Here is a 55635-nt window from a genome sequence, read left to right on the forward strand (position 1 = left end):
CGCGCTTCGTGGCGATGGCCACTGATGCGCCGCTCTGGACGCTGATGGCGGTGTACGCCGTCGGCGGCATCGGAGCCGGCTTCATCAACCCTGTGCTCGGCGCGATCCAGCTCGAACGGATCCCCAGCCACCTGCGCGGACGGGTCAACTCACTGTCCAACGCTGTCTGCTGGACCGGCGTACCCCTCGGAGGTCTCGTTGCCGGTGGGGCTGTCGCCGCGATCGGTCTGGCACCGGCACTGCTCGCAGGTGGTGCGATCTACCTGATCGCGACCATGTCGCCCGTCCTGATCGGCCGGCACGAAAAGTGGAGGGCTACACAGGGTCCGACGGATCCTCAGGAAACGGCGGCAGATCCAGATCGGGTGGCAGTCGGAGCGTCTTAGCCTTCGTGGCGTTGTCCAGCTCGCGCCGCATCCGCTCTCGTTCCGCCCGCAGCAGCCCGAGCATCACCAGGTCCAGCAGCATCCCGCCAGCCGCCGCGAACTGCGTGGCCGCGAACTGAAAGACCTGTGTCATCAGCAACGACACCAGCACCGCCAGCTCGAACAGCCGGACCGCCCTGGCCCGATTGCGCCTCCGCAACGCCAGGGCACCGCGCACCGTGAACGTTGCCGACAGCAAACTCCCTGCCGTCACACCGAGCACCGGAAGGTGGTTGAGGCCGTCGCCCAGCACAGCGGCGATGACGAGCGCGGCTACGAACTGAACCGCCAGTGCGGCAACAGCGATGGGCGGCGCCTTCGGGTGGGTGGCGAGCCGTTCGAACCCGCGCTGCAGCGCTTGCCAGGCCGCGTCCACCGGAGCGGCCAGCTCGACCTCGTCGGGCGGACATGCGGAGAGCAGCTCGGCCGTCTCCCGCCGCCCCTCGATCTGCCGGGGTACGGCGCGCAGCAGCTCCGCCGCCTCGGCACGGCGCCGCCGGGACAGACCGCCCGCGACCCCTTCGACGGTGTGGTCGATGACGTTCGCCAGCTCCTCCCGCGGGTCGATCGGCCGGCGCGTGGCAAGGAAGCGGGACCCGAGGACGATCAGCACGAAGACGATGTACACGATCGCGGCCGTCGGCTTGTAGAAGTAGTTGTTGTCCGAGGTGACGAACTTCCCCACCTCGTCGATGAACAGCCCGAACCCGATCCCCCCGACCGTCGCCGCGGCCGGCCGCACCACGGGACCGACGTACCCGAGCAGCAGGGAGATCGCGATCAGCATCAGCAGCCCGCCGGGCAGAACGTGGGCGATGTGCAGGCCCTTGCCGCCGATCTGCGGGTACCCGCTCAGGCTGAGGATCAGCCGGGTGATCAGCACCGTCGCGACCCCGGACACCACGAACGTGGTCAGGTGCTCCCCCGAACGCACGTTGCGGACCAGCCCTGCCCGCATCAGGTACGACGAACGCTCACCGGTGGCGGGGGTGCTCATGGGCGCACACGTTAGCGTCAGCGCAGGAGCGCCGCGACCACGACGATGGCGACCAGGGCGGCCAGTACGAGCGAGGTCACCAGTCGGCGCGTGCGGGGGTCCACGAGGTCAGGGTATGGGGAAGTTCCCGACCAGCGTGCCGTGGGGGTCGACCCGCTGCTTGATCTCCCGCAGCCGGGTCAGATCCGCCTCGTCGTAGCAGTCCCGCGCCGTGTTCCACGCAGACAGGCCGGTCGGTGGCATCCGACCGGCACGCCACGGCGACAGCGCCTCCTGCAGCGCGCACAGTGCGTTCTCGACGGGCTGCTGCAGTTCTGGCACCGGCACGATCGACGCCGCCAGCACCATGTACTGCGCTGCGGGGTCAGCCGCCGCGACACCGGGACGACGGGTCTCAGCAGCCGCCCGTAGATGCCTGATCTGCAGCTGGAAGATCAGCGACGGCTGACCGCCGTGCTCGAGCAGTGTGTCAATCAGGTCCGGTGTGAGCTCATCGAACGTACTGGTGATCAGCGACAGCGCCTGGGGCGACGCGGGCACCGAGTTCATCTCCCCGACCGCACTGGGCTGGAGTGGCCCGATCGAGTCGGCAACTGGTGTCCCCGCGGCACGGATAGTCGCCAGCGCCCCCTCCAGAGCTTCCGGGTCGTACGGCGTCATCACGTCGACCATGCAGAACGACTTCCCGCGTACGTCGTCCGGCAGCGCCGGTGCGTGCGGGTAGTGGATCAGGTACGCCCACAACGTCACCTGCTCCGGCGCCTCCTGTGTCGCCTTCGCGTACGCCGTGAGCACGGCCTCCGACTGCTCTATCGGGAACATGAGTCGCCCACCCGTGATGGCCGGAGCCTCATGCAGTTCCACCTCGGCCGAGGTGATCACACCGAAGTTCCCGCCGCCACCGCGCAGCGCCCACATCAGGTCGGGGTCCACGCTGTCGTCGATCCAGCGGCGCGCGCCGGTACCGTCGACGAGCTCCACGGCCCGAAGGCTCGCCGCACCGCTTCCGTAGGGCCGGGAGAACCAGGAGAACCCACCACTGGTGCAGAAGCCGACCACCGAGATGTTCCCGGTCGAACCAGGCAGCGGTCGGCGCGGACGGCTGGTTCAACGAAGGCTAGTCCTGGCTGCGGTCAGTGACGGACGGCCACATCTCGGTAGCGTCTGTCCGGATTGTGAATACGAATGCAGACTGAGTGAATACGAATGCACTCCGGTATTGCGCATCCTCCAGCGGCGACCTACTCTCTCGCCAAGTGGAACATCACTTCCACCAAGTGGTAGTCCCGCACGTCGCCGACCGCCCACGAGACCGGCCGAAGTCCTTCCAGCCAAAAGACTTCGGCCGATTTTCCAGCGCGTTTCTACATCGGTGTAGAAGGCCCTCAGAGGAGGCCACCATGAGCATGAGTACGAAGATCTCCGCTCCGGCAGGCCGCGAAACGACAGCTGACGTCCCTGCCGGCAGCACCCCCGCGACACGCCCCAGACCGCGACGTGACCGCGTCGCCTATCTGTTCCTGGCTCCGTGGTTCGTCGGACTACTGCTGCTCACGGCCGGCCCGCTGCTCGGGTCCCTGTACCTGTCGTTCACCAAGTTCAACCTGCTGCAGCCACCCCCTGGACCGGCTTCGGCAACTACGTGAAGATGTTCACCGACGACCCGCGCTACCTGCAGTCGTTGAAGGTCACCTTCATCTACGTCGTCCTGACGGTCCCACTCCAACTGGGATTCGCGCTGGCGGTCGCCGTCATGCTGAACCGCCCGCTGCGCGGGATGGCGTGGTACCGGTCGATCTACTACATCCCCTCGCTGCTCGGCGGCAGCGTCGCGATCGCGGTGATCTGGGGCCAACTGTTCGACGACGACGGCGTCCTGAACGGCTTCCTCGCGTTCTTCGGCGTCGCCGGCCGCAGCTGGATCTCCAACCCTGACACCGCGCTCTACACGCTGGTGCTGCTGAACATCTGGCAGTTCGGCTCGCCGATGGTGATCTTCCTGGCCGGGCTCAAACAGATCCCGCAGGACCTGTACGACGCGGCGTCGGTGGACGGCGCGAGCGCCTGGCGGCGGTTCTGGTCGGTCACCGTGCCGCTGCTGACACCGATCATCTTCTTCAACGTGGTGCTGCAGATCATCCAGGCGTTCCAGGCCTTCACCCCGGCGTACGTCGTGAGCGGCGGCAGCGGCGGCCCGTCGGACTCCACGTTGTTCTACACGCTTTACCTGTACCAGCAGGGCTTCACGAACCTGAACATGGGCTACGCCTCCGCGATGGCGTGGGTGCTGCTGCTGATCATCGCCACCTTCACGCTGATCAACTTCGGGCTCGCCCGCCGCTGGGTCTACTACGAGGACCGCTGATGACGACACTCCAGCACGCTCCCACCGACCGTCGGCGCGCACGCAGGTGGCTGACCCACCTCGCGTTGATCGCCGGAACCCTGGTGATGGTCTACCCGCTGATCTGGATGGTCGGCGGATCCTTCAAGGACGAGAAGGACATCTTCTCCCAGCTGAACCCGCTCCCCCGCTCGCTGGACCTCCGCAACTACATCGCCGGCTGGACCGCGACCGATCCGACCTTCACCCGGTTCTACATCAACTCCCTGCTGATCGCGGTCCTCGCCGTGGCCGGCAACGTGATCGCCTGCACGCTCACGGCGTACGCGTTCGCCCGGCTGGAGTTCCGCGGCAAGAAGGTGTTCTTCGGCATCATGCTCGGCTCGATCATGTTGCCGGCGCACGCCCTGCTGATCCCGCAGTACGTGCTGTTCTTCAACCTCGGCTGGGTGAACACCTATCTCCCGCTGGTGGTGCCGAAGTTCCTGGCCACCGACGCGTTCTTCATCTTCTTGATGGTCCAGTTCATCCGCACGATCCCGCGCACACTGGACGAGGCCGCGATGATCGACGGCTGCGGCAAGGTCCGCATCTTCAGCCGGATCATCCTGCCGCTGACCGGCCCGGTGCTGATCACCACCATGATCTTCACCTTCATCTGGACGTACAACGACTTCTTCGGCCAGCTGATCTACCTGTCCTACCCCAGCAGCGAGACCGTACCGGTCGCTCTGCGGCGGTTCGTCGACGCGACCGGCGACTCGTCGTACGGACAACTGCTGGCCATGTCGGTGCTGTCGCTGGTGCCGACCTTCATCGTCTTCCTCCTCGCCCAGCGCCGGATCGTCGAGGGCATCGCCACGACCGGCCTGAAGGGCTAGCTCCGAAAGGAACCACGTCATGACCACACCGCTCAGCCGACGGCACTTCCTCCAGGCCGGACTCGCGGCCGGCGTGCTCGCACCGCTGCTGTCCGCCTGCAACCTCGACCCCGCGGCCAAGGAGGCGAAGGAGTCGGTCCGGTTCAGCAGCTACGGCGACCCGACCAAGCTCGGCCTGCGCGGCAAGCTCGCGGGGGTGTACACCTCGAGCCACCCGGACGTGAAGATCGTGTTCGAGGGCACCGCGACCGCGGAGTACTGGGACAAGCTCGCCACCCAGATGGCCGGCGGCAACGCCCCGGACGTGATCAACATCGACGTCCCGCGGATCGGCCAGTACGGCGCGGCGGGCGCGCTACAGTCCCTGCAGAAGTACATCCCGGACACCATCGACACGAAGCCGATCGACCACAACCTGCTCATCCAGGGGCAGCTGAAGGGCGAGCAGTTCGGCATCCCGGTCGCGATGAGCACGTACAGCATGGGGTACGACGTGACCGTGCTCGACCAGCTCGGCCTGGAGCACCCGCAACAGACGTGGACCTGGTCCGAGTTCGCGACTCTGGCGAACGAGATCCGGCAGAAGTCCGGCAAGAAGATCTACGGCGCGGAGGACCCCAGTGGGGACACGGCGTCGTTGCAGATCTTCCTGCGCGGCAAGGGCGAAGACCTGTACAAGAACGGCACGCTCGCGTTCCCCGACTCCGCGCTAACCGAGTGGTTCGAGTACTGGGCCGCGCTGCGAGCCACCGGCGGCACCATTCCCGCCGACATCGCGGCACAGTCGAAGTACGGAGATTGGCCGGCCGGGCCGCTGGTCAAGAAGCAGGCGGCACTCGCGCACATCCAGACGCCCAATCTCAAGGGCGGTTTCCAGGACCTCACCGACCACACCATCGACATCACGCTGCCGCCGCGGCACACGAAGGACGGCAAGTGCGGGACGTTCCCGCAACCGAGCAGCTTCCTCTCGCTGAACGCGCGGAGCAAGCGCGCGGACGACGCCGCCGCGTTCATGAACTGGTTCGCGAACGGAGAGGAGGCCGCGAAGACCTTGCGACTGATCAGCGGACCGCCTGCCTCCGCGGCCGGCCGGGATGTGCTGCTGAAGGGGAGTGACCTGTCTGCGAGTGAGAAGCAGGTGCTGGCCTACACCGACCTGGCACTGAAGAACTCGTCCTCGCCATCGCAGGCCAGTCCGGCCGCCTCGACCGCCGTCGCCGATCTGTTGCTCAAGACCAGCCAGGACGTCGCGTTCAAGAAGATCTCGATCAAGCAGGGCGTGCAGAAGTTCATGGCAGACGCCCGCAAGACCCTCGACGGCAAGTGATTGGAGTCCTATGTCTGACACCACCGGCCCTGTCGCCACCTGGGCGACCGAGCAACTCGCCCAAGCCCTGGCAGCGAAAGGGATCATCGATGCGCCGGCGATCCGGCTGGCCGGCCCCGACGAGGTCCCGGCCGCTGACCTCGCCGCCGTACCGGAGTCGTACGCCGTACTCCGCGTCGACGACGAAATCGTTGTCGTCAGCAACGACGACGTCGGTCTCCGCTGCGGTGTGCTCGAACTCGCGGACCGAGTCGCCGCGGGCGAAGACCTCGGCGGTACGACGCCCTTCGCCGAGCAGCCCGCCGTACCCGTCCGGGGTGTGGTGCGGTCGTTCTCCAGCGTGGACGAGGACCTGTCCTGGTTCCACGACCAGCAGTTCTGGACCGAGTACCTGACCTGGCTGGCCGCGTCCCGGTTCAACCGGTTCCACCTCGCGCTCGGCATGCAGTACAACTACGGCGCCGATCGGCACGGCGCCACCGACAACTACCTGTGCTTCGCCTACCCGTTCCTCTTCGACGTGGACGGCTACGAGGTCCGGGCCGAGGGGGTCGGGGCGGACGAGCAGAAACGCAACCTGGAGACGCTGCGCTTCATCGCCGCCGAGAGCAAGCGCCGCGGACTGAAGTTCCAGCTCGGTCTGTGGAATCACGCGTACGACTACGGCCGCGACTCGGTCCACCGGTACCCGATCACCGGCATCGGCCCGGACACCCACGCGGCGTACTGCAAGGCCGCCATCGCCCAGCTGCTGGCCGAGGTTCCCGACATCGACGGACTCACGTTCCGGGTGCACTACGAAGGCGGCATCCACGACGAGGGACACGAGGTCTTCTGGCGGGCAGTGTTCGAAGGCGCGAACTCGGCCGGCAGGCCGCTCGAGATCGACATGCACGCCAAGGGTGTCGATCAGGCTCTGCTCGACGCCGTCGACCTGCCGAACCTGTCCGCGGTGCTGTCCGCGAAGTACTGGGCCGAGCACGTCGGACTGCCGTACCACCAGGCGTCGATCCGGGCGCGGGAGGCAGCCAAGCCGATCCCGGCCGGCCACGAGATGCGGGGCATCACCGAGTTCTCCCGCCGGTTCACCCGCTACGGGTACGGCGATTTCCTGCGCGAGGACCGGACCGTGGACCTGATGTTCCGGGTCTGGCCCGGGACGCAGAAGCTCCTCGCCTGGGGCGATCCCGCGATCGCGGCAGGGTACGGGCGGCTGTCGACGTTCGGTGGCTCGCGCGGTGTCGACCTGTGTGAACCGCTGTACTTCAAAGGGCGCAAGGGCAGCGGCGAACCGGGCGGGCGCGACCCGTACGTCCGCGAGGACCTCCGGCTGCCCGGGAACCGGGAGTGGACCAAGTACCGCTACGGCTACCTGTTGTGGGGGCGGCTGCTCTACAACCCGGATGCCGAGCCCGAGACGTGGCGCCGCCATCTGCGGTCGACGTACGGCGAGGCCGCGGCGGACGTGGAGGACGCGCTGAGTCCGCTCAGCCGGATCCTCCCCCTGGTGACGGTGGTCCACGGCGTCGGCGGATCGAACAACGGCTACTGGCCGGAGGTGTACCTCAACCTCCCGATCTCGTCGCGGGTGCACTCGCAGCACTACGCCGGCGACACCGACGCCCCGGCGAACTGGGGTGGCGTCAGCCCGTTCGACCCGACCACCTTCTACGGCATCGACGAGTACGTCGCGGCGCGGGCGAACGGTTCGGTGTCGGCGAAGTACACGCCGCTGGAGGTGGCCGGGTGGATCGAGCAACTGGTGGCCGACGGACAGCAGGCCCTTGACCGCGCACGTCAGACCGCGGACGAGTCGGATCCGCAGGTCCGCCGGGTCCTCATCGATCTGGAGATCCTGGTCAGGCTGGGCACGTTCTTCGCCGCCAAGTTCCGGGCTGCGGTCGACTACTCGATCTATCGGACCACCCAGGACGTCAGTGCATTGGAGTCGGCGCTGCAGCGCGCCCGGGCCGCAAGGGACGCGTACGCCGAGATCCCGGCCATCGTCGACGGCGTCTATCAGCGGGACCTGCGGTTCGGGAGAGAGACCTCCGAGCACGGCCACTGGGCGGATCGGGTCCCGGACATGGACACCGACCTCGCAGCCCTCGCAGCGGAACTGCAGGAGGCGACCGGCACACAGCCGGCGACCCACAGCACGTCGTCGATCTTGTTCGCTCAGGCACCAGCCCGGCCGGCCACCACGGGCGTCGAGCACACGGTCCCGAAGAGCTTCGAGCGAGGCAAACCGGTCACGCTCTCGCTGGACGTGGTGGATCCGGAGGTGATCGGCGCAACGCTGCACTACCGGCACGTGGACCAGGCGAAGCCCTGGCAGCAGGTCCCGATGGAGCTGTCCGGACAGACCTTGTCCGGCACGATCGACGGTGAGTACACGTCATCGACGTACCCGCTGATGTACTTCTTCAGCGTGCAGCACCGAGCCGGTGGGCAGGCGCTCTACCCCGGTCTGGCCGCCGACCTGTCCAACCAGCCGTACGTCGTCCTGGGCTCAGCGACCGCCAACTAAGGGCCGCGAGGGTCCACTGGTTCAGGCCAGTGGACCCTCGGCTGGGCGATTCATCTCCAGTCGACCAGCGGCTCCGGGCGGTGGACGCCGCGCGGGCGGTAGCCGAGTGCGTCGGACACGCCGAGGTAGTCGGACAGCAGCCAGATGATGGCCAGCCACATCTCGGTGCCTTGCAGGCCCGGGATCGCGCGCTTGTCGGTGCCGTCCGGCGCGAACGCGAAGCCGGCGCCGTCGACCCAGCGGGTCAGGATCGCGCGCAGCTGCGCCTCGGCCCAGCGACGGCCCTCCTGCTCGCCGTACGTCGTCTGCTTGCGCGCCAGCCACAGCGGGTGGATGACATCGAGAACGTTGCACGCGTTGTAGTTGTCGCCGGTGAACATCCGTCGGTCGTTGCTGTGGGCAAGAACCGTGGCGACGGCCTGCTCGGGATACGGCAGCGGGAGCCCGAACTGAGCGTACGTACCGCGGGTGAGACGGTAGAAGCCGTTCACGACTTGGAGCAGACCGTCGTCGGGATGCGGCGAACCCCACGCGCCGGTAGCGGGATCGGCGTGAGTGAGGAGCCAGCCCATCAAGAGTTCGACATCCCGGTGGCCATTGAGTGCGAATGCGGTACCGAGCGCGTCGATGCCGGCGCCGGCCGACCAGGCTCTCCTTGCCCAGGGCAAGTTGTCGAGGTTGTCAAGGGTGAAGTCCGTGGTGATCGGGTGCTCGAAGCTGCTGCCGAGGACCTGGAGGGCATAGCCGACGCAAAGGATGTGATAGCTCGCGGGCCCTTCCAGGACCGAGAGTTCGGCATCCGATGGCTTCCCGAGACCGTCGTCGGAGAGGTCTCCGGGCGATACCAGTCCGGTGGCCGGATCCTGGCGTGCACGGAGCCGCCGGACGAGATCGTCACGGGTGTGGCCGGCCGGCGTCCGGCGTACCAGCAGATCCGCGATCTCGATCGCGTCGCACCAGGGGCGGATCTCCGGTTCGCGGTCGATCCCCGGACGGTCGACGAAGCGGGAGCCGTCCCAGCACCGCGCGAGTACGTCGTCGGTCTGCTCGCGAGCCTTTGCAGCAAAGGCTTTCAGCAAGGTCGGTAGATCACCTGACATGGATGCTCCTGTCCGCGAGCGGAGGATTCGGGCGGGGTTGCCGGCCGCGACCGAGTCGGCCGGGATGTCCTTGGTGACGACCGCGCCAGCACCGATGATGGTGTGCGGGCCGACCGTGACGCCGTCCAGGATCGTCACGTTGGAGCCGATCCAGACGTCGTCGCCGATCGTGATGCCGACGGCGGTGTGCGGCTGCTTGAAGATCGGCTCGCCGGGCGCGGTGCCGTGGTTGAACGCGAGCAGCGACGTGTGCGCGCCGATCCGGACGCCGTCGCCGATCGTCACCACACCGCGCACCGCGGCGAACGGGTTGATCGTCGAGTCGGAGCCGAGCGCGATCCGGCCGGTGACGTAGGCGTGCGCGGCGATGTACGAACGGTCCCCCATCCGGAGCTCGTCGCAGTACACGGCGGCCGACTCCGCGACGTACACATCCGGAGCCAGCTCGACCGACCCGCCGAGCCGTGCCTGTCGTTCGGCCTGCCGGTCACGCTCGGCCTCGGAGGCCTTCCGGGCGTACTCCCAGGGCAGGAAATCCAGTCGCAACGGCTCGTTCGGCACCATGGGAAAACGCTATCCAATTCCCGGGATCCAGACCAGCCCCGGAGGCCGCTGCTAACCTCCCGTCTGACATGAACACTTTCCGTCTGTGCGAGGGGCGGCCGGGCGATGACGACGAGCGGACCCGTGACAGACGGCGACGACGGTAGTGACGGCGGCACCGAGGGTGGCGGCGACGGTACGGCGGGCAGCACCCGCCGGAGTCATCGCGTCACGATCAGCGATCTCGCGCGCCGGCTGCACATCTCGAAGGCGTCCGTCTCGTACGCGCTGAACGGCCGCGCCGGGGTCAGCGACGAGACACGGCAGCGGGTGCTCGCCCTGGCCGAGGAGCTGGGCTTCCACCCGAACTCCGCCGCGGTCGCGCTGTCGGCGAGCCGCACCCGGACGATCGGGATCGTGATCGCCAGGGACCCCGCGCTGATCTCGACCGAAGCGTTCTACATGCGCACGCTGGTCGGCATCGAGCAGTACCTGAACGAGGTCGACTCCTCGCTGCTGCTCCGGCTCACGGGCGAGCATGGCGAGGACCTCGACGTACTGCGGCGGTGGTCGCGGCAGGGGCGCGTGGACGGGTTCATCCTGTTCGACGAGCACGACGACGACCCGCGGATCCCGGTGCTGAAGGAGCTCGGAGTGCCGTGCGTGGTGGTGAGCTCGAACGCGCCGGACGACGCGGTCGGGCGGCTGATCAGCTCGCCGGTCGAGACCGTCTCGCTGCTGCTCGATCACCTGGCCGAGCTCGGGCACACGAACGTCGCGCACATCAGCGGGCCGTTCACGTTCATCCACGAGCGGCTCCGCGTCCAGACGTTGCAGGAGCATGCCGCGCGGCACGGGATCACCGTGCGGCACATCGAGGGCACCTACCGGTACGACGACGGCGCGGAACTCACGCGCCAGTTGCTGACCGGCCCCAATCCGCCGACCGCGATCGTGCTCGGTAACGACCTGATGGCGGTCGCGGCGCTCCGGGTCGCGATGGATCTCGGTACGGCGGTGCCCGGCGAGGTCTCGATCGTCGCCTGGGACGACTCGCCGCTGTGCGAACTCGCCCGGCCCGGGATCACCGCGGTCGACCAGAAGACCATGGAACGCGGCCGTGCCGCCGCCGATCTCCTGCTCCGGATCGTCACCGGCGACCACACCCTCCAGGAAGAGGCCCCGGCCGGCGAACTCCGTCACCGTGAGTCCTCCGGGCCTGCACGCTCCTGAACCAGCCGCGCAGTTTGAAGACTGTGTGAAGTCGAGCACTCGCAGAGGGTGTTGGATTGCGCTTGCCGCGCGCCGGGTGAAGATTGGCCGGGTCACGAGGTCGTAACGAACATGCCACTACTGAACCGGTTAGGGTTACGGAACTTAACCGGTTAGGCCAGTATGGGGCCGATCCGCCTCCGCAGGTCTGCGGAGGCTCGAGACGGGACGAGGGAGTCCGACGTGAGACTGCGTTCGCTTGTAGCCGCGGTTGCGGCGACCGCCATGGGAATCAGCCTCGCCGCCTGTGGTGGCGGCGACAAGGACGATTCCTCCGGCGGCAGCACCGGTGACCAGACGCTGACCTACTGGGCCAGCAACCAGGGCACCAGCCTCGACAACGACAAGGAGGTCCTGACCCCGGTCCTGCAGAAGTTCACCCAGGAGACCGGGATCAAGGTGAACCTCGAAGTGATCGGCTGGAACGACCTGCAGACCCGGATCCAGACCGCGATCACCTCGGGTCAGGCGCCGGACGTGGTCAACATCGGCAACACCTGGGCGGCCTCGCTGCAGGCCACCGACGCGTTCCTGCCGTTCGACGGCGATGCGATGACCGCGATCGGGGGCAAGGACAAGTTCGTGCCGACGGCTCTGGCGACCGGCGGCAAGGAAGGCACCGACCCGACCTCGGTCCCGCTCTACGGTCTGGCCTACGGCCTGTACTACAACAAGGCGATGTTCGCCGCGGCCGGCCTGCAGCCGCCGAAGACCTGGGAAGAGATGGTCACCGCGGCCAAGAAGCTGACCAACCCGGCGAAGAACCAGTGGGGTATGGCACTGGCGGCCGGCAGCTACACCGAGAACGTGCACTTCGCGTTCATCAACGCCGCGCAGAACAAGGCCGACTGGTTCAACAGCGACGGCAAGCCGACCTTCACCGGTGACGGCAACGTGCAGGGCGTGCTGCGGTACCTCGACCTGATGCAGAAGGACAAGGTCGCGAACCCGTCGAACGCGCAGTACGACAACGGCACCAAGTCGGTGAACGACTTCGCCACCAAGAAGGTCGCGATGGTCATCAACCAGAACAACGCCGACTCCTCGATCGTTGCCAACGGCATGAAGGCCGGCGAGTACGGCGTCGTACCGTTCCCGGCTCCGGCCGGCGGCGAGCAGGTGGCCAGCCACGTGGCGGGCATCAACCTGTCGATCTTCAAGAACACCAAGCACAAGGACGCGGCGCTGAAGTTCGTGAAGTACATGACAGACGCGCAGACCCAGACGACGCTGGGCAAGCCGTTCTCCTCGCTGCCGGTGCTGAAGGACGCGAAGCCGGTCTTCACCACCGACGCGGCCGAGGCGGCCACCTTCCAGGACGTCTACAACACCAAGTCCAAGCCGCTGCCGCTGGTGCCGGCCGAGGACCAGTTCGAGAGCACTGTCGGCAAGGCGATGAACGCGATGTTCGCCAAGATCGCGACCGGCGGGACGGTGACCGCCGACGACGTGAAGGCGGCGCTGAAGACCGCCGAGGACCAGGTAGCGGCAAGTAGCTGATGTCCCTCGCCACAGAGCAAGCTTCGCCGGCCGCCACGCGGCCGGCGAAGCCCAAGACCAAGCGCGGCCCCGAGCACCGGCCCGGCCTGAACCGGTGGCTGCCCTACGCGTTGCTGGCCCCGGCCGTGTTGCTGGAACTGTTCATCCACATCATTCCGATGCTGGTCGGGATCTGGATGAGCTTCGTCAAACTGACCAAGTTCTTCATCGCAAACTGGTCCTCCGCACCCGGCGCCGGGCTCGGCAACTACAAGGTCGCGCTCGACTTCAACAACGCGGTCGGGCAAGGGCTGCTGAAGTCCTTCGGGGTCACCGTTGTCTTCTCGCTCGTCACGGTCGCGTTCTCGTGGGTGCTCGGGATGGCCGCCGCGGTCGCCCTGCAGCCGGAGTTCCGCGGCCGGGGCATCGTCCGCACCCTGTTCCTGGTGCCGTACGCGCTCCCGGCGTACGCCGGAATCCTGACCTGGAACTTCATGCTCCAGCGCGACACCGGCGCGGTGAACCACGTGCTGAACCAGTTGCACCTGACCGACGGGAAGACGTTCTGGCTGATCGGCGGCAACGCGCTGATCTCGCTGATCACGGTGGCCGGCTGGAAGCTGTGGACGTTCGCGTTCCTCACCCTGATGGCCGGTATGCAGAGCATCCCGCGGGACCTCTACGAGGCGGCGTCGGTGGACGGCGCCGGCAACATCCGGCAGTGGCGCAACATCACGCTGCCGTCGCTGCGGCCGGTGAACCTGGTGCTCGTACTCGTGCTGTTCCTGTGGACGTTCAGCGACTTCAACACGCCGTACGTGCTGTTCGGTACGGCGCAGCCGCCGGCCGGTGACCTGATCACGTTCCACATCTACAACGCGTCGTTCCTGACCTGGAACTTCGGCACCGGGGCGGCGATGTCCGTGCTGCTGCTGATCTTCCTGATGATCGTCACCGGCGCGTATCTGCTCGTCACCGGAAGGAGGTCGCGTCGTGCGTGAGACCAGAGGGTTCAAGATCTACCGCGGTGTCACCCTCACAGTGCTCGGATTGTTCGTCCTGGTCCCGCTGTACGTGATGGTGACCTCGTCGCTGAAACCGCTCAAGGACGTGCAGGGCGCGTTCTCCTGGTGGCCGTCGAACCTGACGCTGGCGCCGTTCGTGGACATGTGGAAGACGGTGCCGCTGGCCAGGTACTTCGTGAACTCGACGATTGTCTCGGTGTCGGCGACGGTGTTCTCGGTGGCGATCGCGATCCTGGCCGCGTTCGCGGTGTCGCGGTTCAAGTTCCGCGGGCGGACGGTGTTCACCACCACGGTGCTGTCCACGCAGATGTTCCCGGGTGTGCTGTTCCTGCTGCCGTTGTTCCTGATCTTCGTGAACATCAACAACCAGTTCGGGTTGCAGCTGGTCGGGACGCGGCTCGGGCTGATCATCACGTACCTGACGTTCAGCCTGCCGTTCTCGATCTGGATGCTGGCCGGGTACTTCGACAGCATCCCGCGCGAGCTGGACGAGGCCGCGCTGGTGGACGGCTGCGGCCCGATGGGCGCACTCTGGCGGGTCGTCCTGCCCGCGGCGCGACCCGGTGTGATCGCGGTCGCGATTTACTCGTTCATGACCGCGTGGGGCGAGGTCTTGTTCGCGTCCGTGATGACCACAGAGGCCAACCGCACGCTGTCGGTCGGCCTCCGCCAGTACTCCACCCAGACCAACATCTACTGGAACCAGATCATGGCCGCCGCCCTGGTGGTCAGCGTCCCCGTCGTCATCGGCTTCCTCCTGGCCCAACGCCACTTCGTCGCCGGCGTGACCGCGGGTGCGGTGAAATGAGTCAGTACTCGGAGATTCCGCTGATGGAGACCGAGGTGGAGTAGAAGGTGGCGTAGTTGCCGTTCTTGCCGACGGTGGCGCCGCTGTAGCCCTGGGTGGAGAGGCGGTAGGCGCCGACCTTGGCGTCTCGGGTTGAGCTCGGGCCGGAGGCGGGGATGCCGGCTCCCTGCATCGCGAAGGTGATGATCTGCTGCCGGACCGACGCGTCTGGGACGAACACCGCCAGTGCTCCGGGCAGGCCTTGCTTCAGGGAGGCGACCGCGGCCTTGATGCACTGCGGGCACTTCTGGAGGCGGGCGCTGCCGCTGCCGCTCACGTCGATGTACTCGGGGTACTTCTTCTTCGTGTAGTCAGGACTGATGTAGACGTCGATGGTGCCCTTGTTGCATTCCCAGCGGCGGTCCAGCTTGCACACGTAGCCCTTGGACTTGAACGCCGTGACGAGCGAGCTGACCGTGACGCCCGGAAGGCAGCCGTTGCACCCGGCAGGCAGCTTGCTCGGCGGTGCAGCCGGCTTCGCAGTTGGCTGTGTGGCCGGGCTGCCGGCGGTGCTGGGGCTGCCGCCGGTGCTCGGCTGCTGCGTCGGAGCCTCGCTCGCCGGGCGGAGCGTGGGCTTCGTCGACGGAGCGACCGGCTTGGTCGTCCCGTCGACGGCGGTTTCGTCCGAGCCGCCGGTGAACCGGGTGACCACGAAGACACCGGCGCCGATGAGCATCAGTGCGCCGACGATCGCGACCACGATCGGACCCGCCTTCCTCGACGGCGGCGGGGGCGGGGGCAGAGGCGGCGGGTAACCGCCGTACTGCTGCTGCCCGTACTGCTGACCGTACGGCGGCTGCTGCGGGGGCTGCTGCCCCGGGTACCCGCCCTGCTGGTTGCTCACGGCCACAATGTAGTGATCGTTCGGCTCAGGCGAACAGCTTTTCACCCCAGTACGAGCCGGGTGTCACACCGGCGGGGCACGCGAAGATGCCGGAGCCCACGTGATGGATGTACTCGTTCATCGTGTCGCTCTTGGCCAGCTGGTTCTGAACCGGAATGAACTGCTTCCGCGGGTCGCGCTGGTAGGCGAGGAAGAACAGGCCCGCGTCGAGGCGGCCGAGGCCGTCCGAGCCGTCGACGAAGTTGTAGCCGCGGCGCAGCAGTTCGGCGCCGTTGTTGAACTGCGGGTGCGCGAGCCGCACGTGCGAGTCCATCGGCATCCGCGGGTCGCCGTCGGAGTTCTTCGCGGTGAAGTCGATCGCGTCGAACTCGTCCGCTTTGCCCAGCGGGGCGCCGGTGCCCTTCCCGCGGCCGATGATCGTCTCCTGCTCGCCGAGCGACGTACGGTCCCAGATCTCGATGTTCATCCGGATCCGCCGCGACACCAGGTACGCGCCGCCGACCATCCACTCCGGGCCGTCCTCGGGCTGCACCCACAGCTGCTGCTCGAGCTTGTCGGCTTCCTCGAGCTTGAGGTTGTTCGTCCCGTCCTTGAACCCGAACAGGTTCCGCGGCGTCGCCTGCGCCCGCGACGTCGACGACGTACGGCCGAATCCGAGCTGCGAATACCGTACGGCGACCCGTCCGAAGCCGATCCGCGCCAGGTTCCGGATCGCGTGTACGGCGACCTGCGGGTCATCGGAACACGCTTGTACGGCGATGTCCCCGCCGGACCGCGCCGGGTCGAGGTCGTCGCCGATGAAGTGCGGCAGATCGACCAGCGCCTTCGGACGCTTCGCCGCGAGCCCGAACCGCTTGTCGAACAACGACGGGCCGAACCCGACGGTGATCGTCAGCCGCGCCGGCGGCAGGCCGACCGCCTCGCCGGTGTCCTCCGGCGGCGCCTCGCCTGGCCCGTTCACGGCGCCGTACTGACCGATGTCGCGGCCGGCGGTGAGCAGCGCGGCCGCGGCGGTCCACTCCTTCAGCAGGGCGATCAGATCGTCGCGCTTCGTCGTGGTCACGTCGAAGGCGGCGAAGTGCAGCCGGTCCTGCACCGGCGTGGTGATCCCAGCCTGGTGCGGCCCATGAAACTCGACCGGCCCGTTGTTGTCCGCAGCCTGCGACGGCTCGGTGGCCAGCGCCGAGTGAGCGGCATACCCAGCAACCCCGGTCGCCACGGCAGCACCCGCAGCCCCGAACAGCCCACGCCGGGACAACCCCCGCCGGTTCGGGGCTTCAGCAGTCTCTTTGTTCTCGGTCATTTCTTTGCGATCACTCCGGCGACTTTGCTGACCGGTTCGGCCAGGCCGTCGACTACTGCGCCGAGGGCCTTCTTCTCGGCTTCGGTTGCGGTGTACGGCTTGAAGCCGTCGCCGTCGCGGTACTTGTCCAGCGCGGCGAAGACTGCCTTGAAGTTCGTGTCCAGCTGGGTGACGAGCGCCGCGTCGCGCTTCTGCAGGGCCGGGCGGAGCGCCTGGATCGCGGCTTGCGAGCCCTCGACGTTCGCCTCAAAGTCCCACAGGTCGGTGTGCGAGTAGCGGTCCTCCTCGCCGGTGACCTTGCCGGTCGCGACCTCGTCGAGCAGTTCCTTGGCACCGTTCGCCAGCTGCAGCGGGGTGAGCTTGACGACCTTCGCCTTCGCCACCACGGTCTTCACATCGGTGAGCAGCAGGTCGGCGTACTTCTCCATGCCCTTGGTGGAGTTGGAGACCCAGAGCGCCTGCTCGATCCGGTGGTACCCGGTCCACTCGGTGCCCGGCTCGACGTCGTTGACGCGGGCGTCGATCTTCGGGTCCAGGTCGCCGAACGACTCGGCGACCGGCTCGATCCGCTCCCAGTACGTCCGCGAGACCGGGAACAGCGCCTTCGCCTTCGCGACGTCGCCGGCCTTCACCGCGGTCACGAACTCGGTGGTCTTCTGCTCCAGCGCGGCCGCCTGCGAGTTCACGTACCGCTGGTAGCTCTCGGTCGCCTGCTTCAGCGCGGTGTCGGTGTCGACCTGCGCGGGCGCGTCGCCGGTGACGGTGAGGTCACCGCGGATCCCGTCGCCGACCATGCCGGGCTTGCAGACCGCCTGGTACTTGCCGGTCGGCAGCTCGACGATCAGCTCCCGCTTCAGGCCCGGTCCGATGTTCTCGACCTCACCCATCACCCGGTCGCCGTCGGCGTACACGTAGAACTCGGTGACCTTGCTGCCGCCGTTCGTCACCGAGAACGTGCTGGTACCGGACTTCACGTCGCGGCGGCTCAGGTCGCAGCCCGAGTCGGACGCCTTGACCGACACCGGACCAGTGCCGTCGTCCTTCGCCGCCGGCTCATCATCCGCACACGCGGTGAGGGCAGCAAGGCCGATGACGACCCCGAAGATGGAGGCCCGACGGGCCAGAGTGGTGCGCATGGTTCTCCTGGGATTCAGGCCGCTTTGGGAGCGGTCGTCGTCGTGACGGCGGGCGGTGTGGAGCTCTTCACCGGAAGGAAATAGAGCACCAGCACCGGGACGAGGTAGGCGGCCCACGCGATTGCCTCCAGCACGGACGGCGCCGGGTTGAAGTTGAAGATGCCCTTCAGCAGTACGCCGTACCAGCTGTCCGGCGGGATCACGTGCGAGATGTCGAAGGCCAGCGTGTGCAGACCGGGCAGGATGTTCGCTTCCTGCAGGTCGTGGAAGCCGTACGCGAAGATGCCGGCCGCGACCAGGATCAGCACCGCGCCGGTCCACTTGAAGAACACGGCCAGGTTGATCTTGACCGCGCCCTTGTAGATCGCGACGCCGAGCAGCACCGAGGTCGCGAGCCCGAGCAGGACGCCGACGAACGGTACGGCGGTGGTCGCGGTGGCGGCCGACGCGTACACGATGAACGCGGTCTCGATGCTCTCCCGGAACACCGCGAGGAACGCCAGGATGACGACGGCCCGCGACCCCACCTCGAGGGCCTGCCCCATCCGCTCGCGCAGTTCCTTGGCGATGCTGCGGGACGCCTTGCGCATCCAGAAGATCATCCAGGTGACGAAGCCGACCGCGAGGATCGACATCACCCCGCCGACGGTCTCCTGGGTGGTGAACGACTTCGCGGTCAGCGCGGTGACGAACTGGAGCAGACCCCAGGCGGCGACCGCCACGGCAAGCGCCGAGGCGACACCGATCCAGACCAGTTTGAGTCGATCGCGATGCCCCGACTTGACCAGGAAGGTGGCGAGGATGCTGACGACCAGCGAGGCCTCGAGTCCTTCACGAAGTCCGATCAGGTAGTTCGCGAGCATGGCGGGACTCTCTCAGTGCAACAGATGGGCATTAGGTACGGCTAACCTTCCTGAGGTTAACCTAAGAAGTCCCATTCGCCTACCGTGATGTACGCCGCACTGTGGCCCGGTCCTTCGCCCAGCCGGGACTCGATCAACTGCAAGCTGCCCGCCGTCCACGCGGGGCCTTCGTAGGTGTCGAAAACCCTGACCCACTTGGTGACGTCGATCGGTCGCCGCAACCGCGCCAGTGTCAGATGTGGGGTGAATTTCCTTCCCTCGACGGTCACTCCGGCGCGACTTGCTGCCGCCCGCGTGGTCATCGCCAGGTGCTTGAGCGACTCGGTCTCGTCGCGCACTCCGGCGTACAGGACCCGCGCGTCGGGGACGCCGGGGAACGCGCCGGCTCCGGACAGTTGCAGCTCGAACGGTTTCTGTCGCTTGGCGGCCAGCTCCAGCCGCTCCTCGAGTTCCTCGGTCTTCCAGTCCGGCACCTCGCCCAGGAACGCCAGCGTGAGATGCCAGTGCTCGTCCGCCGCCCACCGGATGTCGTCGTCCGGATGGTCCCGGCGCGGCTCGACGAACTCGCTCAGATCCTCCACTACCTCTTGTGGTGGCACTACGGCCACGAACAATCGCATCCGAAAATGCTATCGGTGGTGGAAACTGCTTTTGTGTCCGAGTTCAAGCTGCCCTCGCCTTGTGTGGTGATCCTGGTAGGTCCGGGGGCGTCCGGGAAGTCGACGTGGGCGGCGGAGCATTTCGGGGCCGAGCTGGTGGTGTCGAGTGATCGGCTGCGGGCGTTGGTCGGGGCCGGTGAGGACGACATCGCGGCGAGTGCCGATGCGTTCGCGTTGCTGGAAGAGGTGGTGCGGCAACGGATCGGGCGACGGCTGACGACCGTCGTCGACACCTTGGGTCTGGACCGAGAGAAGCGGGTGCGCTGGCTCGGCTTGGCTCGTGAAGCAGGGATGCCCTGTGTGGCGGTGGCTTTCGACACGCCTGGCGAGGAGTGCCGGCGGCGGAACCGTGAGCGTACGGCGAAGCGGATCCCGGCCGACGTACTGACGTCGCAGCTGCGGACTTGGGCTTCGGTGAAGCAGGAGTTGCCGACGGAGGGGTACGACGACGTACTGCAGCCGACTGCGGTGCGGGTGGTGCCGAACGCCTTCGTGGAGTCGACCGCGGCGCAGGCGCGGCAATCCGAAACGCCGGTGGGGCTGCGGTTCGGGTTGCAACTGAGCAGATATCCAGGCGGTCGGGAAGGCCTGGCTTCGTGGATTCGTGAAGTGGCGGAGCGGGCCGAGGCGGTCGGGTTCGACGCGATCTACGTGATGGATCACTTCCGGCAGATCCCGCAGGTGGGGCGCGCGTGGGAAGACTTCCTGGAGAGCTGGACGACGCTCGGGTACCTGGCCGCGTGCACGACCCGCGTTCGGCTGGGGACGCTGGTTTCGGGCATCACGTATCGCAATGTCGCTCACCTTGGAAAGATCGCCGCGACGCTGGATGTGTTGAGTGGTGGGCGGGCGGTGTGCGGGGTCGGGCTCGCGTGGTTCGAGGCGGAGCACAAGGCGTACGGCTGGCCGTTTCCTCCAGTGAGCGAACGCTACGCGCTACTCGAGGACGCCTTGCAGGTGTTGCCGGTTTTATGGGGACCTGGCAACAAACCGTTCCACGGCAAGGTCCTCGACGTACCGGACACCACTTGTTATCCGCGTCCGTTGCAGGAACATCTGCCGGTGCTCGTCGGCGGGAGTGGGCCGCGGACGCTGCGCTTGGCTGGGCGGTACGCGGACGCGGTCAACGTGTTCGGGGATGTCGCCGCGGTTCGGAAGGCGGCCGGGTACCTCGGCGAGCGGCCGGTTGAGCTGACGCATCTGTCGACAACCCTGGTGGGCAAGGACTCGCAGCAGTTGGACGAGCTCGTACGGCGGTTGCGTCCGCGGAACATGAACCCCGCGAAGTACGCCGCCTCGGTGAACGCCGGCACCGTCGACGATCAGATCGGGCGGTTCCGCGAACTGTCCGAGGCGGGGGTGGCCGAGGTGATGATCAGCCTCCCCGACCTCGCCACCCTCGACACGGTCGCCGACGTGATCTCAGCGTTCCGGGTGTAGATCGAGCTTCAGCAGGGCGTTCTCGATCAGTTCGGGCATCGCCGGGTGAATCCAGTACTGGCCGCGCGCCATCGTGTACGCGTCCAGCCCGAAGCTCATCGCCTGGATCACCGGCTGGATCACGGTCGGCGCCTGCGGGCCGATCACGTGGCAGCCGATGATCTGACCGCTCTCCGGATCGGCGAGGACCTTCGCGAACCCGGTCGTGTCCTCCATCGCCCAGCCGTACGCGATGTCGGCGTACTGCTGAACCGCTTTCACATAAGGGATTCCGCGTTCCTGCGCCTGCTCCTCGGTGAGGCCGACGGACGCGACCTGCGGCGCGCTGAACACCGCGTGCGGGACGAAGCGGTGGTCCGCTTCGATCCGGTCGTCCGGGTTGAGCAGGTTGTGCTTCACCACCCGCGCCTCGTGGTTCGCGACGTGCTTCAGCTGGAGCGGACTGGTCACGTCGCCGAGCGCGTAGATGCCGTCGACGGTGGTCTGCTGGTATTCGTCCACGACCACGCGACCCTCGCGGTCCACCTCGACGTCGGTGGCGTCCAGGTTCAGCAGGTCCGAGTTCGGCTCCCGGCCGACCGCGACCAGGAGCTCGTCGACGATCAGCTCGTCGGCGCCGTCCGGGTGCAGCATCCTGAGGCGGATCGAGCCGTCGTCACGTCGCTCGACCCGCACGGTCTCGTGGTTGAGCCGTACGTCGTACTTCTCCCGCGCGATCTCCGTGTAGCGCGCGGCGATCTCGCTGTCCTCGAGCCGGAGCAGCTCGTTCGAGCGGGCGACGATCGTCACCTCGACCCCGAACGAGGCAAACACGTGCGCGAACTCGGCCGCGACGAACCCGCCGCCGATGATCGCGAGCCGGCGCGGCAGCTCCTCGAGCCGCATGACCGTGTTCGACGTGTGGTACCCGGTCTCCTCGAGGCCCGGGATCGGCGGCACGATCGGCCGGCTGCCGGTGGCGATCACGAAGCGGTCGGCGCTGAACACGCTCGTCGACCCGTCCTTGCCGTCGACGGTCAGCTCCTTGAACCCGGTGAACCGGCCGGTCCCGTCGTACACGTGGACGTTCGCGTTGTCCGGGTTGTGGTGCCGGTACTCAGAGCCGCCTGCCGCGATCGGATCGATCCGCCCGAAGATCCGGTCCCGGACGTCGGTCCAGCGGACGCCGAGCAGCTGCTCGTCCACGCCGTACCGCGAACTCAGCGACGGGGTCGCGGCCACGTCGGCGGCGTGCACGAACATCTTGGTCGGGATGCACCCGACGTTCAGGCAGGTGCCGCCGAACGTGCCGCGCTCGACGATCGCCACCTTCCAGTCGACGAACCGCCGATTGACGATGGTGTTACCGGAACCGGTCCCGATGATGACGAGGTCGTAATGGGTCACGCCCCATTCTGACCCTTACCCCCAAGACCCGCCCACTAGGGAAAGATGGGACGGGTGGCAGGTGGTGAGCTGACGAGCACGTACGGCACGGTCGTCTGGGACGGCATCGGTACCCTCCGGATCCGGTACGCCGGATCGCCGGCCGGGCTCGATCCGCTGACCGGCTCGTTACGGACCCGCCTGGGCGAGCGCGTCCTCCCCGTGGAGGCGCTGCAGGCGGTCGAGGTGCGGGAGACCGGCTTCCGGCTCGTTCTCCGCGACGGCGCCGACCCGCTCCAGGCCGTGACCGGCGTGGACGTGCTGAGCGACCCGTACGACTTCCCAGGCGCCGATCCCGCGGTCGCGGAGCGGGTCGCCGGCGAGATCCGCCGTACGCTGACCCGCCGCGACGTACCAGCCGCCGCTGCCCGCTGGCTGGTCGCGCCACCGGCCGCGCCGGACCGGATCGAGGGGCGGGACGCGACGCTCGCGGTCGCGGGCGGACAGCTCACGTTCAAGTACCACCGGTCTGCGGGCCGGAAGAAGAAGGCGCTCGGCGACCCGTGGTCGGTGCCGCTCGCGGAGATCGTCGACGTCGAGTGGACACCCGCGCAGGGCCGTCTCGGCGCGCGCGGGTTCCTCCGGATCACCACGGGCGCGCCCGTCGACGTACGGCCGAAGCCGAAGCACGACCCGGCGGCGATGCTCACCCGACGTCAGGCGGACGTGGACGCGCTGTTCTTCGCGGCGCGGCTGCTCACCCGGATCCGGCCCTAGGCGACCTGCGGGTCCTTCTTCGGAGGTACGTCGGGTGTGTCGACGACTGCTTTCTCGCCGAGTAGTTCGGTCTGGGGCAGGACCTCGAGGTGGGGGCGCGGGAGCAGCCGCGGACGGATCGCGAGGCCGCGCCGGCGGGAGAAGTACAGCACCGAGCCGACTGTGCCGAGCACGGTGAGCCCACCGCCGACGATCAGCGACCAGCGGGCGCCCATCACCTGACCGATCCAGCCGATGAACGGCGACCCGAGCGGCGTGCCGCCCATCAGGACCGTCATGTACAGCGCCATCACCCGGCCGCGCATCGTCGGCTCGATACTCAGCTGCATCGTCGCGTTCGCCGAGGTCAGCATGGTCAGCGACGTCAGCCCGACCAGCGGCAGAACCAGCGCAAAGGTCAGGTACGTCGGCATCAGCGCACTCACGATCTCGAGCAGACCGAACGCCACGGCCGCACCGATCACCAGCCGCGCGCGGATCCGGACCCGCCGGGCCGCGAGCAACGCGCCGGACAGCGATCCGATCGCCAGGATCGAGCCGAGGATGCCGTACTCCCCCGCGCCCTTGTGGAACGCGCTCGTCGCCATCAGCGCCGACGTCATCTGGAAGTTCAGCCCGAACGTGCCGGCGAAGAACACCGCGACCAGCACCATCATCAGGTCCGGCCGCCGCCACAGGTAGCGCATGCCGTCGCGGATCATGCCCTTGTCCCGCGCTGCGGGCTTCGGCGTGTGCAATTCGCCAGTACGCATCAGCCGCAGCGACACGATTACCGCCGCGTACGTGAACCCGTTGATCATGATCACCGGGCCGGTGCCGATCCAGTTGATCAGCAGACCGGCCAGCGCCGGGCCGAGCAGCCGGGCCGCGTTGAAGGAGGCCGAGTTCAGCCCGACCGCGTTCGAGAGTTCGTCGCGGCCGACCATCTCGACCACGAAGGCCTGCCGGGTCGGGGCGTCGAACGCCGTACCGACACCGAACAACAGGGCGAGCAGATACACATGCCACGTCTGCACGAGACCGGCGATTGTCAAACCACCGAGCGTCAGGGCGACGGTGGCCATCGCGACCTGGGTGACCGTCAGCACGGTCCGCTTCGGGAAGCGGTCCGCGACCAGACCGGCGTACGGGCCGAGCAGGAGCGCGGGCAGGAACTGGAGGCCGGTGACGACGCCGAGCGCCGTACCGGAATGGGTCAGCTCCAGGACCAGCCAGTCCTGGGCGACCCGCTGCATCCAGGTGCCGACGTTGGAGATGATCGCGCCCGAGGCGTAGAGCCGGAAGTTCCGGACCTTGAACGCGCGGAAGGTGGGGCTCATCGAGCCGCCAGTCGTTCGAGAACAGGTGCTGCCTTGCGCAGGATGTCGCGCTCCTCAGGGGTCAGTTGCTTCAGCTTGGTCTGCAGCCATTCGTCGCGGCGCCGGCGGTTCGCCAGGATCAGCTCGTCGGCTTTGGCGGTGAGCTCGACCATGATCTGCCGCTTGTCGGTCGGGTGCGGCCGGCGGACCACCAGGCCCGCCTCCTCCATGTTCGTCACGATCCGCGTCATCGACGGCGGCTTCACCTGCTCATGGGCGGCCAGCTCGCCGATCGTCATCGCCTCGTGCTTGGACAGCGCGCCGAGCACGCTGAGCTGGTTCGCGGTGAGGTCGTGACCGGGCTCACGCTGCCGGCGGATCTGCCGGGACAACCGCAGGGTCGACGACCGCAGGGCACTCGCCAGCCCGACATCACTCTTCACCTGCTGCGCTACGACTTCGGGCATGTCTTTACCTTAACTCATTACCTTTGCTAACTAAAAACGTTGGACCGCCAGCTGGTATTCCCCAGGGCCGGGCGGCCGATAGAGTTCCTCGTCATGGGGACGACGGCCGAGCTGGAGCGGTACGAGCAGAGGTTCCGGCGGGCGGGACTGCCGCTGTTCATCGAGGACTTCTCGCCGACGCACGACATCTTCACGCGGGCGGCGCCGCTGCTGGTGCTGGTGTTCCTGGCCGAGATGCTCGGCGCCACCTCGCTCGAATGGGACTGGTGGCAGAACCTGCTGGCGGCGATCGGCGGACTCCTGGCACTGATCCTCGGGTTCGGCCTGCTCAACGGGTTGCGCGGACGACCGTTCGGGTCGTTGCCGACCCGCTTCGGGATTCCGGAGCTGATGGTGTTCGTGTTCCTGCCGGCCTTGCTCCCGGTGGTCACGCAAGGACAGGTCAAGCAGTTCTTCGGCGTCGCCTTCGGCAACTTGCTGCTGGTCGGACTGGTGTACGTCGTGGTCGGCTACGGCTTCATCGCCACCGTCGTCTGGGGGATGCGCCAACTGGCCCGCGAGCTGGCGAACTCGGTCGCCAGCTTCGTCCGGGCGTTGCCGCTCCTCCTGGTCTTCTCGCTGGTGCTGTTCATGACCGCGGACATGTGGCAGGTGTTCGCCTGGATGCCTGCCGCGTTCCTCGTCTTCTCCGTGATCGCCTTCGCCCTGCTGAGCACTGTGTTCCTGCTGATCCGGTTGCCACTGGAGGTGGACTCGATCGAGCGCACCGCCGGCTCCGGCCCGCCGCTCAGCAAGAGCCAGCGCTACAACGTCAGCGTCAGCCTGGTGATCCGGCAGTGGATGCAGGTGCTCGTGGTGAGCGCCGGCGTCGGCCTGTTCTTCGTTGCCTTCGGCATGCTCGCGATCAGCGAACACATCTACCAGCAGTGGGGCGTCGACGCCGGCTCGTGGTCGTACCACGTCAAGCTGCTGAACCATCCGCTCGTCCTCAGCGCCTCCTTGATCAAGGTCGCCGTCGGCATCGCGAACTTCACCGGGCTCTACTACTCGATCGCGTTGCTCACGGACTCGACGTACCGCACGGAGTTCCTCGACCACGTCAGCAACGAGCTCCGCGAACTCTTCACCGCACGCGCCGAGTACCTCGAACTTCGGCGTACCGCTTAGACGTTCGCGCCGAACAGCTGGTCGATCCGCTGGGCCCACTCCGGGTACAGCTCCATCTTGCGGGCGGCCACGCCGTACACCGCCTTGCCGATCTCCGGGTCGCCGTCGTCGCTGAAGCGGACGGCGCTCATCTTCTCGAGCTTGTCGAGGATCAGGTCGTCGCCGCTGACGTGCACCGGGTCGTGCATGTACCGCTCGAGCGCGTCGAGATCCGGGATCGCCGCCAGGTACGAGTGCGTGAAGCCGTCCGCGGGATTGCCGAAGTCCTTGCCGACGGCACCGAACGCGACCGAGTCCAGCGAGGCGGTCTTGCGCATCACCGCCAGCACCTCCTCCTGCTCCTCGGCACTCACGCCGTCCTTGAACCGGATCCGCAACACGTTGACGATCATCTGCTCTCCTCCTCGAAAATGCACTGACCAGTGCATTCTACCGTACGCCGAAGTTCAGCAAGCTACCCTGACCAGGTGACAGCGACCCGCGGACGTATCGACAAGCGCCAGGCGATCCTGGACGCGGCCTTCACGGTCTTCGCCCGGGACGGGTACCGGCCCGCGAGCGTGGACACGGTCGCCGCCACCGCCGGGGTCGCGAAGCACACCATCTACAACCACTTCGGCGACAAGCAGTCGCTGTTCCGGGCAGCCGTCAGCGCGCTCGCGGACGATGCGCTGGCCCGCAACCTGGCGGCGGTGGAGTCGCTGCGCCCGGACCGCGATCCGGCGGAGGCGCTGACCGAGGTGGGCCGGAAGCTCGCCGAGTGCTACTGCGACGAGAAGTCGTGGGCGCTCCGCCGGCTGCTGCACGCCGAGCTCGCGAGCATGCCGGAACTCCAGGACATCGTGCGGGAACGCGCGACGGACAAGGTCAACGACGCCCTCGCCGACCGGCTGGCCCGGCTCGCGCTGGCCGGGCACCTCCGCATCACCGACCCGGCGGTCGCGGCGGAACAGTTCGGCGCGCTCCTGACCGCGCCCTTCGACGCTAGGTCCCGCCTCGGTACGCGGAAGATCCCGGCGAAGGAACTCGCCGAGGTCACGCAGAACGCCGTACAGACGTTTCTGCGTGCCTTCGGCAATCGATGACTCAGGTCAGCCAGTCGGTCAGCGGGCCGATCGCGAAGTAGACGACGAACAGCGCCGCGACGACCCACATCAGCGGGTGCACCTGGCGGGCCTTGCCGCGGACGGTCTTGAGGATCACGTACGAGACGAAACCGGCGCCGATACCGGCCGAGATCGAGTACGTGAACGGCATCAGGACGATCGTCAGGAACGCCGGGAACGCGACCTCGATGTCGCCGAAGTCGATGCCCTTCACCTGCGTCATCATCAGGAACCCGACCAGGATCAGCGCCGGCGTCGCGGCCTCGTACGGGACCAGCGTCACCAGCGGCGCGATCACCATCGAGATCAGGAAGCAGATCCCGGTCACGACACTCGCCAACCCGGTCCGGGCGCCTTCGCCGACGCCCGAGGCGGACTCGATGTACGACGTGTTGCTCGAGACGGACGCGGCGCCACCGGCCGCGGCCGCGACACTGTCCACGATCAGGATCCGTTGCGAGTTCGGCGGGATGCCGTCCTTGTCGTTCAGGCCCGCCTCGGCGCCGATCGCGGTCATCGTGCCCATCGTGTCGAAGAAGTCCGCGAGCATCAGCGTGAAGATCAGCAGCAGCGCCGACACCACCCCGACCTTGTCGAACGAGCCGAACAGGTTGAACTCGCCGACCGTGTCCAGGTTCGGTTTCGTGAACCACTGGTCCGGCAGCTTCGGCACGCTCAGGCCCCAGCCGCCGGGGTTCTTGTCGGTGCGGGCGCCGATGTTCGCGATCGACTCGATCAGGATCGCCAGCACGGTCGCGGCCAGGATGCCGATCAGGATCGCGCCCTTCACCTTCCGGGCGTACAGCGTGACGATCAGGATCAGGCCGACCACGAACACCAGCACCGGCCAGCCGCGGAGGTTGCCGCCGACACCGAGTTCGACGGGCGGGCCGCTGAGCGCCGCGGGACGCCGTACGAAGCCCGCGTCGACGACGCCGATGAACGCGATGAACAGGCCGATGCCGACGCTGATCGCGACCTTCAGCTGCAGCGGTACGGCCTCGAACACCGCTTTCCGGAAGCCGGTGAGCACCAGGATCAGGATGATCAGGCCCTCGAGGACCACCAGGCCCATCGCGTCCGCCCAGGTCATCTTGGTCGCGATCGAGAACGCGATGAACGCGTTCAGGCCGAGGCCGGCGGCGAGTGCGAGCGGGAAGTTCGCGAACAGGCCCATCAGGATCGTCACCACGCCAGCCACCAGCGCCGTCGCGACCGCGATCTTCGCGATCGACGCCGCCGGGTCGGTGCCGCCGCCGACGAACTGGCCGGTGCCGTCCTTGACGGTGCCGATGATCAGCGGGTTCAGCACGACGATGTACGCCATCGTGAAGAACGTGACCAGCCCGCCGCGGACCTCCCGGCCGAGCGTGGATCCGCGCTGACTGATCTTGAAGAACGAGTCCAGAGGACCGGAACCGGAGCGGGCCATCGCGGCCTTGGGCGAGCTCATGACCGCATCGTGCCAGTTCCTACCGGGCAGTTGCGAGCACTAATGGGAAACGAAGCTAAGGTGGTGATGTGACGGAGGATCAGGGGGCATCGAAGAAGCGCACGGACCCGACCAGTCAGCTGGCGCGGGGCGAGCTGGTGCACGCCGAGGTCAAGCCCCTCGACCTGTCCGGCATCCCGAGCGTGATCACCGGCATCGTGCTCTGGGCGGTCGCGGGCGTCGTCCTCTTCTTCTTCCGCAACCGCCTCGAAGCCGACGGCCTCGACTGGTGGCTCTGGGTCCCGGTAGCCGGCTTCGGCCTAGGCCTCATCGGCCTCTGGTACTGCAAACACCGCTGGACCGCCATCCAAGCCGGCCACCGCCCCGCCACCGAAGACTGAAAGGACACGGCCTGGCGGCCGTGACAGCCCTTTACGCGTTCGGCGGGCTCCGGTGGTGCGATCGCGCGTCGATGTGACATCCGCGGGAGGACTGGTCTGCGGCGGCATGCCGCCATCTTGCTCCCGCCCGCTCGCGGTGATCGGAGCCGGCGCCTCGCCGTACCTGCGTAGACCTGACCACCGCCCCCAACCTCGCGTCCCGGAGTAGTCGGGTCCACGGCTGGCGGGTTTTGTCAGCGCTGGCCTCCTACAACCCGCCAGCAGGCACGTGCGGCGGCCGGGCGGGTCAGCCCTCGGGGGTTAGTTCGAGGGTGCAGGCCGGCTTGGGCTACGCGGATCAGCAGGTCACGGAGGCTGTTCGGGTAGAGAACGTCGGCGTCGTAGACGACGGTGAACGGCACGTCAGTCCAGACCCATCTCCCGGTTGAGCTCCGTGAGCTCGTCGGCAGCCTGGCGCCGCTCGCGATCGTCCTTGCGCTGGTAGTCCAGCAACGAATCTGCCCGCACCCGACGATGCTTCCCGACCTTGCGGTGGTCGATCTCGCCGGAGTCCAGCAGGCCGATCAGGTACGGGCGCGAGACGTTCAGCAGATCGGCAGCCTGTTGGGTCGTGAGCTCGGCGTGAGACGGAACGACCGACACGCCTTGCCCCGAGGCCATGTGCGCGAGCACCCGCGCGAGCAGCTCGACAGCACCTCGCGGAAGCGACAACGTGTCGTCCGGATCGCCACCCACGACAACGCGGATCGCGTGCTCGTCGACGTGCGTCGACAGGTACCGCTTGACCCGGCGCAGCGCGACATCCGCAGCCTGAACCTCGGCCGCATCCGGTCTGAAGGATGCAAAGTCTGCGGCACTCATCTGTACTCCTCTCAGGGCCGGCATCGACACCTTCATTCGAAGTATCCGAAATAATCGCAACAAACGCAACGCCGCGCGGCAGCGCACGCAGTCGGCCTCAGCCCGGGGTGGGCGGGAATACGCGTAGCTGCCGCGATGCCCGGCGGGGCCGGATCGGGCCCGCCGGAGGCGGCAAGGGGTCAGTCACCGCCGCCAAGGCGGTGTCCGATCGGCGCGGGTCAGTCCTCGGTGGGGGCTAGTTCGAGGGTGTCGTAGCCGGTGGTGTCGAAGGCGTGGTCGGGAGTGGGGGGTTCGGCCAGGTCGATGGTGGCGTCGGAGTGGGCGCCGCAGCCGTAGTCGTAGGAGACGACGCGGGCCTCGCCGGGGGCCATTTCGTTGGCGCAGACGCCGAAGGCCTGGCCGAGGCTGTCGGCGAGGCGGATCCAGTAGCCGCACGAGAAGCACTTGTACGGGACGGCCTGGGCGATCGCGGACGTCGGGCCGAACTCCCCGCCGTACCAGCGCTCGGCGGCATCTTCACGCCCGTACGGCGAAAGCACGCGCTCGCGACCGAGGCCGAGCTCCTCGACCACCGTGAGCACGTCCTCCGGTGCGTCGGCGGTGTCGGTGAACCCGGGCTCGAGGCGCGGATCGTCGGCGTGGGTCGGGAACAGGTCGCCGGGGCGGAGATCGCCGGGCTGGACGCGTTCCGACCACGGGACCCACTCGGGCGCGACGACGGCCTCGTCGCCGGGCAGCATCACGACCTCGTTGACCGTGACGGTCTTGGCACGCGACGCACGGGTCAGCGTGACGGCCCAGCGCCAGCCGCGGTACCCGGGGTGGGTGGAGGCGAAGTAGTGGGTGACGAGGCGCTCGCCCTCGACCAGGTGACCGAGGTGCTCCCCGACCTGCGCGGCGCCGGCCTCGGCGATCGCGGCCTCGCGGGCCGGTTCGATCGCCGCGACGCAGACGGCGTCGGGCTTCGCACGTACCGGTTCCGGGCTTTTGACGGGAGTCACAATCGCCCATTCTCGCACGCCGCCCGCCGTACGCCGAACCGCCGTCACCCACCCGCTTACGCGCGGTGCCTGCCGTCTGTCCCCGGTACGAGGCAGGATGGTTTCATGCAACCCCCCGACCCGAACGGCTCCGGCGGCAAACGCGACGGCGATCCAGCCGTCGGAGGGCCGCGCGCGGACGCCTCGCCCGGGAAGTCTGCGGGCGAGCGGTTCAGCGATGCCCGGGACCGGATGGGGACTGCGAGCAAGAAGGTGGGCCACGCCTCGAAGGTCGGCGCCGAGGGTGTTGCTACAGCATCCAAGAAGGCCGCTGAGGTCGGTGGCAAGGTCGGGCGTGCGACCGGGCGCCGGATCCGCGGCCTGACCAGCGCTCAAGGCGCAGGCGAGTCAGGCCTGTCGCGCCTGATCGAGCTAGGTGCAGTGAACGCAGCAGGCGACACGGCGTTCGCGGTCTCGCTGGCAGGAACGGTGTTCTTCACCGTGCCGAGCGACCAGGCCCGCGACCGGGTAGCACTGTTCCTCCTGCTGACGATGGCCCCGTTCGCGTTGATGGCGCCGCTGATCGGCCCGATCCTCGACCGGTTCCGGCACGGTCGCCGCTGGGCGATCGGCGCGACCCTCGGTGCCCGCGCGTTCCTGGTCTGGAGCCTGGCATCGTCGATCTCCGGCCAGGGATCCGCCTGGCTGTACCCGGCCGCCCTCGGCTGCCTGGTCGCATCCAAGGCGTACGGCGTGACCCGCGCGTCCGCCGTACCGCGCCTGCTCCCCAAACAGATTTCGCTTGTCACGGCCAACTCCCGGATCTCGCTCGCAGGTGTCGCCGGCGCGACCATCGGCGCCGGGATCGCCGGCGCGTTCGCCGCGATCGGCCCGCAATGGTCGCTGCGCTGGGCTGCACTCGTGTACATCGTCGGCCTGGTGCTAGCGATCCGGCTGCCCTCCGCGGTCGACTCCCCCGCAGACGAAGAAGTGACGGGTACGGCGGGACGGGACGCACGTCGCCGCGCGATCACCGCAGCGGTGGCCCGCGGGATCCGGTGCAACCTGGGACTCCGGTTCGTTTCCGGGTTCCTCACCATGTACCTGGCGTTCCTGCTCCGCGACCAGCCGATCAGCGGGGTCAAGGGCGCCGTCGCGGCCGGCGCGGTGATCGCCGCGGCCGGGATCGGGAACAGTCTCGGCACCCTCTTCGGATCGTTGCTCAGGGCACGCAAACCGGAAGCGGTCGTGCTCGTCGTTCTGCTCGCCGACGCGACCGTCGCGGTCGCGGTCGCGATCTTGTACGGCTTCCCGATCCTCATAGCGCTCGGCCTCGTTGCGGGCCTGTGCAGCTCGCTCGGCAAGCTGTCGCTGGACGCGATGATCCAGCGCGACGTCCCGGAATCCGTGCGTACGTCGGTGTTCGCGCGATCGGAGACCGTGCTGCAACTCGCCTGGGTGCTCGGCGGTGGCTGCGGGATCGTGCTGCCGCTGATCCCGCGCCTCGGGTTCGGGTTCCTCGCGGGTGTGCTGCTGATCGTCGTCTTCCTCGTACTGCGGATGCGCCCGACCCGCCCGGCCCAGGGCCCGCTGCGCCCGGGCGGCCTCGGCGGACCACGCACCGACCATGCACCCCACGCGCACCCGACGGAGCACCGGCATCCGGCAAGCGACGAGCACCCGGAGAGCACCACCCGGACGATCCTCAGCGTCGCCGAGCAGCGGGCGAACCGTCAGCGCCGTTCGAGCTCGCACGACGAGCCCACCGTCGAGTGGCGCTCCGCGGATCAGAAGCCGCCGCCCGAACAACCCATGGGCCGGTGGTGGAGCGGTCAGACCGACGAAGACGAGAACACCGGCGAGAACATGGCGCCCTGGTCCGAAGAGCCAACGGTCGAACGCAACCGGAACAGCCCCTTCAAACGCCGCCCCGGCGGCGACCCCCCGCGCCACCCACCGCGCTGACACGAGGGGTTAACCCTCGCGGTGGTGGGTTGTCCCCTCGCATACCAGCCGAGAACCCACCATCCCAGGGGTTGACCCCTGAGATGGTGGGCGGCTTTCTGGAGGAACGGTTCAGGCGACGGGGGCTACGTCGGCCTCCTCGGGTGCGGGCTCCTCGGCGGGAGCGGTGGTGTGGGTGGTGCCGCGGAGGGTGAGGGTGGTGGCTACCGCGGTGGCGAGCAGGAGGACGGCGCCGACCACGGCGACGACGTTCATGCTGTGGGTGAAGGCGTGGCGGGCCGTGGCCAGGATGGTGTCGGCCAACTGGGCGGGCAGCTGGGCGGCTGCAGCAGTCGCCGCGGGCAGACCCTCGCGGACCGGAGCTGCAACGCCAGCCGGCAAGTTGGACGGGACGTCGGCGCGGTAGACCGCAGTACCGATCGATCCCAGGACCGCGATCCCGAGGGCCCCACCGAACTCGGCGCAGGTCTCCATCACCGCGGACGCCGAGCCGGCGCGCTCCGGAGCAACCGAACCGACGACGGCCTCGGTCACCAGAGTCATCACCATCACCAGACCGGCAGCCAACAGACCGGCACCGGCGAGCGGCACTGCCAGCGACGAGTCGACGTGCACCTGGGTGAGTACGCCGTACCCTGAAGCCGCGAGGACGAACGCTCCACCAATCACGTAGGCGCGGTCCATCTTCCCGGCGAGCGCGGTGGCCAACGGAGCCGCGCCACCGACCAGCACCGACGGAGCCAGCGACCACAGCGCCGCCTTCAGCGGGCTCAGACCGTGCACCAGTTGCAGGTACTGAGTCAGGAACACCGCGTTGCCCACCAGCGCCAGGGTCCCGATGGTGTTCGCGGCCAGCGACCCGCTGAACGCACGGTTCCGGAACATCGACAGGTCGACCATCGGGTGCGCCGCGGTCCGCTGCCGCTGGACGAACAGCACCCCGAACACGAGCCCGGCCACGATCGCCACCACCGGCACGACCGCCGCACCATGAGCGGCCAGCTCCTTGATCCCCCAGATCACCGGCAGTACGGCGGCCAGCGACAGCACCGAACCCAGCAGGTCGAACCGACCGCGCACCGGAGCCTTGAACTCGGGCAGCAGCACCGGCGCGAGGACGACCAGCAGAACCATCGCCGGGGTGTTGATCAGGAACACCGAACCCCACCAGAAGTGCTCCAGCAGGAATCCGCCGAGCACCGGACCGAGGGTGATCCCGCCCATCATCACCGCGCTCCAGAACGCGATCGCCTTCGACCGCTGCTTCGGGTCGTGGAACATGTTCCGGATCAGCGCCAGGGTCGACGGCATCAGGGTCGCGCCGCCGATCCCGAGCAGGGCGCGGGCCGCGATCAGCTGCTCCGGGTTCTGCGCGTACGCCGCCGCGACCGAGGCGACCCCGAAGCCGATCGCGCCGAACAGCAGCAGCCGGCGGCGGCCGATCCGGTCGCCGAGCGAGCCCATGGTGATCAGCAGGCCGGCCAGCACGAAGCCGTAGATGTCGAAGATCCACAGCTGCTCGGTCGCGTTCACACCGAGGTCGGCGCTGATGAACGGAACCGCGAAGTACAGCACCGACACGTCCATCGAGACCAGCAGCAGCGGCAGCGCGAGCACCCCGAGCGCGATCCACTCCTTGCGTCCCGCCCGTTCTGTCGAACCCATGACACCCCTCCGAAGTTATCTGTCTACGCCGCACACTGTGTGCGCCATACACAGACCATACACAAGACTGTCTATGCTGTAAACAGATAGGATGGTAACCATGGACGAGCAGGATCTGCCGCGAGTGCTACAGCAGCTGTGGGGTATCGAAGGACGGAGTCGTCCGGGGCCGAAGCCGGCGTTCCACATCAGTGACATCGCGCGGGCCGCGATCAAGCTGGCTGACGCGGGCGGGCTGGGCGCAGTGTCGATGAGCAAGGTGGCGGCCGAGCTCGGCTTCACCACGATGTCGCTCTACCGGTACGTCGACGCCAAGGACGACCTGTACGTCGTGATGCTCGAGCATGCGTTCGGCGTACCGCCCGAGCTGGACCCGGAGCTCGACTGGCGCGGCCGGATCACCGCCTGGGCCGAGGCGTTCCGCGACGGACTGCGGCGGCACCCGTGGATCCTGCAGATCCCGGTCCAGGAGCCCCCGCTGTCACCGAACCAGCTGGCCTGGATGGAGTCCGGGCTGGATGCGTTCGACGGTACGCCGCTCACGCCGCAGGACCGGCTGTCCGCGATGCTGCTGGTGAACATCTACGTCCGCGGTACGGCGCAACTCACCGCGAACATGCTCACCGAACCGGACGAGGTCCGCGAGGCCGACCGGCTCTACACGCAGCGCCTGACGATGCTCGCGACCGCGGACCGTTTCCCCGGGATCGCGGCCACCCTCGAGCAGCCCGTCGACGAGGCCTACGCCGGCGACTTCGACGCAGCCGAATTCGGCTTCGGCCTGAACACCGTCCTCGACGGCATCCACACCCGCATCACCCGCGCGACGCGCTGACCGGGTGGGTCAGACGTCGAGTTTGTCGGCGACGCCGCGGAGGACGGTGGCGACCTGGCGGGCGGACTTGTTGTCGGGCTGGCGGCCGCGGCGGTAGCCCTCGCCGAGGCGGTCGAGGAGTTTGATCAGGTCCTCGATGACGACCTGCATGTCCTCGGGCTTCGGCCGCATCGCCTTCGCGACCGACGGCGGCGGGTCGATCAGCCGGACCTGGAGAGCCTGCTCGCCCTTGCGTCCCTCGACGACACCGAACTCGACCTTCTGGCCCGGCTTCAGGTTGGTGACACCCGACGGCAGGGCCTCGGCGCGGACGTAGACGTCCCCGCCTTCCTCCTTGCTGAGGAATCCGAACCCCTTCTCGGAGTCATACCACTTCACCTTGCCAACGGGCACGGGAGACCTCTCTTTTAAAACAAGCGCAGTAGTCGTCATCGTTCGGAAGCAATCGAGCGCGCAGCGCGGCTGAAAACCCAGCGTACGTGAACCTGCGCAGCGGCGCCTCCGGGAAACTACCTGATCAAGCAGACTTCCCGCACCCCTTACAAGTTCCGGTACTTTTCGGGCTCCGGTAGCCGTTCGTTCATGGAGCCGGACCGGAACCCGCGCGGGTCGACCTGCGCCGCCGGGAACCCTTCGGCCATGACCGCATTCACCAGCGACTCCTGGTCGACCTGGTCCAGCAGCGCGGCATCGATCTCGATCGAGGCGCTGTCCCCGAGGTCCCGGACCCGCACGTTCTGGACGCCGTACGACGTCAGCAGCGAGCGGACCGTCTGCTCGGCGCGATCGACGCGCGCGAGCAGGTTCGGGGTGATCCGGATGCCGTACGCGATCCGGCTGGACAGGCACGCCGCGGCCGGCTTGTCCGACGTCTCGAGACCCCAGCTGCGCGACGCCGTACGGATCTGCGCCTTGGTCAGTCGCGCGTCCTTCAGCGGCGTCAGCGCACCGCGCTCGAAGGCGGCCCGGATCCCCGGGCGGAAGCCGGCGATCGCGTCGTCCGCATTCGTTCCGGTCGCGATCGCGGTGATCCCGAACTCATCGGCGATCGGCTGGAGCGTCTCGACCAGCTCGGCCTTGCAGAAGTAGCACCGGGCACCCGAGTTCGCCTGGTATCCCTCGCGCTCCATCTCGTGCGTGTGCGGGGTGACATGCCGTACGCCGAGGGTGTCCGCGAACCGCGCCGCGGGCTCGAGCTCCGCCGTCGGGAGCGAAGGCGACACCGCGGTCGCCGCGACGACGTTCGCCGGGCCGATCGCCCGCGCCGCCGCCGCGAGCAGGAACGCCGAGTCGGCGCCGCCGCTGAACGCGACCACCATCTTGTCGTACGACGACAGCCGCCGCATGAGCGCTTCGAGCCGCTGTTCGAGCACGTACTCGTCGAGCCAGGCCGGGAACTCGGTCAGGTCGTTCAGTACGACGTCGGCGCCGTACGCACGCAGCTCGTCAGCGGTGAACGGGCCGGTCGCGACCGACACCGCGACTGCTCCGGCCGCATGCGCTCCGTCGATGTCAGCAGTGTGGTCGCCCACGTAGATCGTGGCCTGGTGCTCGCGGAGCGCCGTACCTTTCTCGGCACCGTGCAGGTCGCCGACCGGCTCGTCGACGTCCAGGCCGAGATGCTCGAGGTGCAGCCGGACCGACGGCGTGTACTTCGCCGAGACGACCATCGTCCGCCCGCGCAACGCCCGGATCGCGGCCAGCGACTCGGCCACGCCCGGCAGCGGCAGGCTGCCCGTGATCGCGTGCGACGGGTAGTGCTCGCGGTACCGCGCGACCATCGCGTCGACCTGCTCGGGCGGGAACCAGTTCGCCATCTCCCAGGTCAGCGGCGGCCCGAGCCGGCTCACCACCAGGTCGGTGTCGATCGGCACGCCGGTCTCCGCGGCGAGCAGGTCCCAGACGGCCTGGATCCCCGGACGCGAGTCGATCAGCGTCATGTCCAGGTCGAATCCGACGACCAACTCCGGAACGTCGGCGGTATCGGGAGCGGGTTCAAGAGCGGCGGTTGACACGTCCCCAACCCTACGTGACCCGGCCCGCGGGCGGTCTCGCATCCCGAAACACCTAATTTGTCTAGTAAATCAGTTGGATTATGGGTGATAACCGACCGTGAAGGAGTCATCATGACCACGCAACTGGAAGCACCGGAGATCACCGTGACCAAGGCCGGCGGGGCGATCGGGGCCGTGATCGGCAACGTCGAGCTCGGCGGCGACCTGGCGCCGGAGACCGTCGCCGCGATCCGGCAGGCCCTGCTGGACCACAAGGTGATCTTCTTCCGCGACCAGCACCACCTCGACGATGCCGGCCAGCTCGCGTTCGCGAAGCTGCTCGGTACGCCGACACTCGCGCACCCGACCTCGAAGAGCCTCGACGGCGCGGCGGAGGTCCTGCCGATCGACTCCGACTACGGGAAGGCGAACAGCTGGCACACCGACGTGACGTTCGTCGACCGGATCCCGGCGATCAGCATCCTCCGCGCGGTCACGCTGCCGGCGTACGGCGGCGCGACGACCTGGGCGAACACGGTCACGGCGTACGCGAACCTGCCGGTCGCGCTGCAAGCCCTCGTCGACCGGCTGTGGGCGGTGCACAGCAATGTGTACGACTACGCCGGCCACAAGGACGAGAGCCGGATCGGCGGTGTCGACGTGAAGGTCGAGGAACACCGCAAGCAGTTCGTTTCCAAGCTGTTCGAGACCGAGCATCCGGTGGTCCGCGTACACCCGGAGACCGGTGAGCGCTCGCTCGTCCTCGGTCATTTCGTCCGCCGGTTCGTCGGACTGAGCAGCACCGAGACGACCGCGCTGTTCCAGCTCCTGCAGAACCGCGTCACGAACCTCGACAACACCGTCCGCTGGCAGTGGCAGCCGGGCGACCTGGCGATCTGGGACAACCGCGCGACGCAGCACTACGGCGTCGCCGACTACGACGACCTGCCCCGGCGGCTGCACCGGATCACGCTCGCCGGCGACGTACCGGTGAGCGTGGACGGCGTCCGCAGTACGCCGCGAACGGGCGACGCATCGCACTTCTCCGCACTTGACAACTGAAGACATGATGTCCGAACACTTGACATCTGGAGCCGTTTTGTAAAGCCTCGTCCGCATGGACTCGTTTGCCGATCGAACCAAACGCCGGCTGCGTGACGAGTTGCTGGACGCTGCGCAGGACGCCATCGAGACAGGTGGGTACGACGGGCTTCGGATGGCCGACGTGGCTCGTCGTACCGGGGTGTCCCGGCAGACCGTCTACAACGAGTTCGGCGACAAATGGGGCGTATTGGAGGCCGTCGCGGCACGCGAGACCGAACGGTTCCTGCTGGATGTGAACGCAGCGCTTGCTGAGCAATCCGACCCGATCGACGGTCTCCGGGCCGCGGTCGAGCGGGCGCTCACGCTGGCCGGGGAGAACCCGCTGGTGAAGGCGGCGCTGGGCCAGCCGGGATCGGACCAGGCCAGCCAACTGCTGACCACACGGGGGCAGCAGGTTCTGGAGCTGGCCCACCTTCGGCTGGATGCCCATGTCAGGGAGCACTGGCCGGAGGTTCCCGCAGAGGACGCGACCAGCTGCGTCGACGTCGCCTTGCGCGTCGTCATCAGCCACATCGTCACGCCGGGCCCTCCCCCGGCGGTGGTGGCGGCGCAACTGGCTCGCGTCCTCTCGCCCTTCTTAGCCGAGTCACGGAGGTTGCACGTATGAACGAGCTGCACAGGCAAGGTTTCAGCTCGCTGAAGGCGGGCGGGTTCAACTGGGACGCGCTGCCGTTGCGGCTGTTCGACAAGGGCAACCGCAAGTTCTGGAACCCGCGCGACATCGACTTCAGCCAGGACGCCAAGGACTGGCAGGAGCTGAGCGACAACGACAAGGACAACGCGTTACTGCTGTGCGCGCAGTTCATCGCGGGCGAGGAGGCGGTGACCGAGGACCTGCAGCCGTTCCTGCAGGCGATGGCCGCCGAGGGGCGATTCGGCGACGAGATGTACCTGACCCAGTTTTGCTTCGAAGAGGCCAAGCACACCGCGGTCTTCCGCCTCTGGCTGGACGCCGTCGGCGTCACCGAGGACCTGCACCGGTACGTCGAGAACAACCCGGGCTACCGCGCGATCTTCTACGAAGCGCTGCCCGTCGCGCTCAAGTCGCTGGCCGACGACCCGTCACCGACGAACCAGGTCAAAGCCTCCGTGACCTACAACCATGTGGTGGAAGGGACTCTGGCCCTCACCGGGTACCACGCCTGGAACCTGCTCTGTACGGCGCGCGGCGTCCTGCCCGGGATGCAGGAGCTGATCCGCCGGATCGGCGACGACGAGCGGCGGCACATGGCCTGGGGCACGTTCACCTGCCGCCGGCACGTCGCCGCGGACGCGTCGAACTGGAAGGTCGTCACCGACACGATGGAGGACCTCCTCCCGCACGCGCTGACGCAGATCCAGTGGGCTCTCGACAACTCACAAGAGCTGCCGCCGGAGATCAACCCGACCGCTCTGATGACGTACGCCGGCGATCGCGCGACGCGCCGGTTAGGCGCGATCGAGTCGGCCGTCGGCGCGGACGTGGCCGGCATCGACCTCGACTACTCCCCCGAGAAGCTCGAGGACGACTTCGGCGACGAGGACTCAGCCGCGTTGGCGGCGGTTCGCTAGGAGAACAACGAGCGCCGCGGTCGCGAGGATCGCGGGAAGCCAGGTGACCGTCGTCGTACCGAGATGGTCGGCGACCTGGCCGCCGGTGAAGGCGCCCAGTGCGATCGATCCGTTGTACACCCCGACCAGTACGGCGGACGATGATTCGGGGGCACTGGGCGCCGCCGCGTGCCCCCACGCTTGGGTGCTGACACTCGTTCCGCCGTACGCGAGGCCCCAGATCACCAATAGCACAAGGGATCCGGCGAGGGTGGTGCCGAGGACGGGCATGGCCAGCGCGGTCAGGGCGATCCCTCCGGCGATGACGGCGAGAGCGCGGGTCGGACGGAGGGCGCCGGTGAGGAAGTTGCCGGCGACGCCCGCCACGCCGTACACGAGCAGCAGGGTGCCGATGAGCGCCGGGCCGGTGTGCGGCTCGAGGAGCGGGCGGATGTAGGTGTACGCCGCGAAGTGGCCGGTCACGATCAGCGCGACCAAGGCCAGGCCGACCCGCACCTGCTTGAGCTGCAGGACTTCCCGTACGTCTGCCAGCCGGATCGCGCGCTCCGGGGGAAGGTTCGGCAGGAAGATGCCTAGAGCAACAGTCAGTCCGAGTGCGAGCAGGCCGACGCCGGCGAAGGCGCAGCGCCAGCCGACGAGTTCACCGACGTACGCGCCGGCCGGAATCCCTAGTACGGAGGCGATTCCGATGCCGCTGAAGATGAGAGAGGTGGCTGGACCGGCGGCATGCTCGGGTACGACGCGGCGCGCGAGGCTGACCGTGAGGAGCCAGACGCCGCCGATCGAGATGCCCATCAGGACCCGGGCTGCGATGAAGATCGGGTAGCCCGGGGCTGCTGCGGCGACGAACGCGGCGACGGCGAGCAGAACCATCAGACCACTGAGGACTGTCCTGCGGTCGAGTTTGCCGAGCAGCAAGGGGAGGACGGGCGAGGCGACCGCGGACACGATGCCGGTGACGGTGAGGCTCAGGCCGGCGGTGCCTTCGGTGATGTGGAGGGTGTCGCTCAGCGGGGTGAGCAGGCCGACCGGGAGCATCTCGGCGGTGACCACGGTGAAGACCGTGGCGGCCATGGTCACGGACGCGGCCCACGCCCGCGTGTCAGTGGCCGGCTCGTCGACGCAGATCGTTGTCATGTCTCCAGTGAGCCGCCGCGAGGTGGTGCGGAACAACGGCGATCTGGTCATGCTTGTATTAGCTGAGCTAATCGATGATCGTGGAGTTATGGCTGTCGAGATCCGCGAACTGGAGTGCTTCCTCGTCTTGGCGGACGAGCTGCACTTCGGTCGTACGGCGGAGCGGCTCTACCTGTCGCAGAGCCGGGTGAGCCAGTTGCTGCAGTCGTTGGAGCGGCGGATCGGCGGACCGCTGTTCGAGCGGACCAGCCGGCGCGTGGCGCTGACGCCGCTTGGCAAGGAGTTCCTGACGTCACTGCGGCCGGCGTACGCCGCGTTGGAGCGGGTTGTCGAGAATGCGCGTGAGTACGCCGCTTCCGCTGCCGGGAAACTGCGCATCGGCTTCCAGGGCGCTGCGAACGCCACTGTCCTGAACGCGGTCGCGGACTTCCAGTCCCGGCACCCGGACTGCCTGATCGACGTCTGTGAACTTCCGCTCAACGATCCGTTCGGCGCGCTTCGCCGCGATGCCGTCGACGCCGCGGTGGTCATGCTGCCGGTCGCCGAGGACGACCTGGTCCTGGGCCCCGTCTTCTCACAACAGCAGCAGACGTTGACGGTCTGCTCCAGCCACCGGCTCGCCGCCCGGTCGTCGATCGACGCCGAAGAACTCGCCGGCGAGACCCTGATCGCGATCGCCGGACCTGCCCCCGGCTACTGGCGCCAGGCCCAGGCGCCGACCCAGACCCCCGCGGGCGCCTTGATCCACCGCGGTCCCGACGTCCGCACCCTGCAGGAGGGCCTGTCCCTGATCGCCGCCGGCCGCGGCGCCATGCTCATCTGCCGCCCCACCGCCGAACGCAACAGCTGGAACGGCATCGTCAACCTCCCGATCTCCGGCCTCCCCGACTCGTCCCTCGGCCTGATCTGGCGCCGCGGAGAACAAACCCCCACCCTCCAAGCCTTCGCCAACCACCTCAAGACCTGACCGAATCGCGGTCTTCGGGGCTGGGAGTCTGGTCAGTTCAGGCCGAGGAGTTCGACGGACTTCTCGCGCATTTCGATCTTGCGGATCTTGCCGGTGACGGTCATCGGGAAGTCGTCGACGAGGAGGACGTAGCGGGGGATCTTGAAGTGGGCGAGTTTGCCGGTGGCGAAGGCCTTCACGGCGTCCGCGTCGAGCGGGTCGGTGCCGGGCTTGAGTTTGATCCAGGCGCAGAGTTCCTCGCCGTACTTTTCGTCGGGGACGCCAATGACCTGGACATCCGCGATCGACGGGTGCGTGTACAGGAACTCCTCGATCTCCCGCGGGTACACGTTCTCGCCGCCGCGGATGACCATGTCCTTGATCCGGCCGACGATGTTCACGTAGCCGTCCGCGCGCATCGTGGCGAGGTCGCCGGTGTGCATCCAGCGCGCCTCGTCGATCGCCTCGGCGGTCTTCTCCGGCTCGTCCCAGTACCCGAGCATCACGGAGTACCCGCGGGTGCACAGCTCGCCGGGCTCACCTCGTTCGACGACGAGCCCGGTCGCCGGGTCGACGAGTTTCACCTCGACGTGCGGCATGACGCGGCCGACCGTCGACGTACGGCGGTCCAGGTCGTCGTCCCGCCTGGTCTGCGTGGACACCGGCGACGTCTCGGTCATGCCGTAGCAGATCGCGACCTCGGCCATGTGCATGTCCGCGACGCAGCGCTTCATCACCTCGATCGGGCACGGCGATCCGGCCATCACACCGGTTCGCAACGACGTCAGGTCGTAGTCCGCGAAGTCCGGCAGCCCGAGTTCGGCGATGAACATCGTCGGTACGCCGTACAGCCCGGTGCACCGTTCGTCCTGAACGGCCTTGAGCGTCGCCGCCGGGTCGAACGCCGGCCCCGGGATCACCATGCACGCGCCGTGGGTGGTGCAGCCGAGGTTGCCCATCACCATGCCGAAGCAATGATAGAAGGGAACTGGCAGGCACAGCCGGTCGTCAGCGGTGAACGCGATCGTCTCGGTGACGAAGAAGCCGTTGTTCAGGATGTTGTGGTGGCTGAGCGTCGCGCCCTTCGGGAATCCCGTCGTACCGCTGGTGTACTGGATGTTGATCGGGTCGTCGAAGGACAGCTCCGCCTCGCGCGCGTGCAGTTCGTCGAGCGGGATCCGCGCGGCGTCGTCGCGCAGGGCGTCCCAGTCGCCGGTGCCGAGGTAGATCGTCTCCTCCAGCGTGGCGAGGTTAGGCTTCACTTCCTCGACCATCGCCCGGTAATCGCTTGTTTTGAAGGCGGTTGCGGAGACGAGCAGCCGGACGCCGGACTGGTTCAGCGCGTAGGCCAGTTCGTGGGTGCGGTACGCCGGATTGATGTTCACCAGGATCGCGCCCATCAGCGTGGTGGCGTACTGCGTGATCGTCCATTCGGCCTGGTTCGGGGCCCAGACGCCGACCCGATCGCCTTTCGCGATCCCCCGGGCCATCAGGCCGCGCGCGACCAGTTCGACCTCGGCGCCGAACTCGTCGTACGTCCAGCGCCTTCCGGTCTGGACCTCCACCAGGGCTTCGCGATCGCCGTACTCGCTGATCGTTCGCCTCAGGTTCGCCCCGATCGTTTCACCCAGCAACGGAACCTCGGACACCCCGGACGCGTACGACGGCTGGCTCATGGTTGCCATGTTCACGCCGGTCAGAGGGGCGTGCAAGTGCGCGTGCGGCAGGAAACAGGGGGTGGACGGCAAGCAATGTCCTTACCAACTCTCTGTCACATTCGGTCGCGGAGCGTGGTTGGACCGTTACATTGGAGCAGAGAGGTGTGAGGCGATGGGCCGATCCATTGAAGGTCACGCCCGCAGCGACCGTCCGCCCGGGCGTACTGCCGAAGCGGCGCAACGTACCGCTGCGGTGCAGGAACGCGTCCAGGTTCTGAACGGCATCCTGGCCGATGCGCTCGCAGTCGATGTCAACGGCACCGATCTGCAGACACTGAAACGGGCGCCGCGACGCGCGCCGCCGACGGTGTCGCCGGCCGATCTCGAGGCGCATCCCGGACCTGTCTGGGATGCGTTCGTGCCCCACCCGCCGGGCCGGTTCCGCTGGTGGGGCGCCGAGCGCAGGTTCGCGCGTCGACTCGCCGACGCGGAGGACCGGTTCGCGGAGGCGATCGAACGGCACCGGGCGTACGAGGAGGCGCGCCGGGAGCGGACCGCGCGCGCAGTACGCGAGCAGGCCGAGCACCAGCGCCGGCTCGACGAGGCGACCGCGGAACAGCATGCGCGGATCGACGCGTACGAACACGCCGTGCAGAACCACGACCGGGCTGCCGTCACGCGCTACTTCACGAAAGCGCTGGACCGGGTGCCGGAGCCGCTGGACTTTCCACGCCGGCGCAAGGTCGGGTACGTCCCCGAGTCGACGCTGCTCGCGGTGGAGTGGGATCTACCTGACGTCAGCGTCGTACCGGCTGAGGCGTCGTACCGCTATGACCGTGACGTGGACGCCGTACTGGCGGTGCCACGGGACCCGCTGGAGCTGCGGCGGCTGTATCAACAACTGGTGGCGCAGCTGGCGTTGCGGGCGCTGCACCTGGTCTTCGGGAGTGATCGGTACGGCGTGGTCGAGACGGTCGTGTTCAACGGGATGGTGGAGTCAGTCGACCTCACTACCGGGCAGACCGTGCGGCCGTGCCTCATCACGTTGCGGGCGACGCGGGAGCAGTACCAGGCGCTGGTGCTGGACCAGCTCGACCCGGTGGCCTGCGTACGGCACTACTTCGCTGCGGAGGTGTCACGGCACCCTGAGGAGCTGCAGCCGGTGGAGCCGGTGCTGGAGTTCGACCTGACCGACCCGCGGACTGTCGAGGCAGTGGACGTGATCAGCGAGATCGACGCCCGCCCGAACCTGCTGGAGCTCAGCCCGGAGTCCTTCGAGCACCTGGTCCACAACCTGCTCACCCGGATGGGCCTGGAGACCAGGTTGTTCCGGCGCGGCACGGACGGCGGCATCGACTGCGTCGCGTACGACCCCAGGCCGATCACCGGCGGCAAGTTCGTCGTCCAGGCGAAGCTCTGGACCCGCACCGTCCCGCCGTCCGCCGTCCGCGACCTCTTCGGCACCGTCCTCGACGCCGGCGCCACCAAAGGCATCCTCATCACCACCTCCGGCTTCGGCCCCACCAGCTACCAGTTCGCCAACGGCAAACCCCTCCAACTGATAGACGGCACCGCCCTCCTGTCCCTCTGCCACAACCACAACATCCCCGCCCGAATCATCCGCCGCGCTAGTTGAGCGGTGCTTCGTAGATCTGGATTTCTGTTCCGCCTGGGTTTTCGCCGTCGTCGGGGGCTGTGTAGAGGCGGAGTTTGTTGTTGGTGGTTTCCAGGGCTACTGGGTTTCGGGTGGCGTTGTGGTTGGTGGTGGGGGAGAAGTAGGGGAAGGGGATTTCGTGGAGGATGCGGTTGGTGCGGAGGTCGAGGAGGGCTAGGCCGCCTAGGTCGTAAGACGTCTTGTTGGGACCGGGCAGTGTGGTGACTCCGCCGCACAACTGCTTGCCGCGGGCCGCGTAGTCGCAGTCCTGGTAGTCGAGGAGGTGGGACTCGTTGGCGACCTTGCCGAGCTGCTTGCCGGTAGGGGTCCAGTCGTAGAGGGTGCGGGAGCCCCAGCTCACCCCATGCACCTGGCCGGTCGTCCGGTCGCGTACTACTCCCCCGACGTGGTCCTTCACCCGGAAACGCTCAGTGACCCGGTACGTCTTCGGGTCGACCGTGTAGACGATCGCCCGCGAGTTCGGCCGGTACTCCGCGACCGGCAGCCACAGGTCCTTCCCGTCGAAGTCCAGCCCGCCCGGGTGGTACGCCGTACCTTCGCCGAGCCGGATGTCCTTCTTCAGGTTGCCCTGCCGGTCCAGCACGAACAGGTGCCCGATTCCCTTCCCAGGTGTCCGGTCGTACCCGTCCACCGGCACCGGGTACTTCACCGGCGCCTCCAGCACCTCAACACTGCTCAGAAAGATCAGGTCCCCGACAAGCGCGAAGCCCTGCGGGTGGTACGTCGGGAACTTCAGCGGCACCCGCTCCACCAGCGACCACGCCGTACTGCGGTCTGTGGCCTGGAAGGCGCGTGTGACGTCAGAGTCCCGCCCGGTGGCCTGGGCGGTGGTCAGGCCGGTGAGCAACACACCGGCCAGGGCAGCAACGGTCAGCAGTCGTCTGCGCATTGATGGTCTCCTCAGCTCGAAAGTCGATGCTGCAGTGTGAGATGCCCAGATGACTTGCAGGTAATGCCAGACTGACCGTTATGGACACAGGGGTGAGTGTTGTCGGGTCAGGGCAGGTCAGTGGTACGCCGGACATCCTGCGCGTCACGTTCGGCGTCGAGCAGGTCGCACCGGATGTCGCGGCCGCTGTGGCGACGGTCGGCGAGCGTACGGACGCGGTGATCGCGGCCCTGCGGGCGCAGGGGGTCCAGGAGGCGCAGCTGGGTACGAGCTCGGTGAACGTGTTCCAGGAGTACCGGGAGCCCGGCACGGACCCGGCGTACCGGGCGTCGCACACGGTCCTGGTGGAGACGAAGGACCTGACCGGGTTCGGCGCGCTGCTGAACGCGGCCGTGGATGCTGTCGGCAACAGTCTCGCGCTGCACGGGCTGCAGTTCGACATCGAGGACAAGACCGAGCTGCTGATCCAGGCCCGGGAGCTGGCGTTCCAGCAGGCCAAGACGAAGGCCGCGCATCTGGCCGCCTTGGCCGGGTTCTCCCTGGGCTCGGTCACCGCGATCTCCGAGAACAACGGCCACACGCCGCTCGGACCGGAGACCCGGCTGTCGGCGTCCAAGGCGTACGACTCGGCCATCAACATCGTGCCCGACGAGCAGAACGTCGTCGTCTCTCTCCAGGTGCACTTCGCCTGGGCGTAACGCGCGTCTCAAAACGAGCACAGGGGTTGCGTTGTCGGCGGCGTCGTACAGACTGCTCTCATGTATGCACCGGCTCCGCTGCGGCGGCAACTGAGTCGGTCCGGGCTGTTACTGCTCGGACCGGCGTTCGTCGCTGCCGTCGCGTACGTCGACCCGGGCAACTTCGCCACCAACATCGCCGCCGGTGCGACGTACGGCTATCTGCTGTGCTGGGTGGTCGTCGGCGCCAACCTGATGGCCGTCCTGGTGCAGTATCTGGCCGCCAAGGCCAGCATCGCGACCGGGCGGACCCTGCCGCAGCTCTGCCGTGACCACTTCCGCCGGTCGACGTCGACCGGGCTGTGGGCGCAGGCCGAGGTGGTGGCGATCGCGACCGACCTGGCCGAGGTGGTCGGCGGCGCGATCGCGCTGAACCTGCTGTTCGGCATCCCGCTGCTGGTCGGCGGCGTGATTACCGGCATCGTCTCGTTCGCGCTGCTCATCTACCAGTCGAAGCGCGGCCAGCGACCGTTCGAGGCCGCGATCATCGGACTGCTCGCCGTCGTCCTGGTCGGCTTCGTCGTGTCGACGGTCAAGTCGGACCCGTCCGCGAGCGGTGTGGTCGGCGGACTGGTGCCGCGGCTGGACGGGACCGATTCACTGGTGCTCGCGGCCGGCATGCTCGGCGCGACCGTGATGCCGCACGCGATCTGGCTGCACGGCGCACTCGTCACCGATCGGCACTGGAAGACGATCCGCTCCGAGTCCGGCAAGTCGCGCGTACTGCGTGCCACCCGGGTGGACGTGGCAGTGGCGATGGCACTGGCCGGCGCGGTCAACCTGGCCATGGTCGTGGTCGCCGCGGCCGCGCTGAAGGGCTCCGGTGCCGACTCGCTCGACGCCGCCCACCTCGCGATCGGCGACCGGCTCGGCCAGCTACCGGCCCTGCTGTTCGCGCTCGCCCTGCTGGCCAGCGGTTTCGCGTCCTCCTCGGTCGGGACCTACGCCGGCTCGGTGATCCTGGACGGCTTCTGGAAACGGCACGTCCCGCTCCCGGTCCGGCGCCTGATCACCCTCATCCCCGCCCTGCTGATCCTTGCGATCGGCATCGACCCGAGCCGCGCACTCGTGGTTTCGCAGGTCGTGCTGAGCTTCGGCATCCCGTGCGCGCTGTGGCCGCTGGTGAGATTGACCGCTTCCCGGCGCGTCATGGGTGACCTGGTCAACCGGAAGGCGACTACTCTCGCCGCATGCCTGGTAGCGACCGCCGTCACGGCCCTCAACGTCGTACTGATCGTGCTGACCCTGCGGGGATGACGTGACCCGGGTGTACGCCGTGAGCGACATCCACGGCCACCTGGAGAAACTGACTGCCGCACTGCACGCCGCCGGCCTCACCGATGCCGACGGCAACTGGACGGGCGTCGGTGAGACCGCCGAGGACACCCGACTGTGGTTCCTCGGCGACTTCTTCGACCGCGGCCCGGACGGCATCGGCGTCCTGCGGTACGTCCGCGGCCTGATCGACCAGGCGCCGGACGGCGCGATCCGGATGCTGCTCGGCAACCACGAGATCCTCGCGCTCGGGATGTACAAGTTCGGCGACACGTTCGTCCCGCACGACGGCATCACGCTGCGCAGCTTCGAGCGTTCCTGGGCCCTGAATGGCGGCCAGGACCGTGACCAGGAGCTCCTCACCGACGACGACGTCGCCTGGCTGCTCGACCAACCGCTGCTCGGACTGGACGCGGACCAGTTGCTGATGCACTCCGACACCGCCGAGTACGTCGAGTGGGGCGACACGATCGACCAGATCAACGCCACGGCCGGGGCCGAGCTGCACTCGGACGACATCGAGGTGTGGTGGGAGATCTGGCGCCGGACGACGTCGCGCTACGCGTTCCGCGGCCCGAGCGGTCCGGAGGTGGCCCGGATCCTGCTCCAGCACCTCGGCGGGCGCCGGATCGTGCACGGCCACAGCATCGTCGCCGACCAGCTCGGCATCGACCCGCAGTTCCTGACCGGCCCGCACCTGTACGCCGACGGTCTCGCCCTCGGCATCGACGGCGGCGCGTTCGACGGCGGCCCGTGTCTGGTGGTCGAGCTCACCGCGGAGTGACCCGACGACCAGCCTTTACTGCCCGCCGTCGAGTCACTGGGGTTTACTTGTCGGCTGTGAGCGTGCCGCCGACGGCCCAGCTCTCCGGCGGGGTCTCCTGGATCCAGACCTGGACGCTCTCGGCCGGGACGCCGAGGCTGTCGACGAAGGCGTCGGTGACCTTCTGGACCAGGTCGCGCTTGAGTTCCGGGGTCCGCGGGCCTTGCAGGACGGTGACGATGGGCATCGGATTTCCTTTCGTTGTTGGGTTCTGAGCCCATTCCAGTCCTCCCGGCCGCCGGGAACGAGACGCAGTTCCGATGTCCTCCGATCACTCGAACTGATCGGACGCCTTCCGGCACGCCTCCAGCAGTACGGCGAGGTCGCCGCCGACCGTCGTACCGGCCGGGACCGCGAGGCTCGTGGTCAGCGCGAGCCGCGGATCTGGTCGCCGGAACACGACTCGCCCTTCGCGGAGCAGGCGGGCGTGTGACTCGTAGATGACGGTCCAGCTCGGGCTGCCGGCGCCGATCGCGGCGTGCGTGTCCTGCAGGCTGCTGGAGCGCGGGCCGAGCACCGGTTCGAAACCCTCGGCCGCGCACGCCGACATCACCAGGTCGACGAGCGGCGGGTTCGTACGGCGTTCGGTGATCCGGAGCGGCAGCTCGCGGAGGTCCTTTAAGGAGATCTCGTCGTCCGGAGCGGCGGACCTGGGAAGGGCGATCAGGAGCGCGTCGTCCCAGACCGGGACGAACTCCAGGCCGGCCGCCTCGTCGAGTCCGCGGACGAAGGCTGCGTCCAGCTGGCCGCTGCGGACGCGGTCCAGGCGGGCGCGGGTCGAGGCGCTGGTCAGCTCGACGTGGAGACCTTCGGCGGAGAGCTCCGCGACAACGGTCTCCAGCCGTTCGCCCAGTCCGGTGCTGGTTCCCAGGCGGAGCATACGACCGGGGTTGCCGGTGGCGGCGGTGCGGGCGGCTTCGACGGCGGCAAGTACGGCGCGGGCCGCGGGCAGGAACCGTTGACCCGCCTCGGTCAGGCGGATCGCGCGGGCCGAGCGGTCGAAGAGCAGGACGTCCAGCTCGCGCTCCAGGCGGGCGATCTGCTGGCTCACGCCCGGCTGGCCGATACCGAGCTCCTCGGCGGCGCGGCCGAAGTTGAGTACCTCGGCGACGGTGACGAAGTACTGGATCTGCCGTAGCTCCACGTCCGCCATGATCCACCGGGGAATGCCTTCGCGGCGACCGGGGTTGTCAGGGGTTATGGCGGACAAGACTGTGAAGATTCCCGGACCGGACCACCCGATCACCGTGGGGAAGAACCCGGACCGGGTGGTCGTGAAGGTCGGCGACCAGGTCATCGCGGACACCCGGGACGCGCTGTCGCTGCAGGAGGCGAACTACCCGGCGGTGCAGTACATCCCGCGCGATGACGTCGACCTCACGCTCCTCGAGCGCACCGAGCACCAGACCTACTGCCCGTACAAGGGCGACGCGTCGTACTACAGTCTCCTCCCCGCCGGGGCGGACGGCGAGAATGCGGTCTGGACGTACGAGCAGCCGTACGACGCGGTCGCCGACATCCGCGACCACGTCGCCTTCTACCCGGACAAGGTGTCGATCGAGATCATCGCCTGAATCACCGGAGCGAGCAGTTCCGGCGGTACGACGTGATGCTGGTCGGGTAGTTCTCTGAGGCTCGCGTTCGGCAGGATCGGGACGATGCGGTGCGCGGCGTCGAGCATGAACGGCGCCGTCGCCGTACCGGCGATGACGAGGGTCGGCGGCTTGATCGCTCGGAGCGTCTCGACCGGGGTGGTGCCTTCGTGACCCATGACGGCGAAGTCGTAGGCGAGCGTGGGCGCGAGTTCGGCGACGCCCGGGGCAATCTGGAGCGCTTCAGGTTTGGGCATGCCCGTCATCAGCAGGAACAGCTCGACCGCCTCCCGGTTCTGGCCGTCCCGGATCAGTTCGAGCACCTGCCCGCCGTCGTCCGACGGGTCCACGTCGTCCGGCCCGTACGGCGGTTCGTGCAGCACGACCTTGGTGAACGGCAGCCTGCTCGCTGCGATCGCCGCCAGTCCCGCACCGGACGAGTGCCCGTAGATCGCCGCCGTACCACCGACAGCTGTCAGTAGCGCGGAGATGTCGTCCACTTCGCGCAAGACGTCGTACGGCGTGTTGTCGCCGGAGTCACCGCGGCCGCGGCGGTCGTAGGTCACCACGTCGAAGTGGTTCGCCAGCTCGTCGGCCAGCGGCCGGAGCGCGTGCCGATCGCACAGTGCTCCCCCGACCAGGATCAGCGGGTGCCCGCTGCCCAGGCGGTCGTAGGCGATCGTCGTACCGTCCGCGGACGTCACTTTCTCCATCTGCTGCTCCTCCGTCGTCGTTGCTGACGTACGGGACGTCGGAGCCGCCTGAGACGCTTCGACATATCTGGTGGCGTGTGGACTTTCTGGGTGGTTCACTGCTTCGCGATGATCACCAGAGTCGATGACTACCTGCACAGGGTCCCGTTGTCCGGTTCGGTCGCCGAACAGGTCGGCCCGTTCGCTTTGTTCCGCAGTACGACGGTTTGGCCGTACTACGCGCGCCCGGTGCCCGGCTCCGGGGTGACGATCGAGCCGGCGGACATCGAGCTGGTGCGCGCGCGGTGTGCCGAGCTGGGGATCCCGCTGAGCTTCGAGTGGGTTGTGGAGACCTGTCCCTCGTTGGGCGACGCTGCGGCCGCAGCTGGTCTCAACGTGGTCCAGCACCCGCTGCTGGTGCTGGAGCGCGCTGACTTCCGCCCTGCCAAGGCTGACGCCCGCTGCGAGATCCTCTCCGCTGACGAAGAGGCGGTCCGGCACGCGCGTGCGGTCGCCGGGCTCGCGTTCAGCGAGCCGGGCACTGGTGTCGGCACGGCAGGACCGGCCGAGAGGGATACAGCGGCTGCTGCGATGTCGACCGACACGGTCTTGGCGCTGCAGAGCAGGGCGCTCCGCGGCGTGGCAGTCACTGCCGGTGCGTTCACCGACGACGGCATGGTGGCCAGCGGGACTCACCAGCCGGTCGACTCCACCACAGAGATCGTCGGCGTCGGCACACTGCCTTCCATGCGTCGCCGCGGCCTGGCTGCCGCCGTGACCTCGGCACTGGTCGAGCACGCGCTGGGCAACGGCGTGGACCTGGTGCTGCTGTCCGCCGAGTCGGACGCGGTCGCAGCGGTCTACGAACGCGTCGGATTCCACCGGATCGGGCACGCCGGAGCAGCTGAGTGACCGGGAGTCCTGGTACCCGCCTCGTCGTACTGCGCGGGAACTCGGGCTCCGGCAAGTCGACCACGGCCCGGACGCTGCGTGAACGTCTGGGCCGCGGCACGGCGTGGGTCGAGCAGGACCACCTCCGCCGGATCCTGCTCCGCGAGCGCGACGTCCCGGGCGGCGTGAACATCGGACTGATCGACCTGAACGTCCGCTACGCGCTCGACCACGGGTACGACGTGGTGCTCGAGGGGATCATGTCCGCGGACCGGTACGGCGACATGCTGCGGCGGCTCACGTCGGACCACCGCGGGACGACGCTGCACTACTACTTCGACATCCCGTTCGCGGAGACCGTCGTACGGCACCGGACGAAGCCGAACTGCGACGAGTTCGGCCCGGACGCGATGCAGGAATGGTACCGGGAGCACGACGTACTCGACGGGATCGAGCAGACCGTGATCGGCCCGGGCAGTGCACTGGACGAGACCGTAGCCCGGATCCTGACCGACCTCGGCGCGGATCCCGTACCGTTGTAGGGATGAGCACGACCGAGCCGACCCGCCCCCGTACCCTCGCTGAGGCGTTGCGGGGCTGGGGTGACGCTGCGCTCGGTGAGCTGCTGCGGCGGCGGCCCGACCTGGCGCTGCCGATTCCTGCGGACACCGGGCAGTTGGCCGCACGTGCAACGAGCAATGCGTCGGCTGCGCGGGCGATCAACCGGCTGGACGAGTTCGGTGTGGACCTGTTGGAGTCACTGTCCGCGCTGCCGGAGCCGGTGGACCTGGAGCTGTTGGCGCAGGGTGTCGACCAGCCGGTGGAGGTGGTGCAGCCGCGGGTGACTGAGCTGCTGGACCTCGCTCTGGTCTGGGGTACCGAGGACGACCTGCGGCCGATCCGTGCGGTGCACGAGCTGCTCGGTCCGACGCCGGCCGGGCTCGGTCCGACGACGACGCGGCACTTCGGTGATCTGGACAAGCTGATCGACGATGCCGGTCCGGACGCGCGCGCCGTACTCGACAAGCTCACCTGGGGTCCGCCGACCGGTTCGGTGGAGAAGGCCGACCGGCCGGTGACAATCGCGTCGGCCCGGACGCCGGTGGAGCGGTTGCTGGCGCGCGGTCTCGTCGTACCCAAGGATGCGAACACGGTCGTGCTGCCGCGGCAGATCGGGCTGCACCTACGGGGCGGGCGGGTGCTGGCGTCGACACGGCCGGTGCCGCCGCCGCTGGCCGGTAAGAGGGTGTCGGCCGCTATCGCTGACCGGGCCGCGGCTGGTGCTGCGCTCGACCTGGTGCGGCTGGTTGACCGGGCCCTGGAGCAGCTGGGGACCGAGCCGCCGCCGGTACTGCGCACAGGTGGCGTTGGCGTCCGTGAGGTGCGCAGTCTGGCCGGAAAGATCGGTGCGGAAGAGCAGACCGCTGCGGCGGTGCTGGAGATGGCGTACGCCGCTGGACTCGTTGCCGCGGTGGAAGTCGGGACCAGTGAGCTGTGGCTGCCGACTAGTGCCTACGACGACTGGCTAGAGCTGGACCTGGCGCATCGGTGGGCTCAGCTCGTCATGGCGTGGTTCTCCGGCCTCAGAGCGATCGGACTGATCGGGCGGCGGGACAGCACCGGCAGTACTGCGGCTGCACGGGAGCGGCTGATCAACGCGTTGGCACCGGACCTGGAGCGGTTGCTGGCTCCGGAGATCCGGGTGCTGGCGTTGCAGGCGCTGGCTGAGGCTGGTGCGGGTACTGCGCCGGCTCCGGAGACTGTGGTGATGTGGGTGGCTTGGCATCGTCCACGGCGCGGTGGGCAGTTCCGGGACGACCTGGTCGAGTGGAGCGTGTCAGAGGCCGCACTGCTCGGGCTGACCGGGTTGGGCGCGCTGGCGGCACACGCGAAGCCGTTGCTGGGACCTGAGCCGACTGCTGACGAGCTGGCCGAGGCGATCAGTCCTCTGATGCCGGAGCCGGTGTCTGAGGTGCTGCTGCAGGCTGACCTCACTGCGATCGCTCCTGGGCCTCTGGTGCGGACCGTGCAGGATGAGCTGTCCGCCATGGCGGACGTCGAGTCGGACGGCGGCGCTGGCGTCTACCGGTTCAGTGAGAGCTCGGTACGGCGTGCGTTCGACCTCGGGCGTACTGCGGAGCAGTTGCACGCGTGGTTGGCGGAGCATTCCCGTACGCCGGTGCCTCAGCCGTTGGCGTACCTGGTCGACGACGTTGCCCGACGGCACGGCGTACTGCGGTTGGGGACTGCGTCGACGTACCTGCGCTGTGATGACGAGAACGTACTGACCCAGCTGCTCAACTCGAACCTGCCTGGTGTGCGGTTCCGTCGGTTGGCGCCGACCGTGGTGGTGTCGCCGTCACCGCCGGACATGGTGCTGAGCCGGTTGCGGGACGCTGGGTTGGCTCCGCTGGCGGAGACCTTCGACGGTGCGTTGCACGTGACCGGTGCGCCGCGACGTGGCGAGGCACCGCGTCGACGTACCAGCCGGGACTTCAACGAGAGCGCGTTCGACCTGACCGACGACCAGGTGAAGGCGGTCATCGAGAAGGTCCGCGCCGGCGACCGGATCGCCGCCGAACTCCCCGGCGACGACGGCCTGATCGAACCCGCCGCCCCCGCCGAAACCATCGCCGTCCTCACCAACGCCGCCGAGGCCCACACCCGCACCTGGATCGCGTACGTCGACCACAACGGCCACTCCTCCGAACGCGTCGTAGAACCCGTCCGAGTAGCCGACGGCTGGCTGACCGCCTACGACGACACCACCGAAACCCCCCGAACCTACGCCCTCCACCGAATCTCCACCGCCCGCCCAGTGGACTGAACGGCGCGTCAGGCCAGCCGGGTCAGCAGGTCTGCGACCGCCGACTGCCAGGTCTCGTAGCCGGTCGGCTCAGCGTCCTGCCAGAGCTCCACCAGCTCGGACTCCCCACCACGAACCCGCTCAACCGCAGCTCGCGCCAGCTCCTGCAGCTTCGCCACCTCAGGGTGCTGCGCTACCCACGCCAGCCCCGCCTCGCTGTACGGATTCGCCGGCAACCCACGCCCCAACGCAGCAGCCACCAGCTCCGCAGCAGCCAGCGCCTCACTTCCGAGCCCACTCTCCAGGTGCTCGTCGGCGGGCAGTCCAGCTACCTCGCGCAACAACTCCTCGACCTGCGCCGCAGTACCGCCGTCGGCCAGGTCTCCCGCCCAGTCAGCCGCGTCGTCGTTGCCGAACACAGACGCATCCCAAGCTCCCATACCGGCGCAATCTACAGCGCCGCGGTTGGTTGTTGATTCATTCAGGCACAATGGAGGGTCGGGGCGAGGATAGGAGTTGCGGGTGTCG

Annotated in this window: 55 protein-coding genes (2 of these 55 running past the window's edge); 30 read left to right on the forward strand and 25 right to left on the reverse strand. The window is 68.0% G+C overall.

Annotated elements, in window-relative coordinates:
- A protein-coding gene (locus ACLJOO_RS04600) for an MFS transporter (RefSeq protein ID WP_410785552.1) crosses the window boundary here: on the forward strand, positions 1–386 show its final stretch. 886 nt of this gene lie to the left of the window's left edge; only the last 386 of its 1272 coding nucleotides appear in the window; its start codon lies off the left edge, out of view; it ends in the stop codon at positions 384–386.
- Here the strand turns inward: ACLJOO_RS04600 and ACLJOO_RS04605 are convergent.
- A complete protein-coding gene (locus tag ACLJOO_RS04605; protein ID WP_410785553.1) occupies positions 316–1422 on the reverse strand; it encodes a hypothetical protein in 1107 nt (368 codons plus the stop codon). The genes ACLJOO_RS04600 and ACLJOO_RS04605 overlap by 71 nt on opposite strands.
- A gap of 108 nt (positions 1423–1530) precedes the next feature.
- On the reverse strand, positions 1531–2403 hold the full coding sequence (locus ACLJOO_RS04610) for an FAD-binding oxidoreductase (RefSeq protein ID WP_410785554.1): 873 nt from the start codon (positions 2401–2403) through the stop codon (positions 1531–1533).
- Between the two features lie 419 nt (positions 2404–2822).
- Here ACLJOO_RS04610 and ACLJOO_RS04615 point away from each other — a divergent pair, with 419 nt between their 5' ends.
- From ACLJOO_RS04615 to ACLJOO_RS04635, 5 genes are read left to right on the forward strand one after another with little or no spacing between them, the layout of a single operon-like run.
- Positions 2823–3068 carry a hypothetical protein gene (locus ACLJOO_RS04615; protein ID WP_410785555.1) on the forward strand — a complete coding sequence of 82 codons (246 nt, stop codon included), beginning with the start codon at positions 2823–2825 and terminating at the stop codon, positions 3066–3068.
- Positions 3069–3070: 2 nt separating this feature from the next.
- Complete coding sequence (locus ACLJOO_RS04620; protein WP_410787119.1) at positions 3071–3787, forward strand: carbohydrate ABC transporter permease; 717 nt, start codon at positions 3071–3073, stop codon at positions 3785–3787.
- Positions 3787–4647, forward strand: a complete 861-nt coding sequence (locus ACLJOO_RS04625; protein ID WP_410785556.1) for a carbohydrate ABC transporter permease — start codon at positions 3787–3789, stop codon at positions 4645–4647. Before ACLJOO_RS04620 ends, ACLJOO_RS04625 begins: the two co-directional genes overlap by 1 nt.
- A gap of 19 nt (positions 4648–4666) precedes the next feature.
- On the forward strand, positions 4667–5977 hold the full coding sequence (locus tag ACLJOO_RS04630; RefSeq protein WP_410785557.1) for an ABC transporter substrate-binding protein: 1311 nt from the start codon (positions 4667–4669) through the stop codon (positions 5975–5977).
- A 10-nt stretch (positions 5978–5987) separates the two neighbouring features.
- Positions 5988–8507 (forward strand): hypothetical protein, encoded by a 2520-nt coding sequence (locus ACLJOO_RS04635; protein WP_410785558.1) that lies wholly within the window; start codon positions 5988–5990, stop codon positions 8505–8507.
- 50 nt (positions 8508–8557) lie between these two features.
- On the opposite strand, the gene ACLJOO_RS04640 is transcribed toward ACLJOO_RS04635, so the two are convergent.
- Positions 8558–10171 (reverse strand): acyltransferase, encoded by a 1614-nt coding sequence (locus tag ACLJOO_RS04640; RefSeq protein WP_410785559.1) that lies wholly within the window; start codon positions 10169–10171, stop codon positions 8558–8560.
- Positions 10172–10294: 123 nt separating this feature from the next.
- Here ACLJOO_RS04640 and ACLJOO_RS04645 point away from each other — a divergent pair, with 123 nt between their 5' ends.
- The 4 genes from ACLJOO_RS04645 to ACLJOO_RS04660 all read left to right on the forward strand — a co-directional run bounded on the left by ACLJOO_RS04645 (position 10295) and on the right by ACLJOO_RS04660 (position 14734).
- Positions 10295–11383: a LacI family DNA-binding transcriptional regulator gene (locus ACLJOO_RS04645; RefSeq protein WP_410785560.1), complete on the forward strand. Its 1089-nt coding sequence runs from the start codon at positions 10295–10297 to the stop codon at positions 11381–11383.
- Between the two features lie 222 nt (positions 11384–11605).
- Positions 11606–12922, forward strand: coding sequence for an ABC transporter substrate-binding protein (locus tag ACLJOO_RS04650; protein ID WP_410785561.1), 1317 nt, complete (start codon positions 11606–11608; stop codon positions 12920–12922).
- Positions 12922–13902, forward strand: a complete 981-nt coding sequence (locus tag ACLJOO_RS04655; RefSeq protein ID WP_410785562.1) for a carbohydrate ABC transporter permease — start codon at positions 12922–12924, stop codon at positions 13900–13902. The genes ACLJOO_RS04650 and ACLJOO_RS04655 overlap by 1 nt, the downstream gene beginning before the upstream one ends.
- Positions 13895–14734, forward strand: coding sequence for a carbohydrate ABC transporter permease (locus ACLJOO_RS04660; RefSeq protein WP_410785563.1), 840 nt, complete (start codon positions 13895–13897; stop codon positions 14732–14734). Before ACLJOO_RS04655 ends, ACLJOO_RS04660 begins: the two co-directional genes overlap by 8 nt.
- Position 14735: 1 nt before the next feature.
- Here ACLJOO_RS04660 and ACLJOO_RS04665 read toward each other — a convergent pair whose 3' ends face one another.
- The 5 genes from ACLJOO_RS04665 to thpR are packed head-to-tail and all read right to left on the reverse strand — an operon-like array spanning position 14736 to position 19539.
- Positions 14736–15617: a hypothetical protein gene (locus ACLJOO_RS04665; protein WP_410785564.1), complete on the reverse strand. Its 882-nt coding sequence runs from the start codon at positions 15615–15617 to the stop codon at positions 14736–14738.
- Positions 15618–15642: 25 nt separating this feature from the next.
- Positions 15643–16920: an iron uptake transporter deferrochelatase/peroxidase subunit gene (efeB, locus tag ACLJOO_RS04670; protein ID WP_410785565.1), complete on the reverse strand. Its 1278-nt coding sequence runs from the start codon at positions 16918–16920 to the stop codon at positions 15643–15645.
- Positions 16917–18056, reverse strand: coding sequence for an iron uptake system protein EfeO (efeO, locus tag ACLJOO_RS04675; RefSeq protein ID WP_410785566.1), 1140 nt, complete (start codon positions 18054–18056; stop codon positions 16917–16919). The genes efeB and efeO overlap by 4 nt, the downstream gene beginning before the upstream one ends.
- A 14-nt stretch (positions 18057–18070) precedes the next feature.
- Positions 18071–18919 (reverse strand): iron uptake transporter permease EfeU, encoded by an 849-nt coding sequence (gene efeU / locus ACLJOO_RS04680; RefSeq protein ID WP_410785567.1) that lies wholly within the window; start codon positions 18917–18919, stop codon positions 18071–18073.
- A 56-nt stretch (positions 18920–18975) separates the two neighbouring features.
- Positions 18976–19539, reverse strand: a complete 564-nt coding sequence (gene thpR / locus ACLJOO_RS04685) for an RNA 2',3'-cyclic phosphodiesterase (protein ID WP_410785568.1) — start codon at positions 19537–19539, stop codon at positions 18976–18978.
- Between the two features lie 33 nt (positions 19540–19572).
- Here thpR and ACLJOO_RS04690 point away from each other — a divergent pair, with 33 nt between their 5' ends.
- The gene (locus tag ACLJOO_RS04690) at positions 19573–21018 is read left to right on the forward strand and encodes an LLM class flavin-dependent oxidoreductase (RefSeq protein WP_410785569.1); all 1446 of its coding nucleotides are present in this window, start codon (positions 19573–19575) and stop codon (positions 21016–21018) included.
- Here ACLJOO_RS04690 and ACLJOO_RS04695 read toward each other — a convergent pair.
- Positions 21001–22404: a mycothione reductase gene (locus tag ACLJOO_RS04695; protein WP_410785570.1), complete on the reverse strand. Its 1404-nt coding sequence runs from the start codon at positions 22402–22404 to the stop codon at positions 21001–21003. The two genes, ACLJOO_RS04690 and ACLJOO_RS04695, sit on opposite strands and share 18 nt — an antisense overlap.
- Before the next feature lie 45 nt (positions 22405–22449).
- Between ACLJOO_RS04695 and ACLJOO_RS04700 the strand changes: the two genes are divergently transcribed.
- A complete protein-coding gene (locus tag ACLJOO_RS04700) occupies positions 22450–23160 on the forward strand; it encodes a DUF4429 domain-containing protein (RefSeq protein WP_410785571.1) in 711 nt (236 codons plus the stop codon).
- Here the strand turns inward: ACLJOO_RS04700 and ACLJOO_RS04705 are convergent.
- Together ACLJOO_RS04705 and ACLJOO_RS04710 are read right to left on the reverse strand one after the other, a co-directional pair.
- The gene (locus tag ACLJOO_RS04705) at positions 23157–24479 is read right to left on the reverse strand and encodes an MFS transporter (RefSeq protein ID WP_410785572.1); all 1323 of its coding nucleotides are present in this window, start codon (positions 24477–24479) and stop codon (positions 23157–23159) included. The genes ACLJOO_RS04700 and ACLJOO_RS04705 overlap by 4 nt on opposite strands.
- Entirely contained in the window at positions 24476–24925 is a 450-nt protein-coding gene (locus ACLJOO_RS04710; RefSeq protein WP_410785573.1) for a MarR family winged helix-turn-helix transcriptional regulator, read from the reverse strand. Before ACLJOO_RS04710 ends, ACLJOO_RS04705 begins: the two co-directional genes overlap by 4 nt.
- A gap of 93 nt (positions 24926–25018) precedes the next feature.
- Here ACLJOO_RS04710 and ACLJOO_RS04715 point away from each other — a divergent pair, with 93 nt between their 5' ends.
- A complete protein-coding gene (locus tag ACLJOO_RS04715; protein ID WP_410785574.1) occupies positions 25019–26092 on the forward strand; it encodes a hypothetical protein in 1074 nt (357 codons plus the stop codon).
- Here ACLJOO_RS04715 and ACLJOO_RS04720 read toward each other — a convergent pair.
- Entirely contained in the window at positions 26089–26484 is a 396-nt protein-coding gene (locus ACLJOO_RS04720; protein WP_410785575.1) for a Dabb family protein, read from the reverse strand. The two genes, ACLJOO_RS04715 and ACLJOO_RS04720, sit on opposite strands and share 4 nt — an antisense overlap.
- 75 nt (positions 26485–26559) lie before the next feature.
- Here ACLJOO_RS04720 and ACLJOO_RS04725 point away from each other — a divergent pair, with 75 nt between their 5' ends.
- Positions 26560–27177 carry a TetR/AcrR family transcriptional regulator C-terminal domain-containing protein gene (locus ACLJOO_RS04725; RefSeq protein ID WP_410785576.1) on the forward strand — a complete coding sequence of 206 codons (618 nt, stop codon included), beginning with the start codon at positions 26560–26562 and terminating at the stop codon, positions 27175–27177.
- Between the two features lies 1 nt (position 27178).
- Here ACLJOO_RS04725 and ACLJOO_RS04730 read toward each other — a convergent pair whose 3' ends face one another.
- Complete coding sequence (locus ACLJOO_RS04730) at positions 27179–28651, reverse strand: NCS2 family permease (RefSeq protein WP_410785577.1); 1473 nt, start codon at positions 28649–28651, stop codon at positions 27179–27181.
- Between the two features lie 68 nt (positions 28652–28719).
- Between ACLJOO_RS04730 and ACLJOO_RS04735 the strand changes: the two genes are divergently transcribed.
- On the forward strand, positions 28720–29031 hold the full coding sequence (locus ACLJOO_RS04735; RefSeq protein WP_410785578.1) for a DUF2530 domain-containing protein: 312 nt from the start codon (positions 28720–28722) through the stop codon (positions 29029–29031).
- A 402-nt stretch (positions 29032–29433) separates the two neighbouring features.
- Here ACLJOO_RS04735 and ACLJOO_RS04740 read toward each other — a convergent pair whose 3' ends face one another.
- Positions 29434–29892, reverse strand: a complete 459-nt coding sequence (locus ACLJOO_RS04740; protein ID WP_410785579.1) for a helix-turn-helix domain-containing protein — start codon at positions 29890–29892, stop codon at positions 29434–29436.
- Positions 29893–30110: 218 nt separating this feature from the next.
- The gene (locus tag ACLJOO_RS04745; RefSeq protein ID WP_410785580.1) at positions 30111–30893 is read right to left on the reverse strand and encodes a DUF3027 domain-containing protein; all 783 of its coding nucleotides are present in this window, start codon (positions 30891–30893) and stop codon (positions 30111–30113) included.
- Between the two features lie 105 nt (positions 30894–30998).
- Here ACLJOO_RS04745 and ACLJOO_RS04750 point away from each other — a divergent pair, with 105 nt between their 5' ends.
- Positions 30999–32837 carry an MFS transporter gene (locus ACLJOO_RS04750; RefSeq protein ID WP_410785581.1) on the forward strand — a complete coding sequence of 613 codons (1839 nt, stop codon included), beginning with the start codon at positions 30999–31001 and terminating at the stop codon, positions 32835–32837.
- A gap of 111 nt (positions 32838–32948) precedes the next feature.
- Here ACLJOO_RS04750 and ACLJOO_RS04755 read toward each other — a convergent pair whose 3' ends face one another.
- Complete coding sequence (locus ACLJOO_RS04755) at positions 32949–34502, reverse strand: MFS transporter (protein ID WP_410785582.1); 1554 nt, start codon at positions 34500–34502, stop codon at positions 32949–32951.
- 100 nt (positions 34503–34602) lie between these two features.
- On the opposite strand from ACLJOO_RS04755, the gene ACLJOO_RS04760 reads away from it, so the two are divergent.
- Positions 34603–35337, forward strand: coding sequence for a TetR/AcrR family transcriptional regulator (locus ACLJOO_RS04760; RefSeq protein WP_410785583.1), 735 nt, complete (start codon positions 34603–34605; stop codon positions 35335–35337).
- A gap of 9 nt (positions 35338–35346) precedes the next feature.
- On the opposite strand, the gene ACLJOO_RS04765 is transcribed toward ACLJOO_RS04760, so the two are convergent.
- The gene (locus tag ACLJOO_RS04765; protein ID WP_131335000.1) at positions 35347–35730 is read right to left on the reverse strand and encodes a cold-shock protein; all 384 of its coding nucleotides are present in this window, start codon (positions 35728–35730) and stop codon (positions 35347–35349) included.
- 146 nt (positions 35731–35876) lie between these two features.
- Positions 35877–37352 (reverse strand): ATP-dependent sacrificial sulfur transferase LarE, encoded by a 1476-nt coding sequence (gene larE, locus ACLJOO_RS04770; RefSeq protein WP_410785584.1) that lies wholly within the window; start codon positions 37350–37352, stop codon positions 35877–35879.
- 111 nt (positions 37353–37463) lie between these two features.
- On the opposite strand from larE, the gene ACLJOO_RS04775 reads away from it, so the two are divergent.
- Genes ACLJOO_RS04775 through ACLJOO_RS04785 form a run of 3 tightly spaced genes read left to right on the forward strand, consistent with a single transcriptional unit; the run spans position 37464 to position 39986 of the window.
- Complete coding sequence (locus ACLJOO_RS04775; protein ID WP_410785585.1) at positions 37464–38393, forward strand: TauD/TfdA dioxygenase family protein; 930 nt, start codon at positions 37464–37466, stop codon at positions 38391–38393.
- Between the two features lie 55 nt (positions 38394–38448).
- The gene (locus ACLJOO_RS04780) at positions 38449–39042 is read left to right on the forward strand and encodes a TetR family transcriptional regulator (protein WP_410785586.1); all 594 of its coding nucleotides are present in this window, start codon (positions 38449–38451) and stop codon (positions 39040–39042) included.
- On the forward strand, positions 39039–39986 hold the full coding sequence (locus ACLJOO_RS04785) for a R2-like ligand-binding oxidase (protein WP_410785587.1): 948 nt from the start codon (positions 39039–39041) through the stop codon (positions 39984–39986). Before ACLJOO_RS04780 ends, ACLJOO_RS04785 begins: the two co-directional genes overlap by 4 nt.
- Here the strand turns inward: ACLJOO_RS04785 and ACLJOO_RS04790 are convergent.
- Positions 39960–41123 carry an MFS transporter gene (locus tag ACLJOO_RS04790; protein ID WP_410785588.1) on the reverse strand — a complete coding sequence of 388 codons (1164 nt, stop codon included), beginning with the start codon at positions 41121–41123 and terminating at the stop codon, positions 39960–39962. The two genes, ACLJOO_RS04785 and ACLJOO_RS04790, sit on opposite strands and share 27 nt — an antisense overlap.
- A gap of 88 nt (positions 41124–41211) precedes the next feature.
- Between ACLJOO_RS04790 and ACLJOO_RS04795 the strand changes: the two genes are divergently transcribed.
- Positions 41212–42090 (forward strand): LysR family transcriptional regulator, encoded by an 879-nt coding sequence (locus ACLJOO_RS04795; RefSeq protein ID WP_410785589.1) that lies wholly within the window; start codon positions 41212–41214, stop codon positions 42088–42090.
- Between the two features lie 32 nt (positions 42091–42122).
- On the opposite strand, the gene ACLJOO_RS04800 is transcribed toward ACLJOO_RS04795, so the two are convergent.
- A complete protein-coding gene (locus ACLJOO_RS04800) occupies positions 42123–43745 on the reverse strand; it encodes an AMP-binding protein (protein ID WP_410785590.1) in 1623 nt (540 codons plus the stop codon).
- A gap of 154 nt (positions 43746–43899) precedes the next feature.
- On the opposite strand from ACLJOO_RS04800, the gene ACLJOO_RS04805 reads away from it, so the two are divergent.
- Positions 43900–45363: a restriction endonuclease gene (locus ACLJOO_RS04805; RefSeq protein WP_410785591.1), complete on the forward strand. Its 1464-nt coding sequence runs from the start codon at positions 43900–43902 to the stop codon at positions 45361–45363.
- Here the strand turns inward: ACLJOO_RS04805 and ACLJOO_RS04810 are convergent.
- Positions 45356–46291 (reverse strand): DUF6454 family protein, encoded by a 936-nt coding sequence (locus ACLJOO_RS04810; RefSeq protein ID WP_410785592.1) that lies wholly within the window; start codon positions 46289–46291, stop codon positions 45356–45358. The genes ACLJOO_RS04805 and ACLJOO_RS04810 overlap by 8 nt on opposite strands.
- A gap of 80 nt (positions 46292–46371) precedes the next feature.
- Here ACLJOO_RS04810 and ACLJOO_RS04815 point away from each other — a divergent pair, with 80 nt between their 5' ends.
- From ACLJOO_RS04815 to ACLJOO_RS04825, 3 genes are read left to right on the forward strand one after another with little or no spacing between them, the layout of a single operon-like run.
- Complete coding sequence (locus tag ACLJOO_RS04815; protein ID WP_410785593.1) at positions 46372–46989, forward strand: SIMPL domain-containing protein; 618 nt, start codon at positions 46372–46374, stop codon at positions 46987–46989.
- Between the two features lie 60 nt (positions 46990–47049).
- Positions 47050–48285, forward strand: coding sequence for an Nramp family divalent metal transporter (locus ACLJOO_RS04820; RefSeq protein WP_410785594.1), 1236 nt, complete (start codon positions 47050–47052; stop codon positions 48283–48285).
- 19 nt (positions 48286–48304) lie between these two features.
- Entirely contained in the window at positions 48305–49087 is a 783-nt protein-coding gene (locus tag ACLJOO_RS04825) for a metallophosphoesterase (protein ID WP_410785595.1), read from the forward strand.
- Between the two features lie 43 nt (positions 49088–49130).
- Here the strand turns inward: ACLJOO_RS04825 and dmpI are convergent, their stop codons facing one another.
- On the reverse strand, positions 49131–49313 hold the full coding sequence (gene dmpI, locus ACLJOO_RS04830) for a 4-oxalocrotonate tautomerase DmpI (RefSeq protein ID WP_410785596.1): 183 nt from the start codon (positions 49311–49313) through the stop codon (positions 49131–49133).
- An 84-nt stretch (positions 49314–49397) separates the two neighbouring features.
- Positions 49398–50279: a LysR family transcriptional regulator gene (locus ACLJOO_RS04835; RefSeq protein ID WP_410785597.1), complete on the reverse strand. Its 882-nt coding sequence runs from the start codon at positions 50277–50279 to the stop codon at positions 49398–49400.
- A gap of 46 nt (positions 50280–50325) precedes the next feature.
- Between ACLJOO_RS04835 and ACLJOO_RS04840 the strand changes: the two genes are divergently transcribed.
- The gene (locus ACLJOO_RS04840) at positions 50326–50700 is read left to right on the forward strand and encodes a DUF427 domain-containing protein (protein WP_410785598.1); all 375 of its coding nucleotides are present in this window, start codon (positions 50326–50328) and stop codon (positions 50698–50700) included.
- Here the strand turns inward: ACLJOO_RS04840 and ACLJOO_RS04845 are convergent.
- The gene (locus tag ACLJOO_RS04845) at positions 50664–51431 is read right to left on the reverse strand and encodes an alpha/beta fold hydrolase (RefSeq protein ID WP_410785599.1); all 768 of its coding nucleotides are present in this window, start codon (positions 51429–51431) and stop codon (positions 50664–50666) included. The genes ACLJOO_RS04840 and ACLJOO_RS04845 overlap by 37 nt on opposite strands.
- Positions 51432–51539: 108 nt before the next feature.
- On the opposite strand from ACLJOO_RS04845, the gene ACLJOO_RS04850 reads away from it, so the two are divergent.
- The 3 genes from ACLJOO_RS04850 to ACLJOO_RS04860 are packed head-to-tail and all read left to right on the forward strand — an operon-like array spanning position 51540 to position 55128.
- On the forward strand, positions 51540–52322 hold the full coding sequence (locus ACLJOO_RS04850; RefSeq protein ID WP_410785600.1) for a GNAT family N-acetyltransferase: 783 nt from the start codon (positions 51540–51542) through the stop codon (positions 52320–52322).
- Positions 52319–52843 carry a kinase gene (locus tag ACLJOO_RS04855; RefSeq protein ID WP_410785601.1) on the forward strand — a complete coding sequence of 175 codons (525 nt, stop codon included), beginning with the start codon at positions 52319–52321 and terminating at the stop codon, positions 52841–52843. Before ACLJOO_RS04850 ends, ACLJOO_RS04855 begins: the two co-directional genes overlap by 4 nt.
- Positions 52844–52845: 2 nt before the next feature.
- Complete coding sequence (locus ACLJOO_RS04860) at positions 52846–55128, forward strand: helicase-associated domain-containing protein (RefSeq protein ID WP_410785602.1); 2283 nt, start codon at positions 52846–52848, stop codon at positions 55126–55128.
- An 8-nt stretch (positions 55129–55136) separates the two neighbouring features.
- Here the strand turns inward: ACLJOO_RS04860 and ACLJOO_RS04865 are convergent, their stop codons facing one another.
- Entirely contained in the window at positions 55137–55547 is a 411-nt protein-coding gene (locus ACLJOO_RS04865; protein ID WP_410785603.1) for a DUF4259 domain-containing protein, read from the reverse strand.
- Between the two features lie 82 nt (positions 55548–55629).
- On the opposite strand from ACLJOO_RS04865, the gene ACLJOO_RS04870 reads away from it, so the two are divergent.
- Positions 55630–55635, forward strand: the beginning of a protein-coding gene (locus tag ACLJOO_RS04870) for a DNA repair helicase XPB (RefSeq protein WP_410785604.1). The gene runs 1635 nt beyond the window's last position; 6 of the gene's 1641 nt are visible here — the first part of the coding sequence; the start codon lies at positions 55630–55632; its stop codon lies off the right edge, out of view.

It is taken from the genome of Kribbella sp. C-35, from assembly GCF_046549195.1.
Classification (GTDB): domain Bacteria; phylum Actinomycetota; class Actinomycetes; order Propionibacteriales; family Kribbellaceae; genus Kribbella.

What these genes read in the sequence shown, in the direction of transcription:
- ACLJOO_RS04795 (WP_410785589.1), top strand. Translation starts at nt 41,212, where the DNA reads ATGGCTGTCGAGATCCGCGAACTGGAGTGCTTCCTCGTCTTGGCGGAC.
- ACLJOO_RS04760 (WP_410785583.1), top strand. Translation starts at nt 34,603, where the DNA reads ATGGACGAGCAGGATCTGCCGCGAGTGCTACAGCAGCTGTGGGGTATC.
- ACLJOO_RS04620 (WP_410787119.1), top strand. Translation starts at nt 3,071, where the DNA reads ATGTTCACCGACGACCCGCGCTACCTGCAGTCGTTGAAGGTCACCTTC.
- ACLJOO_RS04615 (WP_410785555.1), top strand. Translation starts at nt 2,823, where the DNA reads ATGAGCATGAGTACGAAGATCTCCGCTCCGGCAGGCCGCGAAACGACA.
- ACLJOO_RS04635 (WP_410785558.1), top strand. Translation starts at nt 5,988, where the DNA reads ATGTCTGACACCACCGGCCCTGTCGCCACCTGGGCGACCGAGCAACTC.
- ACLJOO_RS04755 (WP_410785582.1), bottom strand. Translation starts at nt 34,502, where the DNA reads ATGGGTTCGACAGAACGGGCGGGACGCAAGGAGTGGATCGCGCTCGGG.
- ACLJOO_RS04835 (WP_410785597.1), bottom strand. Translation starts at nt 50,279, where the DNA reads ATGGCGGACGTGGAGCTACGGCAGATCCAGTACTTCGTCACCGTCGCC.
- ACLJOO_RS04805 (WP_410785591.1), top strand. Translation starts at nt 43,900, where the DNA reads ATGGGCCGATCCATTGAAGGTCACGCCCGCAGCGACCGTCCGCCCGGG.
- ACLJOO_RS04780 (WP_410785586.1), top strand. Translation starts at nt 38,449, where the DNA reads ATGGACTCGTTTGCCGATCGAACCAAACGCCGGCTGCGTGACGAGTTG.
- ACLJOO_RS04850 (WP_410785600.1), top strand. Translation starts at nt 51,540, where the DNA reads ATGATCACCAGAGTCGATGACTACCTGCACAGGGTCCCGTTGTCCGGT.
- ACLJOO_RS04655 (WP_410785562.1), top strand. Translation starts at nt 12,922, where the DNA reads ATGTCCCTCGCCACAGAGCAAGCTTCGCCGGCCGCCACGCGGCCGGCG.
- ACLJOO_RS04730 (WP_410785577.1), bottom strand. Translation starts at nt 28,651, where the DNA reads ATGAGCTCGCCCAAGGCCGCGATGGCCCGCTCCGGTTCCGGTCCTCTG.
- efeB (WP_410785565.1), bottom strand. Translation starts at nt 16,920, where the DNA reads ATGACCGAGAACAAAGAGACTGCTGAAGCCCCGAACCGGCGGGGGTTG.
- ACLJOO_RS04785 (WP_410785587.1), top strand. Translation starts at nt 39,039, where the DNA reads ATGAACGAGCTGCACAGGCAAGGTTTCAGCTCGCTGAAGGCGGGCGGG.
- ACLJOO_RS04790 (WP_410785588.1), bottom strand. Translation starts at nt 41,123, where the DNA reads ATGACAACGATCTGCGTCGACGAGCCGGCCACTGACACGCGGGCGTGG.
- efeU (WP_410785567.1), bottom strand. Translation starts at nt 18,919, where the DNA reads ATGCTCGCGAACTACCTGATCGGACTTCGTGAAGGACTCGAGGCCTCG.
- ACLJOO_RS04800 (WP_410785590.1), bottom strand. Translation starts at nt 43,745, where the DNA reads ATGAGCCAGCCGTCGTACGCGTCCGGGGTGTCCGAGGTTCCGTTGCTG.
- ACLJOO_RS04605 (WP_410785553.1), bottom strand. Translation starts at nt 1,422, where the DNA reads ATGAGCACCCCCGCCACCGGTGAGCGTTCGTCGTACCTGATGCGGGCA.
- ACLJOO_RS04750 (WP_410785581.1), top strand. Translation starts at nt 30,999, where the DNA reads ATGCAACCCCCCGACCCGAACGGCTCCGGCGGCAAACGCGACGGCGAT.
- dmpI (WP_410785596.1), bottom strand. Translation starts at nt 49,313, where the DNA reads ATGCCCATCGTCACCGTCCTGCAAGGCCCGCGGACCCCGGAACTCAAG.
- efeO (WP_410785566.1), bottom strand. Translation starts at nt 18,056, where the DNA reads ATGCGCACCACTCTGGCCCGTCGGGCCTCCATCTTCGGGGTCGTCATC.
- ACLJOO_RS04700 (WP_410785571.1), top strand. Translation starts at nt 22,450, where the DNA reads ATGGGACGGGTGGCAGGTGGTGAGCTGACGAGCACGTACGGCACGGTC.
- ACLJOO_RS04740 (WP_410785579.1), bottom strand. Translation starts at nt 29,892, where the DNA reads ATGAGTGCCGCAGACTTTGCATCCTTCAGACCGGATGCGGCCGAGGTT.
- ACLJOO_RS04630 (WP_410785557.1), top strand. Translation starts at nt 4,667, where the DNA reads ATGACCACACCGCTCAGCCGACGGCACTTCCTCCAGGCCGGACTCGCG.
- ACLJOO_RS04710 (WP_410785573.1), bottom strand. Translation starts at nt 24,925, where the DNA reads ATGCCCGAAGTCGTAGCGCAGCAGGTGAAGAGTGATGTCGGGCTGGCG.
- ACLJOO_RS04625 (WP_410785556.1), top strand. Translation starts at nt 3,787, where the DNA reads ATGACGACACTCCAGCACGCTCCCACCGACCGTCGGCGCGCACGCAGG.
- ACLJOO_RS04705 (WP_410785572.1), bottom strand. Translation starts at nt 24,479, where the DNA reads ATGAGCCCCACCTTCCGCGCGTTCAAGGTCCGGAACTTCCGGCTCTAC.
- ACLJOO_RS04840 (WP_410785598.1), top strand. Translation starts at nt 50,326, where the DNA reads ATGGCGGACAAGACTGTGAAGATTCCCGGACCGGACCACCCGATCACC.
- ACLJOO_RS04845 (WP_410785599.1), bottom strand. Translation starts at nt 51,431, where the DNA reads ATGGAGAAAGTGACGTCCGCGGACGGTACGACGATCGCCTACGACCGC.
- ACLJOO_RS04640 (WP_410785559.1), bottom strand. Translation starts at nt 10,171, where the DNA reads ATGGTGCCGAACGAGCCGTTGCGACTGGATTTCCTGCCCTGGGAGTAC.
- ACLJOO_RS04715 (WP_410785574.1), top strand. Translation starts at nt 25,019, where the DNA reads ATGGGGACGACGGCCGAGCTGGAGCGGTACGAGCAGAGGTTCCGGCGG.
- ACLJOO_RS04865 (WP_410785603.1), bottom strand. Translation starts at nt 55,547, where the DNA reads ATGGGAGCTTGGGATGCGTCTGTGTTCGGCAACGACGACGCGGCTGAC.
- thpR (WP_410785568.1), bottom strand. Translation starts at nt 19,539, where the DNA reads ATGCGATTGTTCGTGGCCGTAGTGCCACCACAAGAGGTAGTGGAGGAT.
- ACLJOO_RS04720 (WP_410785575.1), bottom strand. Translation starts at nt 26,484, where the DNA reads ATGATCGTCAACGTGTTGCGGATCCGGTTCAAGGACGGCGTGAGTGCC.
- ACLJOO_RS04860 (WP_410785602.1), top strand. Translation starts at nt 52,846, where the DNA reads ATGAGCACGACCGAGCCGACCCGCCCCCGTACCCTCGCTGAGGCGTTG.
- ACLJOO_RS04810 (WP_410785592.1), bottom strand. Translation starts at nt 46,291, where the DNA reads ATGCGCAGACGACTGCTGACCGTTGCTGCCCTGGCCGGTGTGTTGCTC.
- ACLJOO_RS04820 (WP_410785594.1), top strand. Translation starts at nt 47,050, where the DNA reads ATGTATGCACCGGCTCCGCTGCGGCGGCAACTGAGTCGGTCCGGGCTG.
- ACLJOO_RS04815 (WP_410785593.1), top strand. Translation starts at nt 46,372, where the DNA reads ATGGACACAGGGGTGAGTGTTGTCGGGTCAGGGCAGGTCAGTGGTACG.
- ACLJOO_RS04775 (WP_410785585.1), top strand. Translation starts at nt 37,464, where the DNA reads ATGACCACGCAACTGGAAGCACCGGAGATCACCGTGACCAAGGCCGGC.